Source organism: Acinetobacter sp. SK-43, assembly GCF_015351505.1.
Classification (GTDB): Bacteria; Pseudomonadota; Gammaproteobacteria; order Pseudomonadales; family Moraxellaceae; genus Acinetobacter; species Acinetobacter junii.
Genome location: NZ_JADKPY010000021.1, coordinates 1 through 45,556 on the forward strand (window position 1 = coordinate 1; position 45,556 = coordinate 45,556).

Here is a 45,556-nt window from a genome sequence, read left to right on the forward strand (position 1 = left end):
AGTGAGCATTTGCTCCCTTTAATTATTTTTTAAGCTGCCAATCATAGATATTTTTACGGTAGGCATACCAAATCATCCAGAGTCCAATGATGATCATTGGGAAGCTGAGAATCTGTCCTTTGGTCATCCAGCCGAATAAGATAAAACCTTGGTCTGCATCGGGTTGACGGAAGAATTCCATAAAGAAACGAGCGACTCCATAACCAACCAAGAACAAAGCAGATACTGCCATGCGAGGGCGTGGTTTAGAGCTAAACCACCATAAGACGATAAATAGAATCAGACCTTCACAGATTGCTTGATAGATTTGCGATGGATGACGAACCAAACCTAAAGGGTCAGTTGGGAAAATCATAGCAAATGCATAGTTCGGATCTTGAACTTGGCGACCATAAAGTTCACCACCAATAAAATTCCCAAAACGACCAAACATCAAGCCTGTCGGTACGCATGGAGCGATAAAGTCTAAAGTCTCGAACCAAGTCTTTTGATATTTTTTACACCAAAATAACATGGCAATAATGACACCAAGGAAACCACCATGGAAACTCATACCGCCTGTCCACACTTGGAATAACCAAAGTGGATTTTCCAGAAATTTCCCAAACTCATAAAATAAGACGTAACCGACGCGTCCGCCGAGCACTACACCTAATGCACCGTAGAACACAAGGTCGGAAATCATATCTCCTGTCCAGCCATCACGTTGTTTGGCACGATAGGAGGCGAGTCCCCATGCAAAAAGAAATGCCAATAAATACATAAGTCCATACCAATGTACTTTGACAGGTCCTAAACTCAATGCAACTGGATCTATATTTGGATAGGTCAGCATTGCTGTTCCTCAATTTTGAATTTGAAATTAAGTTTTGAGTAGATTGTAGCGGAATGATCTGAAAAATGTTGTACATTCAATGTGTAAAGATGTGAGAACAAAATAATGTGTATTGTTGCTTTTGCATGGCATGTGCTTGAAGACATGCCACTTTGTTTACTTTCAAATCGAGATGAATTTTACCATCGACCGAGCGCAATGCTGCATTCATGGGAGCAGAGTTCGATCATAGCAGGCAAAGATTTGCAATCGGGTGGATCATGGATGGGGGTCACAGCTTCAGGTCGCTGGGCGATTGTGACTAATTTTCGTAATGGACGAGATCAAAATCATTACGAACCTTCACGTGGCAAACTCATTCAAGATTTTTTAGAAAGTGATTTAGCACCTATACGTTTTGCTCAACAATTGGAAGGCAAACAACAGGATTATGCAGGATTTAACCTGTTTGTCGGCGATAGAGAACAGGCTGTTTACATGAGTAATCGGGGAGAAGCACCACAGGTTTTGGCAAATGGTGTATATGTCGTTTCAAATGGGCTAATGTCAGAGGACTGGGAGAAAACGAAGCATTTGCGTAAGCGGTTTACCCAAGAATTTTTGCCGATGTTACAGCAGACTCATATTCCTCAACATGATCTAAATTATGCTGCATGGGATATTTTGGAAGATGAGCGGAAAATTATTCCAGATCTATTACCCGATACGGGGATTAGTAAAGAAATGGAAGAGTTACTTTCTTCGACTTTTATTCAAAGTCCGATATATGGCACACGATGTTCCAATTTTTTAAGAATGACAACAGACCAGTGGCAATGGATTGAAAAAACACAACAAGGTGAACAGCAAGGAAATTTCATCGAATTAACTATTCCATTAGTAAAATAAAAAAAGAGCCTATCGTTGTAGATAGGCTCTTTTGGGGTGATTTTAGGGTTTAGCCTGCAATCACACCACCATCTTTACGAGTGATCACAACAGTCGCTGAACGTGGACGTGCAGTTTTGTTGCTTGGGTTCGTTTGAGTTGCTGGCCAGTTACTTGAAGGAGATGCATAGTCTGCAGAGTCTTCACCTGGATGCTGAACATTAATAAAGATTGCTTTGTAATCTGGTGTCATTGTTACACCTGTAATTTCACACTCTTTAGGTCCTACAAGGAAGCGACGCAAAGTTTCATCTGTTACTTTCTTACCAACTAAGGTTTCAGTACCATTTGAAGTCGTTGCTTTTGCTCCATCTCCAACTTGACCTGGAAGTGCAGCAAGCATCATACAGTTCGTTACATCAGTATACGCGCCGTCATCTGTTTGAATCCAAAGTACACCACGTGGGTCAAACCACATACCATCAGGGCTTGAAAGATCATTATTATCTGTCAAACCTGAAAGGTTGATGTTTGCAGCTCCGGATGCCTCAGCACCAAATAGATAGATATCCCAGTTGAAGCTTTCAGCAGTTGTTTTATCAGCTGTTTCACGCAAGCGAATAATATGACCGTTTACATTACCTTTATTGGTTTTTGTACCTGCATATTGGTCTTCGTAAAAGCGAGGATTTGCTGCATCTGTTGGATAGTTAGTACCGCGATTTGAGTTATTGGTTAATGTAACGTAAACCTCTCCATTTTCAGGGTTAACCGCACACCACTCAGGGCGATCCATTTTTGTTGCGCCAACTGCATCAGCTGCTAAACGAGCAAAAGTGACAACATCAGCTTGTGAACTAAATGGATAGACTGAATTGCTTTGGTTCAAACCATTCTTACCAAAGGCTAACTCAATCCATTGACCCGTACCGTCATTATTGAATTTGGCAACATAAAGTTTACCTGCATTCATGTATTTATCACCAGCAGCATAGCCACCATTGATATCTTTTGGATCCCATTTTGCATCAGATACAAACTTGTAGATATATTCTCCACGAGAGTCGTCACCCATATAAAAAGCAAGATTTTCTCCTGCAATTACACGGCTAGTACGGCAATCCTCATGAGCAAAACGACCTAAAGACGTACGTTTAACCGGATTTTGACGACCATCAAATGGGTCAATTTCTACCATCCAACCAAATGTATTTGGTGCATTACGGTAATCATTACCCGCTATTTCAGCTTTTACATCTGCATTCCAGCGATCATAAAGATCTTGTGAAAGTACACCAGCTTTTACTGTTTCCCAGCCATAACGAGAGCTTGAACCTGCTTTTAAACCATAGCGTTTAAGCGCAATGATTTCTTCTGGACGACGCAAGGTGTCATCTGTCGCACTACGAGCAAAGTAACCAATAAAGTTTTCTTCAGTCGTCAGGTAAGTTCCCCAAGGTGTATAACCATTACCGCAGTTATTATGTGTACCACGAGTTTGACGAGCTGCTGGAGAGTAGGCAGTAGCTAGAAGGGTTGAACCTGCAGCAGCACCAGCAAAATCCATCACTGTAGAACCTGTAATACGACGGTTAAAAACTGAGTTTTTAACCACTTCTACTTTTTGCGAAGTTTTGTCTTTTTTGATTTCGATTACCGAAACACCGTGAGCATTCACTTCACGAATGACTTCATCTTCAGGTCGACGACCATCAACTTTCGTTGGTCCCTTAGGATGAAGGAAGGTTGGATTGATATATTCATGGTTCATAACTAATAAACCACGTTCAGATACATTTGCATCGTAACGTTGAGTTGAGCTATTTAAACCAAAGAATGTCATACCATCATGGCAATCACCAGAACGATATTCAAAACTTAAACCTGAAGGAATATTGTTATCATCCCACGCACCGTAAGCAGGATTGATTGAATCCCCTAAAGCATAAAGTACAGTTGCTTCATAACCTTCAGGCACTGTTACGATGTCATTTAGATTTTTAGCAACAGGAGAGAAGTTTAATTTTTCTGGTTTTTTATTTGGATCAACAGGTGTTGGCGGTGTTCCACCATTATTGCTCGAGTTATTATCGTCGTCGTTACAGCCAGTTAATGTCGATGCTAAAGTTAATGCAACAGCACCACTCGCAGTTTTAGTGATGAGACTGCGGCGGCTAATGTGCTGTTCTAAAATGTCACGGAAATGAATATTATCCGATGTGTTGTTATCCAACTCTTGATCTTCATGATATGGCGATAGCTCGGTCATGGAATTTTTCCTAAAAAATATAACAGTTGTTCTAAAAGTTTTCCCCCAATAAACTTAATGTTTAAATGTGACGAAGCCTTGACACTTGTGTGACAGCTTTGTGAAAAATCAATTAAAAATTAAAGTAATAAAATTAAAAAACAGGCGAGAAGCCTGTTTGTAGTTATAAGAACTAAGTAATCAAGTTGTTTTTCTTTTTTCGATAATCTTGCCAAAAAATAATCCAATCTCAAACAATAACCACATCGGAACGGCTAACATGATCATAGAAATAGCATCAGGCGGTGTAACAAACATTGCTACGAAAAAACAGCCAACAATGATAAATCTTCGTTTCTCAATCAAACTTTGTGTACTCACGACTCCAATCAGAATCAAAAGCAGTGTAATCACTGGAATTTCGAAGGTTAAACCAAATACAAGAAATAGCTTTAAACAGAACGCTAGATAGCTATTGATATCTGTCATTGGCGCTACAGTTTCAGGTGAAACACTGATGAAAAAATGTAAAATCGAAGGTAATGCAACAAAATATGCAAAGGCAATTCCTGCATAAAATAGAAAAATACTGCTTAGTAATAAAGGAAGAGCAAGTGTCTTTTCGCGTTCATATAATGCAGGTTTAGCAAATGCCCAAATCTGATAAATAATAAAAGGCATTGCTAACATCAGTGCAACAAAAAAGTTCAGCTTAAAGGGCGCCATGAATGTTGCAGTCACATCTGTTGCGATCATTGATGAGCTAACAGGAAGCTGTGCTCGCAAAGGTTCAGAAAGTAACTGATAGGTACGATTTGCAAATGGTAATAAACAAAAGAATAGGAGTAATAAAACTCCAACGATCTTGAATAAATGCTGACGCAAGATCATTAAATGCTTGGTAATCGGCATTTCTTCAAGTTCAATCTTTTGCTTTGATTCGTCAATCGATTGAGCAGGTAACTGAGAATGAGAGGATGTACTCATACGGCCACCTTAAATTCAGGTTGATGATCTGGTGCAGGAAAAATAGTGGTCTGAGCCTTTTGAATATTTTTTTCCACATATACAAATGAAGAATGCTCTTTCACATAGTGATAAGTAGGATAACTAATGTTATCTGTTGTTTGTTCTTGTTTGCTTGGTTGAACAAACATTTCTCGTTTTTGTTGTTCGAGCTCAGACATTTGAGCTTGCATTTTTTGTTCTAGTTCAGCAATACGTTGCATTTCTTGCTGCATCTGCTCGCGTAATTCAGATAGGCGTAATTCACGATCAATATCGTTTTGCACATTACTGACAAGGCGCTTCACTTTGCCATACCATTTCCCGACAAAGCGAGCTGCTTGAGGTAATTTATCTGGTCCAAGCACAAGTAAAGCAATAATGCCGAACACCAAAAGTTCGGACATTCCAACATCTAACATATTGTTGCTCGCTTAACTTTTGATTGAGCTTTCAGTATTTTTTACTTGTGCATCAATCGTACGGGGTTCATTTAGAGATGCTGCCGCTTCGTCATCTTTCATTGATTTTTTGAAATCTTTAACTGCACCACCGACATCTTTACCTAAGTTTTTAAGCTTTGATGTACCGAAAAGTAAAATAACTACGATTGCGAAAATGAGTACGTGCCAAATTGATAAACCAGCCATAATTTTATTCCTATACAAACTTTGTATATATCTCAACAGCTTGGCATGACAAATATGTGACACTTATATTGCAATTTTGCGACAGAGGGATAAATAGCTTTAAATAGTTGAATAGGTAATTTTATTTTTTGGTTTGTAATCAAGGTTTAACACAAGGTTTTTGTTATTCTAAATTCAGCGTATTTGATTTTTATTTTATCTAAAAGTGCTCTAGTTTTTATTAACTAGAGCACGCAGTGCGATTTATATTAAGCTAGCTTTGAAGAGCTGCATCGCTTTGCCACGATGACTGATTTTACTTTTTTCTTCTTTGCTGAGTTCAGCACTTGAACAGTTACGTTCAGCTACCCAAAAGAGGGGATCATAACCAAATCCATTTTCTCCGCGAGCAGTTTCTAAAATTTCACCTTTCCAAATACCTTGAAAGATTTGTGGTAGAGGGTCTTCGGCATGGGTGACCAATGCTAGTACACAAACAAACATGCCTTCAATCACTTCGCCGTCTTTGCGGAAAGGTGCGAGGTCAGCTAAAAGTTTTTGGTTATTGGCAGCATCGTTACCATGTTCGCCAGCATATCGCGCTGAGTAAATACCTGGTGCACCATCTAAGAATGGCACACATAAACCCGAGTCATCTGCAATAGCAGGTTTGCCTGAAAATTTAGATGCATGGCGAGCTTTAATAATTGCATTTTCAACAAAGCTTAAACCATCTTCAATCGCATCTTCGATATTGAGTTTACCTTGAGGAATGATTTCGACGGGTAGATTGAGTTGTTGAAATAGATGATCAAATTCAGCAATTTTACCTTTGTTATTGCTTGCAAGCACAAGGCTGCGTTGATTAAGCCATAATGGAGTAGACATATATATTTTAGATCAGCTCAGATTGAGTGGGATTTTAATATGTTATTTTAAGATAGAATAGAAAATTGTTTAAATAAGATAAATTAGTTCAAGTATTAAGATCGAATAATATTGGTAAGTGGTCACTATATTGAAGCCATTCATCTTTATCAAAAATTTTAAAATGTGAGTTTCTTCCAGAGAATAAACTAGTATGACTAAATAAATAATCGATATGATAATTTTTTTCTTGGTTTCGATTCATAAAAAAAGTTGAATTCTTTTCCTTGCCTTGTTCTTCATTTGTTAGTTCATGGTAAAGACTATGGATATTCATTGTTTTTAGCTGATTGACCACATCACTGTGATTCCACCAACGATCCCATACATCCCATTGAGCGTTGCTATTTAAATCTCCACAAATAATAGTTGCTTTTGTTGCAATAGCTGTATTATGTAATTGTAAATATTTCCATAGTTGTCCGATGTATTGGAATGTTGGAGAGTTAGCATATTTTGTCCAAACAGCTAACAATTGAAAGTCATCATTGATTTTAAGTGGTAAGAATAGTTCTAGGTTTGAATCTTCCCAATATAACTGTTCTAATTTAAATTGCTCTTTAGCAAAAACTCCTAATCCTTTGTTTTTATTATGGCCTTTCCATATTCGATTAGGTAGCCAACTATCATAAGTTCCTTGAGACTTTTCTTCACTTTCACATTCTTGAATTATGTATATGTCTGCATCAATCTCTTTTAATAATTCAATTTTCTTTCTGAAAGCACCATTACAGTTCCAAGTTAAAATTTTCAATTTTATTCCTTTATTAATAAAAAACCGACTCTCAACAGTCGGTTTTTTTAAATAAATCAGGTGATCTAAACTAGTTTACTGCGCTTGAATCCATTTATCAGCACGGTCACGTGCGGTACGGATTTGCTCTTGAGTTAAGTTTGCAGCCAAAGCTGTTTTCTTACCTTCAGAAAGACTAATCACTTTAGTATCGAGCATGCCATCACGTGTTGAAAGCTCATACCACTGATACGCACCTACGTAGTTTTTCTTTTGCTCTTCCATCATGGCTAGATTGAAGCTTGCACGATTGTCGCCGTTACTTGCTGCTTTTTCGAAATATTTGCGAGCCAATACTTCATCTTTCTTTGTGCCAATGCCATCTGCATACATACGACCAACATTCAGTTGAGCCGCAGAGATACCTTGATCGGCAGCAGCCTTAAACAATGCAAAAGCTTGTTTCTCGTCTTTAGCGACATCTTTACCATATTGATAGCGTGTAGCTAGATAAAACTGCGCACCAGCTTGACCAGCTTTTGCAGCGCTTTGTAACTCGCCAATACTCATCACAGAGTATCTAGCTGCTTGTGTTGCTACAGACTGTGGTTGAGCAACATACTCTGCATGCGTTTGAAAGCTGACTATGCCAAATAAAAACGTGCTGATTAATGTCTTTTTCATAGAGCGCTCACTCGATAAATTGCGACTTCACCAAATAGGTTCGGCATATGCTTACTCAGCACACTACCTTGTTGGTCACCATTAACGGCAAGTCGATTAATAATTTTAATTCCGTTTTCTGCACATAAGGCTTCGAAATCACGGAAAGTACATAAATGAATATTTGGGGTGTTATACCACATATAGGGTAAAGCTTCAGAAACAGGCATTTTTCCTTTCAATGCAAGAAAAGAACGAGTCTTCCAATACGCAAAGTTTGGAAAAGTAATAATTGCCTGTTTTCCGACACGCACCATATCACGAAGTAATACATCGGGCGCATCTACAGCTTGCAAAGCTTGTGCCATAACCACAGAGTCAAACGACTGGTCGGCAAAACGGCTTAAACCCAAGTTTAAATCCTGTTGGATAATATTTAACCCTCGACTGATGGCAATTGCAATCTTTTCTTGATCAATTTCTAAGCCATAAGCACGAATATTGTGCTGTTTGCTCATATGAGCCAACAGTTCGCCATCACCACAACCTAAGTCTAGTACGCTAGAATTAGGGCTAATCCATTTTTCGGCGAGTCGTTGATCTATACGCATTAGTGAAGCTCCTGCGGTGTCGATTGCAACTGTTGTTCTCCACCTAAAAATGCTCGAAGTGTTTTGACATAAAGCGGAATTGGGAATAAGAACGAGTCATGCCCTTGTTCAGCATCGATATCTAAATAGCTGACAGGTTTATGATTATCAATCAAAGCATCAACCAATTCTTGTGAGCGACTCGGGCTAAAACGCCAGTCAGTCGTAAATGAAATCACCAAAAATTTACATTTAGGCTTGCTCATTGCTTTAGTCAATGAATGTTCATACTCACGAGATGGATCAAAATAATCCAAGGCTTTGGTCATAATCAAGTAAGTATTTGCATCAAAATTGCGACTAAATTGTTCGCCTTGATAACGTAAATAACTTTCAACTTGGAATTCGACATCAAAGCCGTACATAAATTTGCCTGATTTGAGATCACGACCAAATTTCTGTTTCATCGCTTCTTCAGACAAATAAGTAATATGACCAACCATACGAGCCAAAATCAAACCGCGTTTTGGATAACTGTCATGTTCAAGATAACGACCGTGATGGAAGTCAGGGTCGGATAGAATTGATTGGCGAGCAACTTCATTAAAGGCAATATTTTGTGCAGAAAGTTTAGGTGCACTGGCAATAATTGCACACTTTTGTAAGCGGTCAGGATAATCCAATGACCATTGTAATGCTTGCATTCCGCCTAAGGAGCCACCAATCACCGCATACCAAATATCAATACCAAGACGATCAGATAGCATGGCTTGAGTTTTTACCCAGTCACGAACTGTAACTAGTGGGAAATCAGGACCATAAGGACGGTTTTCATTTTCTGGATTTGGTGAAGTTGGTCCTGTAGAACCATTACAGCCACCGATATTATTTAAAGAAACGACAAAAAAATGATTTGTATCAATCGCTTTTCCAGGTCCAATACAACTGTCCCACCAGCCAGCCTTTTTATCATCCTCATGATGATAGCCTGCGGCATGATGATGACCTGACAATGCATGACAAATTAAAATGGCATTCGATTTATCTGCATTGAGTGTTCCATAGGTTTCAACCATTAAATCAAAACGGGGCAGAATACGCCCGCATTCAAGTTCAAGAGGTTGTTCGAACTGAAACTTTTGTGGTGTGACTAAACCCACTGAATCCGATGGAAAAGACACTGGAATAATTCGCCTGTATAAATCTTTTATCAATAATGAAAAGGATACCAATTCAGGTATCCTTTCAAAAGCCATTTTTTCTGTTATTACAACATAAGCTTAGACTGCGGCAGCAACCACTTGATCAGTTGTTAATACACCTTGTTCGATCAAACGGTTTGTACATGCAATAATCGCATCGATTGAAGAGGTTACGATGTTGTCGTGTACACCTGCACCAAATGCACTCTTACCTGTACCTTTGACTTGAAGTTCAATCAATGCAAGGGCTTTGGCATTTGCACCTGAACTAATACTACGTTCTTCATAGTTCACAACGTCAATCGGCAACTGTAAAGCATTTAACATTGCTGAGATTGGGCCGTTACCTTCACCACGTAGGCGTTGAATTTCACCTTCAATTTCAATATCTAATTCAATGATTTGTGTGCCATTGATGTCTGATAATTGATAATGTTTAGTTTGGTAGTGATGGTTTTTGATATCGACATAAGTTTTCTCAAACAATGTCCAGATCTCGTGTGCACTGATTTCAGTACCATTCTCATCAGTATGTTGTTGAACAATTTGACTAAATTCAATCTGAACACGACGTGGCAATGCAACGTTATAGTTTGATTCTAATAAATATGCGATACCACCTTTACCTGATTGACTATTTACACGAATAACAGCGTCATAGTCACGACCTAAATCTTTAGGATCGATTGGTAAATAAGGCATATCCCAAATTTCTTCGTTTTTCTGGAACTCAAAGCCTTTTTTGATCGCATCTTGGTGAGAACCAGAGAAAGCTGTGAAGACTAAATCACCTGCATATGGATGACGAGGGTGAACAGGTAAGCCCGTGCATTCTTCAACAGTTGCAATGATTTCGTTGATGTTCGAGAAATCTAAATTTGGTGCAACACCTTGGGTATACATGTTCAAGGCAATTGCTGCAACATCGACATTACCCGTACGTTCGCCATTTCCAAACACACAACCCTCAACACGGTCAGCACCTGCCATAATGGCTAATTCAGATGCAGCAATACCACAACCACGGTCATTGTGACAGTGAACTGAGATAATTACGCCATCACGACGTTGCAAGTTACGGTGCATCCACTCAATTTGATCTGCATAAACATTTGGTGTTGAAACTTCAACTGTTGCAGGTAAGTTCAAAATCACTTTATTGGTTGGAGATGCTTCCCAAATTTCAGTAACCGCATCACAAACATCCTTGGCAACTTCTAATTCTGTTGCTGAGAAACATTCAGGGCTATATTGGAAAATCCATTCTGTTTCAGGATATTGTGCTGCATATTCTTTCACTTTATTCGCAGCATTAATCGCAAGTTGTTTAGCACCATTTACGTCTACATTCAAAACTTTTTGACGGAAAGTCGGAGAGTTCGAGTTATAGATATGCACAATTGCACGTTTAGCACCAATTAATGACTCGAAAGTACGCTCAATCAAATGATCACGAGCTTGAACCAAGACTTCGATATAAACATCATCAGGAATCAAATTTTCTTCGATTAACATACGGGTAAAATCGAAATCAATTTGAGACGCAGATGGGAAACCAATTTCAATATGTTTAAAGCCGATTTTGACTAACATATGGAACATTTTTAATTTTTGATCCATATTCATTGGTTCAAAAATCGCTTGGTTACCATCACGAAGGTCGGTACTCATCCAAATCGGTGCTTGGTTGATTTCGTTATTCGGCCATTGACGATCTGGTAAATCCACTCGTTGATACATACGGCGGTATTTTTTGCTTGGGTCAGCCAACATCATGAGGTAACTCCTTGTCATAGCAGGGGTCGCGAATTTTTATAAATGCAACATACTATAAATATATATGGTGTCTATACGAATAAATTAAAAGAGAATATTTGGATCGAATGCCTTCAAACTTAGGCAATAAAATTTATACGCGCGCGAGGCGCAGCATCAGGAGAGCAGCAAGATGGTTTATATTCGACGGATGGGTAAAGCCGTAATTTGTTTTCATCATCAACCATTCAAAATTATGATTCGGTTTTGCAGCTATATTAATCATCTAATAAAAATCAGTCTAGGTGAAAATAAGCTGGCTGCAAAGGTCTATAACAGCATTCTAGCTCTTAATTGTGGAAAATGTTTTCCTGTTTTTTGCAAGAATTGATAGTTGAGTGGGATATTTTTTCTAAATCAGTCTATTTTTTAATAAAAATTATAGAATTTATTCAGCATGACGAAAAATGAAGTGGTCAGAGTTCTGACCACATACGAATGAGATTGTGATAAATATTGGTGAGTTTCATTACTTCTGGGTATGCATCACCATGATCTATGCGAAGTTGACGAATACTTTCATCCAAATTAAAGAGCATATGACGCTTTTGATCATCTCTAATCAAACTCTGTACCCAAAAAAATGAAGCAAATCGGGTACCACGCGTAATACTACTGACTTCATGCAAGCTTGTTGAAGGGTAGAGTACGACATCACCTGCTGGTAATTTCACTTCATGGTAGCCATAAGTATCTTCAATAACGAGATCACCACCATCATATTCTTCAGGTTCACTCAAAAATAAAGTACACGATAAATCTGTACGAAGTTGTTGATGAGTCCCTCTCACTAAACGAATTGAATTATCGACATGAAAACCAAAACTTTCGTGTTCATCGTAGCGATTAAACAAAGGTGGAATCATTTGCTTGGGGAGTGCAGCTGCTTGGAAAGTTGGATTTTTCCAAATTGCATCCATCACAAGTGCACTAAGTTGGTGGGTTAAAGGGTCACTCTCTGAAAGTTGTTGATTACGTTTTACGGATGCTGAGAGTGTGCCAGCTGTAATTTTTCCACCGACCCAATCTGCTGCTTCCATTAATTTACGGAATTCGGCGACTTGTTCTTTTGTCAAAACATTCGGAATGTGATGGATCACTGAGCATATCCCTTTCAATTGATTATTATAAAAAATAGCCTCATAGTGAGGCTATTTTAGATGAGTTTAAGTAAATACCCTAGTTTTTTAAGGGATTTAGTACTTAAAGTTGATCGCAAGAACTGCGTTGCGGCCATCACCTTCATTTGCATAGTGAGAGGTATAAGCACTTGTAAAGTAACGCTTATCAGAAATGTTGTTAACATTTAGCTGAAGATCGACATTTTCATCAACTTCGTACTGAAGCATTGCATTATAGATAGTGAATGTTGGCAAGATTTTCGGTGATGTTGTGTCAGAGAAAACTTTATCACGATATTGAACACCGGCGCCTAAGGTTAGTTTTGGTAAAACTTGGTAGGTTGTCCACAAGCTAGCGCTGTTTTTTGCAACAAATGGTAGTGGTTTGCCTTCTTGAGCAACCTTGTTGTACGCAGCTTTCTCTACTTTACTGTCAAGGTAGCTATAACCTAAAGCCATTTCCCATTTGTCAGTAATATGACCAGTTAAGCCCAGTTCAAAACCATCAACTTTGCTTTCACCAGCATTTGCTGATGTTTCGGCATCAATTGCGATACGTGTATTTTGTTTTTCTGTTCGGAAAAGTGCAGCATTAATGTTTGCACGGTTTTCCCAGAGACTCCATTTTGTACCTACTTCATATGTACGAGCTTTTTCTGGATCAAGCGTCTGATTTGCCGCATCCATATCTACATCGACATCAATACCTACAGGGTTTGCAGAAGTCGCAAAGCTTGCATAGATGCTACCGTGTTCAGTAGGACGGAATACTACACCAGCTTGATATGAGAAGAAATCCGTATCATTGCTATATACTGTTCCTGCAGGAGTTGTGGTTGAACCTCTTACGAAATCTTTCTTAAAGTCCAATTCAGAGTCAAATTGATCCCAACGTACACCTAGATTTAGTAACCAGTATTTATTGAATTCAATACTGTCTAAAGCATAGACTGATACCGTTTCATTGGTTGTGATTCTTTGTTTTAGGTTTGCTGTGGTTGTACCTAACCAAGGTGCATTGCCAGATGGATTACTTAAGCTTGTGCACCAACCATCATTATTTTGACAGGTATTATTGAAACCTGTAGTTGAAACAGCAATATTACCATTCTTATCTAGGTAGCCGGGGTATGTCATGTTGTAAGTACCACGTTCGGTCTCTTCATGACTATATTCAGCACCCACATTAAAACTATGTGTCAATAAACCTGTTTTGAGCTTGCCAGTTAAAGACAGTTGATCTGTGAAGGCTTGTGTTTCTCGAATCGATTGGGTTGCACGACGCCAAACTTTATCGCTATAGATATTGCCTTTAGAATCGTCTGGGTTTGTATTGATATAGTCTGCTTTGGATAAACTATAAGATGCAGTATTACTCAGTGTTAAATCATCATTAAAATCATGTTCAAGTTTCAATGAGCCGATGTGATTTTCACGTTTATCAAAGTCACGTGCTTTCCAGCCGTAATATGCACCCTGTTTTACATCAACAGGTTTCCCATCGCCTTTTACAGAGCCGGTTGGTGCTGATGCTGGAACGTTAGAGTTGTTAAATGGAACACCTGAATCAGGTTCATCGTTGCTTTTTAAGAAATAATAACTCAATGTTGCACGGTTTGGAGAACCTAAGCCCAATACAAGACTAGGTGCGATACCAACGCGTGAGTATTCTGCACCATTACTTTGTCCTGGCTTTTCATTTTCATGACCCATAACGACAACACGACCGGCAACACCATTACCAAAGTCTTTGTTGGCATCAAGCTGAATGTGTTTGTAGTTGTCAGTACCACCCGCAACAGTACCTTGATATTGGGTACCCTCATGAGCAATTTTAGGAATTAGGTTGATGCTACCACCGACTCCGTTGCCACCTGTTAAAGCAGAACTTGAACCCTTGGTAACTTCAACTTGCTCAATTGCAAACATATCACGAGATTGGGCGCTTGAGTTTCTCACACCATCTACGTAAATTGCAGATTGACTGTTGTAACCACGAATATATGGAATATCTGTATAAGGGGCACCACCTTCACCAGCTCCAAGTGTTATGCCAGGTTCATTGCGGAGAGCCTCAAGTAGGGTATTTGAGTTAGTTTCTTGAAGTAATTTTTGAGAAAGAATTGAAACTGATTTTGGTGTGTCTTTGAGTGGGGCGACATATTTATTGTTTGCAGATACATCAACTTTTAATTGTTCAGCAGTTGCTTCTGCATGAATCGTTGGAAGTTGAACCACATTTTCTTTATCTTGCGCGATTGCTGCAGTTGCAATCATAGAAAGAGATGATGCAATCGCAGATGAAACAAACTTCTTACGTGTTCTGATAAAAGAAGACATATCGTATCCATGTAAACCTTAAAATTCATGCAAATAATAATTATTCTTATTCTTATATGCAATTTTTCTCGATTGGATTTAACGATGCTTAGATCATGTAAATTTGGAAAAAGAAATAGAATAGTGTAGCGAAATGTAAGATTGTGTTGTAATTGATTGGGTGAAAATTAAGCATATTGATCTAATAGAATTCTTCACGAAATTACCCAAGAACAACCGAGTTTATTCATAAACTATGAAAAATAATAAATCGTGGGTGACTTGCTGATATGTTCAGATCAACTTTTACTGCTAGAATGCTTGTCGAATTTTGTATATCAGCAAAGTTGTCATATAATGTGGCACTTTAAAAATTGTTACTACTAACTATATATCGAGGAAGCCATGCAAGTAACGACTGAAGCGGTTTCGGGCGTTGCCCGTCGTTTAAATGTTTCTGTACCGACGAGCCGTGTTAACGAGCAATTTGAAGCTCGCTTAAAACGCACTGCCAAAACTGTGAAGATCAACGGCTTCCGTCCAGGTAAAGTGCCTTTAAATGTTGTTCGCCGTGAATATGGTGCGAGCATCTATCAAGAAGTTGTGAATGACCTTATTCGTGATACAGTATTCGAAGCAATTCAACAAGAAAAAATCAATGCTGTAGGCATGCCGAACATTGAAAAAGTTGAAAACAAAGATGACGCTTTAGTTTATGAAGCGACTGTAGAAGTGTATCCAGAAGTAGAAGTTAAATCTTTTGCTGACTTAGAGATTGATCGTAAATCATCTGAAATCAACGATGCAGACGTTGATGTAATGATTGAAAACTTACAAAAGCAACGTGCTTCTTGGACTGAAACCAAAGGCATGGCGAAAAAAGATATGCAAGTGACTTTCGATTTTGAAGGTACTGTTGATGGTGAGAAGTTTGAAGGCGGTGCAGCTGAAGACTTTAAACTTGTTCTTGGTTCAGGTCGTATGATTCCTGGCTTTGAAGACGGTATCGTTGGCATGAAGAAAGGCGAAGAGAAAGTTATTGATGTAACTTTCCCTGAAGACTATCAAGCTGAAAACTTAGCAGGTAAAGCAGCTCAGTTTAAAATTACTGTGAAACTTGTTGAAAAACAAAAGCTTCCAGAGATTGATGCTGAATTCTTAAAAATCTTTGGTTTAACTGAAGAAGAAGGCTTAGACAAGTTAAAAGCTGACGTTCGTAAAAACATGGAACGTGAAGTTCGTAACGGTCTTCGCAACCAAGTTAAACAAGCTGCGTTTGATGCGCTTGTAGCTGCGAACGAAATCGAAGTTCCAGCATCAATGGTTGCTCAAGAAATTGATCGTCAACGTCAACAAATGATCCAACAATTCACTCAACAGTTTGGTGCTCAAGGTGCAGGCGCATTTGACAGCAGCATGCTTCCAGATGAATTGTTCAAAGAACAAGCTGAAAAATCAGTGAAGCTTGGTGTATTGGTAAGCAAAGTATTAGCTGATGCTAAACTTGAAGTTGACCAAGCACGCGTTGATGCTTATATCAATGACATGGCTTCTTCTTATGAAGATCCAACAGAAGTTGTTGAATACTTCAAAAATGACAAACAACAACGTGCTCAAATCGAAGCAGTTGTGTTAGAAGACCAAGTTGTTGATCACATCTTGGCTGCTGCTAAAGTAAATGATGTGGCTGTAAGCTACGAAGACTTATTAAAAGAACAACAAGCTCGCCGTGGCTAATCTTTTAAAAGTTGAAAAGAAAGGCGCGTAATGCGCCTTTTTTTATATGTGTTATGAATGTGTTAATTTGTCTAAAAAATGCCAGATTTTAGTCTAAATATTCGAATATTTCAGATTGAACCTTTTGCAATTTCAGCGATTATCCCTCATATTGTTGGCATAGATCGAGTCACAATAATTTAGGAATAAGTAAACATATGTATGTTCCAACAATTGAAAATGCTTTAGTTCCTGTTGTCGTTGAACAATCATCTCGTGGTGAGCGTTCTTTTGATATTTACTCACGTTTGTTACGTGAGCGTGTTATTTTCTTGACAGGTGAAGTTGAAGATAACATGGCGAATTTAATCGTCGCGCAGATGTTATTTTTAGAAGCAGAAAACCCAGAAAAAGATATTCACCTTTATATTAACTCTCCAGGTGGTTCGGTAACGGCAGGTATGGCAATTTACGATACCATGCAGTTTATTAAGCCTGATGTTGTGACATACTGTATGGGGCAAGCTGCCTCTATGGGTGCATTCCTTTTGAATGCTGGTGCAAAAGGTAAACGTTATTGCTTGGAAAATGCACGTGTGATGATCCATCAACCATTAGGTGGTTTCCGTGGACAAGCATCTGATATTGAAATCCATGCACGTGAGATTTTGTTTATTAAAGAGCGTTTAAATCGTTTAATGGCGCAACATAGCGGGCAGGATTACGAGACAGTTGCTCGTGATACTGATCGTGATAATTTCATGACGGCTGAAGCTGCAAAACAGTATGGTTTGGTTGATCAAGTCCTTAGTAAGCGTCCGTAATTTTTAAGATTCAAGATGGGAGTAAATATGTCCGAACATCCTCAAGGACAAAAACATTGTTCATTTTGCGGTAAAACGCAGTCTGAAGTCGGGAAACTGATTGCAGGTGAGGACGCATATATTTGTAATGAATGTGTAGATGTGTGCTTAGACTTAGTTCAAACAAGTCAACAGGTTGAAGCGGGTGATTGGGCAACCAAACCATTGCCAAAGCCACATGAAATACGTGCAGCACTTGATCAATATGTTATTGGGCAAGATCTTGCGAAGAAAACGTTATCTGTTGCGGTGTATAACCACTATAAGCGTTTGAAAGTTGGGCAAACACATCATGCACATCAAGACATCGAAATTGCTAAGAGTAATATTTTATTAATTGGACCAACAGGTTCTGGTAAGACTTTACTTGCTCAAACACTTGCACGTTTACTTGATGTCCCTTTTGCTATGGCGGATGCGACAACACTTACCGAAGCGGGTTACGTGGGTGAAGATGTTGAAAATATCGTGCAAAAATTGCTGCAAAAGGCAGATTATGATGTAGAGAAAGCTCAAAAAGGCATTATCTATATTGATGAAATCGACAAGATCACGCGTAAGTCTGAGAATCCATCGATTACTCGCGATGTTTCGGGTGAGGGTGTACAACAAGCATTATTAAAAATGATTGAAGGTACAGTGGCTTCGATTCCTCCACAAGGAGGGCGTAAGCATCCTCAACAAGAATTTATCCAAATCGATACTTCAAATATATTATTTATTTGCGGTGGCGCATTCTCAGGTTTGGAAAAAATTGTACAGCAACGTCAGGAAAAAGGCGGTATCGGTTTCACAGCTGATGTGAAAAATAAAGATGACAGTAAAAAAGTCTCTGAATTATTCCGTCAAGTTGAAGCAACAGATTTGGTGAAATTTGGTTTAATTCCTGAATTTATCGGTCGTTTGCCAGTGATTGCAACGCTTGATGAGTTGGATGAAGAAGCATTGATGCAGATTTTGACTGAACCAAAAAATGCATTAACTCGGCAATATCAGTATTTATTCACGATGGAAGATGTTGACCTCGTATTTGATGAGTCTGCATTACGAGCAGTAGCGAAGAAAGCTCTTGAGCGCAATACTGGCGCACGTGGTCTACGTTCTATCTTGGAAAATGTACTACTTGAAACAATGTATGATTTACCAAGTCGCAAAGATGTAGGCACGGTTATTGTTGATGAGGCTGTGATTAATGGAACAGCTAAACCGACATATAAGCCAGAGCGTTTACCACAAACGACGACAGCTGAATTGATTGAGAAGAAAGATTTGAAAGTTGTAGATTCAAAATCTGCTTAATTCACATTCATCTAAAAAAGCATGAAAGGCTTAGCTTTTCATGCTTTTTTTATTTGCAATTGAACGGTGAGGTGTTAATCTTAAAAATTGAATAATCCGCATAGTTTTGCGCTGTTAAAAATAAATCCAAGAAAACGCCTTGAGGGATGTCATGCGTTATTTAATATTGTCATTATGTTGTGTAGGGATTTTGGCGGGCTGTCAAAGTCATAAAGCAGTTGAAGAAAATCCAGTCGTCTTAACAGCAACTTTACCTCCTGTCGATACAGATAAGAAACCAGGTTTATTTGATCAATATCATGTGGGTGGTTTTACTGTTGGTGGATGGGTAAACCAAAAATTAGGTCAATATTACGCTCCTATCAAGCCACAAAATGAGCAAGCCGCGGTAGTCTATTTATATCGCCCAGACACTCGCTGGAATCGCCAAGAAATTGCTGCTGCTAATCTATTTATCAATGGTCATCGCATTCCAAGTCTATTACATAATCATTATTATTGGTTGGAATTACCAGCTGGAACTTATCGCTTAAGTGTAAGTCGTCCTCTAGCAGGCCTACATTTTCAAAAACCGAAATATTTAGATTTTACAGTTGATGCAGCCCAAACTTATTTCATTAAATATGACGAAGAGAATAAGTTACCAAGAAGTGAACCAACAGGTCCATTTATGTCAATGCCAGAGAAAGTGGCACGTCAAGAAATTGCATTTACTCGATTAAAATCATCTAGTTATAATTTTGTTGCGCAAGATGCCTCAGGTAAAGTTCGTTCTAAGCCTCAGGAGTTAAAACCTGCTAAATATGATCAAAAGTCAGAGGTTCACTTGGTTAAACCATTTAAACTTTGGAATCCTTTAACTTGGTAATTGATTGTATTAATGAGCAATTTCTATTCCTGTTGAATTAGTGGTTGAATGATAGATAGAAATTGCTCTTTCAATTGAATGCTTTGTTCGGGATCGCTTAGCGTTTTTTGACTTAGGGTATTCATATATTGAAATACATTTGTACTAATCTGTAAGTTTTTCTGATTGATTGACTTACCTTCAGGGGTTTTTAAAAACTTTAAATAAGCCTGAATTTCTTCTTCACTGAGTGTGTCTTTATAAATTTTTTCAATCGCTTGAATTGTTTCAGGTCGAGCAAATAATTTTGAACTGGTCTCTTTTAATAATTGGCTGAGTTCTAATACTGCTAAGAGTTCTTGATTGGTTGTTAATTTTTCTTTATTTAAAATACCTAAAATAATCCTTTCAGCTTCTAAGTCTAAAGCAGGTTGCATTTCTTCAAAGGAGTTGTTCAGTACTTTTTCTAAGTCACTGGCTTTAATTAATTCTTGAACAGATTTAGTTTGCGCAGGAGTAGCTGATACATCCTGTGAAGTACAAATAGCAAGGCATAGCAATAGATAATGGAATGGATTTATGTTCATATTTGCCTCGTTATTGTTATTCATTTTTATAATTTAACAGAAGCTTTAAATAAAAAAATAGCCGAATGCAGTGATTCGGCTATTTTTTTGATGAGCGGATTATTGTGCCGCAGCATCTACAACTGGAATTTTACCAATTTTTGCTTGCCAGATTTTTGGAGCAGTTGCGTGGATAGACGTACCATTCACATCAACGGCAACAGAAACAGGCATATCTTCAACCACAAATTTGTAGATTGCTTCCATACCTAGGTCAGCAAATGCAACAACTTCAGCTTCACGTACAGCTTTAGAAACGAGGTAAGCAGCGCCACCCACAGCCATTAAGTAAGTTGCTTTATTGTCTTTGATTGCTTCAACAGCCGCTGGACCACGATCCGCTTTACCGATCATGCCGAACAAGCCAGTTGCTTCTAAGACTTGACGTGTAAATTTATCCATACGCGTTGCAGTTGTAGGACCAGCAGGACCAACGACTTCATCACGAACAGGATCAACAGGACCAACGTAGTAAATGAATTTACCTTTTAAGTCGACTGGAAGTTCTTCACCATTATTTAACATGTCGACCATGCGCTTATGTGCAGCATCACGACCTGTATAAATTGTACCGTTAAGAAGTAATGTATCACCTGGTTTCCAAGAATTCATTTCTTCTTGTGTAATGGTATCAAGATTCACACGTTTTGATTGAGATGAATCCCAAGTTACAGCAGGGTAGTCTTCAAGTTTAGGTGCTTGGATGTGTGCTACACCTGTACCATCTAACTGGAAGTGTGCGTGGCGTGTGGCAGCACAGTTCGGAATCATACCCACTGGTTTACCCGCAGCGTGACATGGGTAATCCTTGATTTTAATATCAAGAACAGTTGTCAAACCACCAAGACCTTGAGCACCAATGCCCAGTGCATTTACTTTTTCGAAGATCTCGATACGGAGTTCTTCCATCTTGCTTTGTGGACCACGACGAAGTAATTCGTCCATGTTGATTTCTTCCATAAGTGCTTCTTTTGCAAGCATCATGGCTTTTTCAGCAGTACCACCGATACCAATACCGAGCATACCTGGTGGGCACCAGCCTGCACCCATCGTTGGTACAGTTTTAAGTACCCAATCTACGATTGAATCAGATGGGTTTAGCATCGCAAGTTTAGATTTATTTTCTGAACCGCCACCTTTAGCCGCAACGGTAATATCAACTTTATTACCAGGTACGAGTTTGTAGTGGATGACAGCAGGTGTATTGTCTTTGGTGTTTTTACGACCAAAAGCTGGATCAGCAAGCACTGAAGCACGAAGTACGTTTGAGTTTTCTAAGTAACCTTGGCGTACACCTTCGTTCACTGCATCGTCTAAGCTCATGGTTAAATCAAATTTAACATCTAAGCCGACTTCAAGGAAAACGTTGACGATCCCTGTATCTTGACAGATTGGTCGATGACCTTCAGCACACATACGTGAGTTGATGAGGATTTGAGCAATTGCATCTTTTGCAGCTTTGTTTTCTTCACGATCATAAGCACGGCTCATCGCTTGGATGAAGTCTTGAGGGTGATAGTAAGAAATAAACTGGAGGGCATCCTTGATTGATGTAATCAAGTCATCTTGTTTGATGATCGTTGTCATATCAAAATTCTCTTGAGCGGGCGATAAGCTGGCGGGCTAAATTATATGACAAAAAGCTTGGATTGTGGGAGTTTTAAACGACTTTTGGCTAAAGGTCTATATGCAAAAGTAGATTTTTAAATATGTGAAACTTCAAAGATTAGCTTAGGTTTTTTCGCAGCAGTGAAGGTGCGTATCCAAAATGTTTTTTAAAACGATGGCTAAAATGGCTGCTCGAGCTAAAGCCATATCGCATTGAAATTTCAGTTAAATTTAATTTGGTTGCGTGTAGAGCTTGATGGGCTAACTCAAGTCGACGTTGCATGACGTATTGGTGTGGTGGCATTTTCATAGATTGTTTGAACATATGCGCAAAATGATATTCACTTAATTGCGCTTGTTCGGCTAAATCCGTGAGCGTCAAACTTAAATGCAAATGTTGATCAATCCATTGCAAAACTTGTTTGAGCACATATGGTGAAAGCCCACCTTTTACGACAGGTGCTTGCCAGTGTGCATGACTATAATTCTTGATGAGATGATTAAGCAATAGCGTAGTTGCTGTACTCATCTGTAAATGATTTTCGCGGTTTTCCCATTCAGCATTGAGTAAAAAATGCCGATAGATCATTGAGATTTGGGGATCGGCGACGAAGATTTGTGGATTTAAAATAATTTGGCTAGGTTCTTTATCCCAAACTTGTTCTGCTACACGTTTTAGATGTTGTTCTGTGTAGTAAAGATGAACAAAAGTTAGTGGATCACGCAAGTCCCAGGTCGACTCATAATCTTGGGGCATGAGGCACATACGGTCAGGCCCACCGCCATTGTGCCAACCTTGAGGTGTCTTTTGATAACTCTGATAACCACCATGAATATACATACTTAAAGTATGATGATTGCTACAGACATTGACGCGATCTTGATTATTTTCCCACATGGCCAATTGCATACCTGAACCCAATTCAACTGAGTCAAGCAATTGAGCTTTATGTTGCTGTAATTGATCTAGAATCTGATATTTCATCTTCTATACAAAGTGTTAAGTATGATTGTATTAAGTGTAGGACGTTCAGCCTTAGTTGTCATCTGAATATAACGAACATTAAAAAACGCAAGCTAATGACAATCATCACAAGAAAATGAAAGAAAAGAAATGCTGCAAAGATGCAAACTTTACAGTGTGGTATTAAGTTTGGTTAAAAAGCTATGAATGCATTGTTATATGCTTTGGTTGTGGTGATCTGGGGGACGACATGGATCGCAATTACACTGCAACAGCAAAGTGAAATATCGACCACAGTTGCGGTGTTTTGGCGATTTTTTATTTCAGCAATTGTCTTGTTCGCTTTTATTGTGATGAGTCGCAAGTTGCAAAAACTGGCAACTCAAGATCATTTATTTTGCATGTTGCAGGCATGCTGTATTTTTGGATTTAACTTTGTCTGTTTCTATTATGCAGTGCAATACATTAGTAGTGGCTTAGAAGCAGTGATCTTTTCGATGGCTGTGATTTTCAACACGATCAATACCAAACTATTTTTTGCTCAGCACATATCGTCCCGTTTTTATCCTGCTGCATTATTTGGTCTGTTTGGGATCATCGCTTTGTTTTGGCACGATGTCATGGGTACAACCTTGAATAGCAATATGTTGATGGGTATTGGATTGTGTATTTTAGGAACTTATGGTTTTTCTCTGGGCAATATGATTAGTACGCGCCATCAAAAACATGGATTGGATATTTTTACGACTAATGCCTATGCAATGTTGTATGGTTCTTTGCTAATGGCTTTAATTTCATGGTTTAAGCATGACAACTTTTTTCCGAGCATGTCAGGGAGTTCGGTTAGCGCATTACTCTATTTAGCGATTTTTGGTTCAGTGATTGGCTTTACGGCTTACTTTTATTTGGTTGGTCGAATTGGAGCGGGGAAAGCTGCATATAGCACCTTGTTATTTCCTTTGGTGGCGTTGGTTATATCGACTATATGGGAAGGTTATCATTGGCAAATGCATGCGGTGATTGGTGTGATTCTCATTTTATGTGGTAATGCAATTTTTTTTATCAAACTGCCACGATTCAGAGCAATTAAAACTTCATAACCAAGAATATAAAAAAGCCATCAACTTTGATCAAGTGATGGCTTTTTCCTTATTGCAAAGAGATCAGACTAGTCTTGTTGCTTTGCCTGAATCGCAGTCAATGCAATGGTAAACACAATATCATCCACCAAAGCGCCACGAGACAAATCATTTACGGGCTTGTTTAAGCCTTGTAGCATCGGGCCGACACTTACAACATTGGCAGCACGTTGCACCGCTTTGTAGGTGGTATTACCTGTATTGAGGTCAGGGAAGATAAATACGTTGGCGCGACCAGCTACTTGCGAGTCTGGTGCTTTTTGGCGACCGACACTTTCAACGGACGCTGCATCGTATTGTAAAGGACCATCAATCAATAAATCAGGGCGGCGCTGTTTTGCAATTTTAGTCGCTTCTGCAACTTTTTCCACATCCGCACCAGTCCCCGAAGTTCCTGTTGAATAACTGATCATTGCAATACGAGGATCGAGACCAAAAGCTTTTGCAGAATCAGCCGATTGAATCGCAATCTCTGCAAGCTGTTCAGCATTTGGATCAGGATTAATTGCACAGTCACCGTATACATAGACTTCATCAGGCAATAGCATGAAAAAGATTGATGAAACCAGTGAGTAATTTGGTGCAGTTTTTATTAATTGAAATGCTGGACGTACAGTATTGGCCGTTGTATGAATGGCACCTGAAACTAAACCATCAACCTGATCAAGTGCTAGCATCATCGTACCGAGAACCACAGTGTCTTGCAGTTGAGCTTTAGCTTGTAGTGCATCAAGCTTACCTTTACGCAATTCAACCATCGGTTCAATATATTGGTCACGAATGCTGTCAGGGTCAATAATTTCTAAATCACTTGGTAGTTGAATGCCACGTGCTTTTGCAACCTCAGCAACTGATTCTGGTTTTGCAAGCAAAATACAGTGCGCGATTCCGCGAGATTGACAAATTGCAGCAGCTTGAACAGTACGTGGTTCATCACCTTCAGGTAGAACGATACGCTTCTTGGCTGCAATCGATTTTTGTACCAACTCATAGCGGAAAGCAGAAGGGGATAATCGTGGATGTAGATTATTCTGAGTGTGTTGATCAAGCCAGTTATTATCAATATGACTAGAAACAAAGCGAGTTACTTGTTCAGCACGCTCAGTATCATCGACTGGGATTTCATTACCAAAATGGTGCAAGCGCTGAGCAGTTTCTAGCGTGTCTAGAGGTGTATGTAAAATAGGTAAGCCTTGTTTTATGGCACCTTGGCAGAACTCTAGAACATTATTCGCTGGGGCCGATTGTTCTGTTAAAACTAATCCAGCTAAAGGAATCCCGTTGCTAGTTGCGACACTGGCTGCAAGTAAAGTATCAGTTCGCTGTGCTGCACTGATGATCAGCTCACCAGCAACGAATTTTTGCAATTCGGCTTCGATATCTGAAGCAATCAGGCTAGTATGGAGAATTCGACGTTGCTTCGCTTCGCCCTCATGTAACCAAGTCCCATCAACCACCGATGCAATGTCTAAACTGCGTGGAACACTCAGAATGTTGCTAAAAGGGACTAAACCAATAATCGGTAAGTCATCTGTGCCCATAAAACGATTATAACGTTGCAGTTCTTTTGAGAATTCTGCAATTTTTTCATCTAAACGTAAGCTTGGGTCGAGTGTAACAGGAATCTCAGCCGTGCCTTCCGGAAGTCCTTTGGTGCGCATAAAGAGCACACCTGTAGTACGTGCTGATGCAGCACCACCAAATTGACGTAGATGTGCATCAACTTTTTCAGCTGTTTTGCGTGGGTCTGCAAGATCAGCTGTACTGACTAATACGACTTGTGCATCTAGCGCTTGTGCAAGTGCGGCATTGATTTCACTAGCAAAATGATCCTGACCATTTGGAACAAGTCCTTCAACAATAATGACATCATGATTTGCAGCGATTTGACGATGTAAGGCAACTGCTTCTTCGAGTAATTCGTCAGTTTCACCTAAAGCAATCAGTTGAGTTAACTTTTCATAAATAATCGGTTCAACTGACTTATGTTGAAAAAGGTGACTATACAGCGTAGTAGTACGGTCAATGGTGGTATCTGCAATTTGTGAAAAAGGTTTTAGAAACCCTGCGTTAATCCCTTTGCAATCCAATGCGTAAATCATACCTAAGCATGCAGATGTTAAACCAACACCTTCACCTGTAGGGATCAATAAAATTGTATTCATAATGACCTTAATTTTTGTCTAACTGTTTGTGGTTTAAGCAGTCTGTTCAATGACTTGACGCGTTTCTTTGGCAATACGCCCTTCTTCATCGGTTGGAACAACCCAAATTTGAGGACCTGTTCCAGCATCAATTCGTCCTTCAGTACCACGTGCTAGGGCATTGTTGTTATCTTGACTAAACTGTAAGCCGAAGTGTGGTAAATATCCCAACGTTTTTTCACGTACGTAAGCTGAGTTTTCACCGATCCCACCCGTAAATACTAAACCATCTAAACGTGGTAGACCGCAACTTAAAGCTGACAGAGATTTTGCTAAGCGATAACAGAACACTTCGATTGCTAAAGTCGCACCTTCATGACCATTTTCAGAAGCTTCCACAAGGGTACGCATATCATTGGATAAGCCTGATAAACCAAGTAAACCACTTTCTTTGTTTAGCATGGTGTCGATCTTTTGAATATCCCACCCTAAGTTACTAGCTAAAAATAAATGTAAGCTTGGATCAACATCACCACTACGTGTACCCATAACTACACCTTCTAAAGGTGTCATACCCATAGAGGTGTCAAGGCTTTGACCATTCCAAACTGCACAAGTAGAACTGCCATTGCCTAGGTGAGCGCTGAGCCAGCCGCCTTGATTTTTGGCACCTGCAAGTTCGCTGGCACGTTCAGTGACATAGGCATGGCTAGTTCCATGGAAGCCATAACGACGTACTTGATGTTCAGTATATAAATTTTGTGGCAATGCATAACGATATGCACGTTCAGGCATCGTTTGGTGGAATGCAGTATCGAAAACAGCAACTTGCGGTAATTCTGGGAATAAGCGCATGGTTGCTTCGATTCCTATCAAATGCGCAGGATTGTGTAGAGGTGCAAGTGGTGTGGCAGCTTCAATACGCTTCACGATTTCAGGTGTTAAAAGTTCGGCTTTCGTTAGATTTCCACCATGAACCACACGATGTCCAATTGCTTGAGGATTATAATTTGCTAAACGAGCTAACAAAGTTTCCAACGCTTTGGCATGGTCTGCATGTGGAATTGATAATTCAAGCGGTTCTCCACCGACCGTTACCCCCTTAATACGCGCATCAGCAGAGCCTAAGTTTTCTGCCAAGCCATAAATACGATCTTCACGACGTTCTGAAACAAGCGCATATTTGATCGACGATGAACCACAGTTAATTACAAGTACAGATTTAGCCACGTTTGAACACCTAACTGATTTTAAATTTTATGACGAACACTTTGATCTTGCTGCAACGCATGGGGCAGTGGAATCAAGCGCAATGTTTTAACATGGGTTGTAACTTAGGCGAAGATAGACTTTAGCCTATACAACTGATTTATAATTGAATCTGATCAGTATAGTCTGTAAATTAAAATGTTCTTTTAATTGATTTGTTTGTTTTAAGCGTATCTTTTGTATAAAAACACGATAAAGATCAAAATGATGCTTTATCGTGTTTGATCGATCTATTCTAGGATTATCTTATTGGCGAATTTGACCATCACCAAATACAATCCATTTTTGTGACGTTAAGCCTTCTAAGCCAACTGGACCACGTGCATGAATTTTATCGGTTGAAATACCAATTTCGGCACCGAGGCCATACTCAAAACCATCCGCAAAACGAGTCGAAGCATTAATCATGACTGAGCTTGAGTCTACTCGTGCAAGGAACTCACGCGCTAAACTGAAATTTTCAGTGATGATGGCATCTGTATGATGTGAACCATACTTATTAATGTGATCAATCGCCTCATCCATGCCACTAACAACTTTAATCGCTAAGATTGGCCCCAAGTATTCTGTGTACCAGTCTTCTTCAGTCGCCGTTTTTACTGAATCGCCAAGAATACGTTGAGTTTCACGGCAACCGCGTAGTTCAACTTGTTTTTCTGCGTAGAGTTCAGCAATACTAGGCAAGAACTCTTCTGCGATCACTTCATCGACTAAAAGTGTTTCCATCGCATTACACACACCATAACGATGTGTTTTGGCATTTAATGCAATTGGTAATGCTTTTTGTAAATCCGCTTGAGCTTCAACAAATACATGGCAATTGCCATCTAAGTGCTTAATCACAGGAATGCGAGCTTCATTGCTAATTCGTTCGATGAGGCTTTTACCACCACGTGGCACAATCACATCAACAAACTCAGTCATTGTGATCAAATGACCAACTGCAGCACGATCAGAAGTTTCAATAACTTGAACTGCATGTTCAGGTAACCCTGAAACCTGTAAACCATGTTGAATTGCTGTTGCAATCGCTTTATTGGATTCAAGTGCTTCAGAACCGCCACGTAAAATAATGGCATTTCCTGATTTTAAAGCTAATGATGCTGCTTCAAGTGTTACGTTTGGACGTGATTCATAAATCATTCCAATTACACCGAGCGGTACACGCATTTTTCCGAGTTGAATCCCTGAGGGGCGATAAGCAAGATCTGTGATTTCACCAATAGGATCGACCAAAGCAATGACATCTTTTAATCCTTGTAACATCCCTTTAAAGCGAGCAGGGGTTAATTCCAAGCGATCTAAAAGCGCATTATCTAATTGGCGTTGGCGCCCATTTTCCATATCAATTTGATTGGCTGCTAAAATTTGCGCTTGGTTATTTTCCAAAGCCGTGTAAATAGCAGACAGTGCATGATTTTTCAAATGAGTGGATGCACTAGTTAAAACTCGAGAGGCACCACGTGCCTGAGTACCAACCTGTTGCATATAGTTTTCAATAGAATCTTGCATAGCATTTTAACGATTGCATGTATTTATAATGATAGTAACAGTCAAATGAAGAACAATGAATAGCCTGAACTCATAATTCAAGAAATTATAAATTGTTAATTAGCGCAATTTTTCTTATAAAAATGAGATGCACGTGTTAAATATAAACCTTAGGTAAAATATTTTGCAAAAGATTATTGCTTTAAACAGGACGAGTGGTGAAGGAAATGATTGCGTATAAAACGTGCATTTGTATAGAATGAAAAATGTAGAGGATAAATGTAATACAAATTTTATAAATTTGTTAATTTGCAAGTAGAAATCGCCAAAAATGAGACTCTTGCAGCAGAAAAATAAACAAGGATGGAGGAAGGATATGAATTCCATTATCCAAATGGACTCGGATTTAAATCATACCTATACAGGTTTTGGTTTTTTCGACATTTACAATAAAAACAGTTTTAAACAACCAGCGCGTACAACATGGATAGATGGTTGGAAAATTGAATATATGGCAATTGCAGATCCTAAAACGATCAACAATACGCCAATTGTAATTGTCGGGGGCGCATTTCAAAACTTTAACTCTTATAAGTATTGTGTTGAGCAACTCTTTGAGAGTGGGCCTGTTATTTTAATCGACTTACCGTCAATGGGTGCAAATCAGCAGATTCGCAATGTTGATACAGGTGAGTCCGCTGGAATTTTAGAATTACCAGATTTGTCTAAGATGCTCGGTCAATGGCTTGATATCGTCGGAATTGAGAAAGTTTCCGTGATGGGAATGTCATTGGGTTCGGTTGTCGCATCATCATTTGCCTATCAACGACCAGAATTGGTTGACCGTATGGTATTGATGGGTGTGATGCAAAAGACCCGTAAAAGCTGGCGTATGCTACTTGAGGAATCACTTCACCTCATGCGAGAAGATCGCATGGAGGAGTTTGGTCAAGCAGTGATTTTGTATCTTGTAAATCATGCCAAGCTTGATAAAACGCGGATGTCTCCGACAGCTAAGCGCTTGTTCTTTAGACAGATGGCAGATTTTACCGCGACAGAGCGTGAGCGTTATGAAATCAACTGCAATCGTTTGTTGCGTTTAAGTGATGTACCTGTACCTCAGTGTATAACTTTGGTAGCTGCAGGACAGTACGATAGCTTTACTTTGCCTCACGAAAATGCTGATTTTGCGCTTCAGTGCGAGAACATGGAATTTGCTTTAATTGCGAATGCCGATCACGTACCTCAATTGCAGCGTCGCAAAGAAACCATGAATTTGTTTACGTCTTTTTTAAAGGGTGAATCCATCGACAATCTTGATGGAATTATCACCATGACACGTGATCAAATGAAAAAAATTGAACGTCGTGGTGAAGAGCGTATTCCTGTACTCAATCCTCATTCTAAATTATCACATCGCCATGATGTGACAGAAGCGCCAGTAGAAATTGTTGATATTACTTTCTTTGGTGTTTACTTAAAGTTGGAACAACTTGAGCAGTTAGAGTTTGTGAAGCAACATCCACGTGATCTTGCATTGCATTTATCTGATGAAGAGGGCGACTTTAAAATCGAATGCTTAATCTTTGATGCAACTGAGCAGGGATTACGTATTTTATTTAAACATGGTAATTTTGAAGTTTCAGATCGTTTGCTTCGATTTATTGAACGTCAGAAACAAGCTTAATTATTGTGAAAAAACAAGTGGTCTATATGACCACTTTTTTATTTTAAGAATTTGATGCTTTAATCATCCATACAAGATCACCTAAATGTTGTTCTGAGTTTTCTAACGTCACATTTTCAAAAAATTGTTTAGGCTGTTGCACGATAACTTGATGAAAACCTGCTTCGTGGAAAAAATGTTCAACTTCTTTTGGTGTTTTGAAATGAAAGCTAAAAGCGCTTCTCGATATCCATTTCAGTAATCTGCTGCTATTCCAAATAATTGTAGCCAGTTTATTTTGAGTGGGTTCGGGATAAAGATCAGTGAGATAATGTAATTGTTTAAAATCACGACCATAATTGGCAATAGCTTGAATGAGTTGTTGTAGTAATGGTTTTTCAAAATAGTTGATTAAACCTTCACTGATCACAACCAAGGGGCGATGAGGATCAAAAACGGTAAATGCAGAAGCAAAGGCTTCGGTAAATAAATCAACAGAAAGTACATCATCAGCGTCGGTTTCAATTTGTTGTAGTGCCGCTTGTTTGGTGGCTGCCATATCAGGCAAATCTAATTCACGATAACAAATACTTGGGTGGTGCTGTCTAAACCACCATCCACGTGGTGATAATCCACAGGCAATTTCAAGCACCTGAAGGTCTGGATACTTTTGAATAAGATCTTCTAAATGCTGATCAAGCATCGTATGGCGTTGTTTCAACGTTGTGCGCATACTGCCACCAACATATTTCTCAGCCCAGCTTTCGATTGGATGTACAAGCGCAGCCAGCGTTCTTCCTTTCGCCGTAGCAAAGACAGGATGAGAAATCCCCATTTGATACCAAATGTATCCCGTATAGTGCGCAGTAAATGATATGTGGCGATGTTTTGAAAGTTGTTGTGTCATCTGTCCTAGACTCAATTCTTAATTTTATTCTATTTCCATGCACAACCTATTTGCGCGAGGATGTTGACCCATTCAATCCTGAACAGGTCAATCAGATGATGAGTTAAATCATCTTTTATTTATCGCAAGTTAAAACGAATTCTTAAACTCTTCAATGACTTTTCTGACGTTGTTCCAATTTTCATCTAACACTAGTGTAGTACCCACTTCGATATTTGGAATTTTACCGCGCATACGTTCTAAACGTTGTTGATTTGGTAAAGCCAATGTTCTAATACCATCTAAAGCGATACATGCAGCTGCACGGTCATTACACACCAAACCCATGTCACAACCTGCATTTAATGCTGCTTGAATACGCGCATCTGCACCACCTGCAACACATGCGGCTTGCATGCTTAAGTCATCAGAGAATAGTACACCATCAAATTTTAGTTCTTGGCGTAAAATCTGTTGTAACCAAAATGGAGAAAAGCCTGCTGGATTTGGATCAACTTGATCATAAATCACATGTGCAGGCATAAGAGCATCTAATTGAGGCATAAGCTGAATAAAGCTTTGCATATCTTTGTCATAAATTTCTTGATATGAGCGACTATCAATTGCAGCTGCAACATGCGAATCGGCTTTGACTGAGCCGTGACCAGGGAAGTGTTTGCCTGTAGTTGCCATGCCTGCTTTTTTCATACCACGCATAAAGGCAGCTGCAAGAGGTACGATATCTTGCATATTTTTAGCAAAACCACGATCACCAATCACATCACTAATGTCATTTAGATCCAGTACAGGTGCGAAACTGAAGTCAATACCTACAGCCAGTACTTCAGTTGCCATCAACCAACCACATTGCTCAGCCAAAGTAACGGCTTGTTCTGGCTGGTCTGAGTAACGCTCTCCAAGTCTTCCCATTGCAGGAAGTAGGGTGAAACCTTGTCTTAAACGTTGAACACGTCCACCTTCTTGATCTACAGCAATCAAAATGTCAGGGCGAACTTGTCGCATATGATCGGTTAAAGCACGTACTTGTTGAGGTGATTCAATATTTCGAGCAAATAAAATCATTCCACCGACTTGCGGTGCTTGTAATAGTTCAATATCTTCTTGTGTAAGTTCTGTGCCAGCAATATCTAGCATCAATGCGCCGATCATATAGATTCCGTTTGAATTTTGATGTAAAAAACGATAGATAAATTGTGCAATGATTTGCTACATTTTGTCAGTACAGAATATGATAAAACTACATGATATTGATGATAAATACTTGTTGGTCATTTATTTAACACAGCCGATAAGTAGACACATTGGTTAAAAACGAATGAAATATGTTCATCTCGATTCGATCAGCGTGTAATAATTGCCATATCCAAGGAAGTACCAAAATTTTATGAAACTTCAAATGATAGCGTGTGCAGTTGCAATAGCGACTGGTGGATTATTTTTCTCTCATACTGTAAATGAGGCATTTGCAGCGACAGAGTCGCCAGTCGTTTCGACGGTAATTAAACCTTCACAAGAACAAGCATTGGTCGCACGCCAGTTAGCAACACTCGTTGATCGCCAACATTATTTAAATATGCGTTTAGATGCGGCAACATCTAATCGTATTTTGGATATGTATTTGGATAGTTTAGATCCAGATCATTCTTTATTTTTAAGCAGTGAAGTTGAAGACTATAAAAATAAATATGGCTCAAGTTTTGGTAGCGCTTTAAAAGCTGGGAACTTGACTGGACCATATGCCATTCATGCTCAATATCGTGAACGTTTAAAGCAGTTTTATAAGTACATGTTGGCAGAGTTGAAGAAGCCACAAAACTTAAATCAAAAAGATGTTTATCTTGAGATTGATCGTGAAAAAGCGCCCTATTTCAAAACATCAGCAGAGCAACAAAATCATTGGCAGAAAATGCTAGTTTCACAGTTGATCAATTTGACGATCAGCAAAGAAGAAGAGCAAGCGAAGCAAAAGGCATTAAAGGCAAATCCTTCTCTTGCCAATGGTCAAGATTTGACGGGTCCAGAAGACCTCACGCCAGTTCAAACGCTCACTAAGCGTTATACACGTCAGTTAGAAAGAATAGGTCGTATAAAAAGTGATGATGTTTTAGATAAAACTCTAAATGCAATGTTGGCGACCTATGATCCACATAGTAATTACTATCCACCAATTGATGCAATGGAGTTGAATCGTCAGACAACTTTGCAGTTGGAAGGTATTGGTGTATCAATTCGTCCTGAACGTGGCAATGAAGATTACACCAAAATTGAAACCATCGTAGAAGGTGGACCAGCAAGTAAATCTGGTCAAGTCAAATCAGGCGATCGTATTATTGGCGTAGCCCAAGATGGCGAAAAAATGGTTGATGTTATTGGTTGGCCGAGTTCAGAAATTGTTGGTCTGATTCGTGGTAAACGTGGAACAAAAGTCGTTGTGCGCTTACTTGGTCCTGGCGCATCCATGAGTCAGGCTCGTAACGTTACTTTAGTGCGTGATGTCATCCAAGAAGAAGATGCAGGTGTTCGTTCACGTACCGTTGAAATCAATCGAGATGGCAAAAAGCATGTCTTTGGTGTCATAGAAATTCCATCATTCTATTTTGATTATCGTTCACGTCGAGCGGGTGCTGAATATCGCTCTGTGTCTGAAGATACTGCAAAAGCATTTGAATCATTAAAAGCACAAAAAGTGGAAGGTGTGTTGGTCGATCTGCGTAATGATCCAGGTGGTTCTTTAGAAGAAGTTGCTCGTATGCTTGGACAAGTGATTAAATCTGGACCTGTGGTACAAATCAGAGATGGCAACGGTAATGTGAATGTCTTTGAAGATACCGATGGGGGTGAGCAAATTTATGCAGGGCCTATGGCCGTTCTTGTTAACTTAGCATCTGCATCTGCAAGTGAAATTTACTCTGCAGCGATCCAAGATTATGAGCGCGGTATCATTATTGGTAGTACTACCACAGGTAAAGGTACAGCCCAAGTTCAACTAGATTCTTTGGCACATGGTCAGGCGACCTTAACACAGCGTAAGTTTTATCGCGTTACAGGTGGAAGTACTCAAAATAAAGGCGTGATTCCTGATATTAAATTGGTCGATATTTATAACGATGAATTTGGTGAGCGTAAAGCTAAGAATGCCTTGAAATGGGATACCATTCCTACTGCGCCATTTAAACGTGAAGGTTCAGTCCAGCCGTATACAGTGAAGTTAACTCAGTTATCTCAGCAACGTGTAGCACTTGATCCGCAGTTTAAATATTTGCAGGCTCGAACTGCAATAAACCAAAAAAATGCCGACCAAAAACGTGTGGTGTTGGATATAGATCAGCGCCGTGCTGAACTCATCGACTTAGAAAAACAAACCTTAGCAGTGGAAAACCAACGCCGTGCAGCAACGGGTCAAGTACCGTATGCCAATTGGGAGAGTTTTCAAGCCTCGATTGATGCCTTGATTGAATCTCGTGCCAAAATGAAAGCGCATTTGCGCCCGGCTTTGCCTGAAGAGGAAACTTTCATTACTGAAGCGGCCAATGTACTGCTGGATTATGCCAAATTACAAGCGCGTTAATTTACGCAGCGAGTAGGCAATAAAAAACCTGTCCGTGTGAACTGCACCCCGAAAGTTGGGCACTTCTAGTCTAATTTAAAGGGTGCTTTTTTATGTTGAAGGTTGGTGACAATGCTTAAAGCTAAAATGGTTTATTTGTGTGTGGTGTAGGGCATTTTCTAAGTATTCAAGATGGACTAAAGGTTAAAAATGACATAAAAAAGCTTCTTCGATTTTTATTCAGCGAAGAAGCTTTTTATTATACAAACAAGCACAAGGGCTGCGTGCTATTTATTCACGAATCCAAACTTGATTGCGCCCTAAAGCAGATACACCAACATAACCGCGTAAAGTTAAGCGTTTACCATTCGAGCTGAGTTTGGCTTTCATACTGTACACTTTGCCAGTGTTTGGGTCGAGAATACGACCACCAGTATAATTGTTGCCTGAACTATGTTTTAAACCAGTGAGTACATCTAAACCGAGAATTGGTTTGTTGGTATAGGGAGCTGGGCAGTCTACACAGATTTCCTTTGGCGTATAGCCAACACGTGGGGTGATTTTGATAACTTTTCCGACATAGTTGCCATTCGCATCTTTGCGAATTTCCACTTGACCCTTAGGTGCTCCAGTTTTGTCATCAATGGTTTGCCAAAGACCGGTAATATCTTCGGCAAAAGCAAAACTTGTCATGGCAGATAACAATAATGCACTAATCAGTTGTTTGTTCATTATTAACACCCTTAATAAGATCCATTTAACGCTTGAATCTGATTATGTAGTACAAACAGCAACCAGTTCAACAATATTTTATCTGATTGTTGTAAATTTCATGTTAAATGTAGGATAAATGTAGTAGGTCACATCGCATGAAACATCGTATTTACTGTCATTGCAAAGGCGGCGTAACGAAAAAAGCGTCTTCGTTTGTTACAACGAAGACGCTTTGCAATTGGTTTATCTGTTTGAGCTAGTGTTAGACTATTTGCTTTCACGCAGCCAAATTTGGGTTCGCCCTAAAACCGATACCCCGACATAGCCGCGTAAAGTTAAGCGGTTACCATTTGAGCTGAGTTTGGCTTTCATGCTGTACACTCTGCCAGTGTTTGGGTCGAGAATACGACCACCAGTATAATTGTTGCCTGAACTATGTTTTAAACCAGTGAGTACATCTAAACCGAGAATTGGTTTGTTGGTATAGGGAGCTGGGCAGTCTACACAAGTTGTCTTTGGTGTATAGCCTGCGCGTGGGGTAATTTTGACAATTTTCCCGACATAGTTGCCATTCGCCTCTTTACGAATCTCAACTTGACCCTTCGGTGCACCCGTCTTGTCATCAATCGTTTGCCAAAGACCAGTAATATCTTCGGCAAAAGCAAAACTTGTCATGGCAGATAACAATAATGCACTCATTAATTTTTTGCTCATCATTTATATCCTCATTAATATCCATTTAATGTTTCAATCTCATTATGTAGTAAAAATAACAACTAGTTCAATATTATTTTATCGTACTGTTGTAGATTTCATGCTAAATGTAGGATAAATGTAGGCAGCCAAATCGCTGTAAATACACCGTTTACAGCCATACCAAAAGCAGCATAGCGTCCAGTGACAGGACCACGTTGCCAAGCTTGTGCTGTACCAATCGCATGTGCAGCTAAACCTAAAGCCAAACCTGATGCACGCTCATCATGAATATGCTTCAGAATCCATGGAGAAAATGCAGCACCAATCACGCCAGATAAAATTACAATCAAGGTCACCATCATTAAAGGAGCATGCAGTAAGGTTGCAATATTTAATGCGATAGGCGTGGTGACTGCACGAGTTGCAAAAGCCAAGATTGTCGGTTCAGACATATGCAAAAGATATGCAAGTCCCATTGGTAAAGCGACCGCACTGATACTGGCAAAACATAAAATACCGAGCATAGACTTGAGGGGTAAATCGTCATAGCGCATAGCAGCCAATGGAATTGCTAATGCAACGGTGACATAACCTAGTAAATGATTAAAAACATCATTTACACTTTTCATGTATTGCTCGTAGGGGATTCCTAAGACAGCCAGAAAACCAATCACGATAAACATCGCAAAGACAATCGGTGGAATTTGTGGCATACGTTTATTCAGTGGTTTAGCGATCAGATAGCTAACTAACGTGATTATAAAGCCATAAATAATCATGAACATATTTAGAGACTCCTATAACCAGCGTTTTGCCATTTTTGCGTAAATCCACAATGGCAATAAAGTACTGAGAGTTAATACAAACAAAAACATTGGAATTTCTTTGCCCAAATGTACCAACATAATTAATGAACCAGCACAAATGGGAAGAAAGGCGAAAGCACTCTCTTTCATAATTTTGTTATTGGTATCAATGAGACGATTCGAGATTTTTCTGAAACGTCTCCATATTAATAATGTGACCAATAAACCTATAAGACCTACTAAATTACCTAATTCAGGATGGTGAAAGACTTTGGTAATTGCAACAGCACCTTCACGAAACACAATAATTAACAGGATCGTGCAAAACCAAGCTGTCCAATCTATATCTTTCATTTCTCTTAAACTCGTATCTATATTCTCAAGGTCGCTGTTAATGCGATATTGTGGTGTCATTTAGCTCGAACTCTTCCAATGGTCGTTGGAAAAGAGTCGCTTTTTGTCCCAGAATTTCATCGAATGGCAAATGAGCTTGTTTAATCAGCTGCTCAAGTTTATTAGGTGCCATACACACGGTTAATTGTAAATTACCTTGTTCATCATAATGTTCAGATTGAATAACATTTAGCGTGTATAGCTGAGTGCGTAGTTTTCCGTAGGCAGGTTTAAGAACTAAATCGAAGTGTTGTAACTGTCTCATAAGGCATTGTTGAACAGCTTGACTCAATAATTCAAGTCCCTGTCCTGAATGAGCTGAGACATAAACTCGATCTGGAACATCGGGGGCTTTGTAGATGATTTTTGCTGCATCACCACTGAGATCAATTTTATTATAGACATGCAAAATAGGGGCATCTGCTCCGATTTCTTTTAACACGCTTTCAACGGCTTCAATTTGTTCATCCATATTAGGGCTACTGCTATCAATAACATGTAATAGCAATGTTGCTTCTAAAGTTTCTTCTAAGGTTGCTTTGAAAGATTCAACTAAGTCGTGTTGAAGATTGCGGACAAAACCAACTGTATCAGCTAAAACAACGGTACCGATACCATCCCATTCCAAACGTCTTAAAGTTGGGTCTAAGGTTGCAAATAATTGATCTGCTGCATAGACATCACTTTTTGCCAAGATGTTAAATAAAGTCGATTTTCCAGCATTGGTATAACCGACTAAAGAGATGGTCGGTATCGCCGCTTTCTGACGTGCCGCACGACCTTGTAATCGAGTCTGTTGAACTTTAACTAACTTGTCTTTGAGTTGAGTTATTCGAACACGAATCAGACGACGATCTGTTTCTAATTGTGATTCACCTGGACCTCGAAGACCAATACCACCTTTTTGTTGTTCTAAATTTCCAGTGAAACCGCGAATCAAGCGAGTGGATAAGTGTTTGAGTTGTGCAAGTTCAACTTGAAGTTTACCTTCATGTGTACGGGCACGTAAGGCGAAAATATCTAAAATAAGTCCAGTGCGATCAATTACACGACATTTCAGGATGCGTTCCAAATTCCGTTCTTGAGCAGGAGAGAGTGAATGGTCAAAAATGACTAACTCAGCTTCTAATTCTTGTACCAACTCAGCAATTTCATCTACCTTACCGGAACCAATAAAGAATTTAGGATCTGGTTTATTTCTTTGCACAGAAATATGTTCAAGAATTTCTGCGCCTGCGGATTGTGCGAGCAATTGGAACTCTTCAGCATCAAGGTCATCGAGCATTTGAACAGAGATACTAACTAAAACTGCTCGCTCACCACTTTGTCGCTGTGTAATATTTTCCACGCTGTATCTTATCCTAGGCATTGAACTCCTATTCTAGAATAAACTTCAACGAAAGGGCAAAAAGTTAGACTGTTTATATGAGATTACGACGTAATAGCTCAATAAAACCAATCAGGGTGCCCATATATAGAATTGACCAACCTAGAAACATTTTAAGAGCGTATCCATAAGAAATTTTAACGTCTTCGTGGTGAGTGCTCATTTCGGGAGTCATAATCTTACCTCTTGATCAGTTATTTCGATTTACTTATGATAATCAATCTGTTTATTCATTTAAAATTGAAAAAAATTATCTCCACGTTCGCTTTTTGTCATCAATGAAACTTTTATCCAAAGATATTTGCGTGATATAACAAGTTAATAACATGCAGACTTGCATACGGTTTTAGTGATTTATGACTCAAGAAACATCAGCAGTTACTGGTACACCTTTAAATTTGTTATCAAAATTTAGTTTATACAGTAGAAAATTGGCTTCGGGCTTAGAAACGATTGGTGAAGGTTTTTATCTCATTTATCGTCACGGCTTATATAAAGATCCTAATAACCCTGTTAACACACGTTATGTACAGTATTTTTGTCGACGTTTATGCGAGGTTTTCAATATTGAGGTACAAGTTCATGGAACTATTCCTCGTGAGCCAGCGCTTTGGGTGAGCAATCATATCTCATGGTTAGATGTAGCGGTGCTTGGTTCAGGTGCTCGCATTTTCTTTTTGGCAAAAGCTGAAGTTGAGAAATGGCCAATTTTAGGCAATCTTGCAAAGGGCGGTGGAACACTTTTTATTAAACGTGGTTCAGGTGATTCTCTCCGAATTAAAGAACAGATCACTGAGTTTTTGAAAAAAGATATTCCTGTTCTTTTTTTCCCAGAAGCGACCACGACAGATGGTCGTAAAGTCAAAAAAGTTCATGGTCGATTATTAGGGGCAGCGATTGAAGCTCAGCGTCCTGTGCAGATTTGCGTGATTTGCTATGTCAACCAACAAGGTGAATTGGACATGATCGCACCTTTTATTGGTGAAATGTCTTTTGCAGAGCATGTACAAAGAGTTTTGGAAATGCCTCAAGTCACGGCTCACTTACTAACTTTACCTGCAATTCCTGTAACTGGACATACAGTCGATACACTGACCAAAGAAGTTGATCAAAAGATGAGAGAGGGACTTGCTGAGTTACATCGTAAGGTATTAAAAGTGATGCCTGACAGCGATGTTACATAAAGCCTTCTATAGGTAGCCATGACAGGAATTTTACACCAGCTTTTTGCCACCATTTCATTCGAGGCTCCTTGGTGTGATTAATCATGCCTTCATTGGTTTGACGTTGCCAATTAATGTTTTTGTTGGCATCTAACACTAATTTATATGCATATTTGCTTAAGTTTTGATCCATCGTATTATGAACAGCTTGGGCTAGAGGTGGGCTATTTAATAAAACCCCGATTTCTGTATTGAGATAAGCTGAGCGTGGATCGAAGTTAAAGGAGCCAATAAATACCTGTTTTTCATCTAAAGCCATCAGTTTGGCATGTAAACTTGAACGGCTTAAACCTTTCATATTGACCTTGGCTTTTTTTGCCAAATCATCGGTATGCTTATCCAAATCTTCTTTGTCTAAAGCTGGCACAAATTCATAAAGTTGAACGCCGTCTTCAAGCAATCTCTGACGATACTTACCATAAAAAGCGTGTACTACAGCGACATCATTGGCTTTAAAAGAGTTCGTTAGAACTCTAACCTTGACACCACTTTGCGCTAAGTCGCCTAATGTCTTCGCACCCTTTTTTTCTGGAACGAAATAAGCAGAGATCAAGTCGATATTTTTTTCAGGTTTTTCTAGGTGATTGATCAGCTGAAAGTTTAAATGCTCATGCTTTTTTGCTTTTGATTTCACTTTGTCAGGAGAGTCTTTTACTACTTCAGCTTTAACCCAGTCTAATGCAATCTCGCGATTCATTAGTGACTTGATCGCGGTGGATTCGCTGGTTAAATCAAGATAATTCTGCACTGTTGATTTTTTATAGTGATCATCTAATTGTTGTTTTAAACTTTCGTAGCTCAAGCGATGTGATTTGGGATTGACGATTTCTCTAACATCATAAGCATATTCATGATTCCAGTAATCATCAAAAGATTGGGAAATATCATTGACTGCCGTACCGAAAAGCATGACATCAACATCAGAGAACTGATAACTATCACTAACATTGTAGTACTGATTTGTCATATTTCGACCACCGATCAGGGCAACTTGATGGTCTGTAATAAAGCTCTTATTGTGCATCCGACGGTTAATGCGTTTTAAGTCAAAAATCATATCTAAAGCACGATATTTGCGAAAACGATATGGATTAAATAATTTAATTTGAATATTAGGGTGCTGTGCTAAGGCGAGGAAAATCCCTTCAGTTTGTTTGGCATTATTATCATCAATCAATAAGCGTACTTTGACGCCGCGATCCGCTGCTCGAATCAGTGCATGTAAGGCGAGTGCACCGACTTTGTCATTATCCCAAATATAATATTGAAGATCTAAAGTTTTTTCAGCTTTATCAATTAAACTTAGACGAGCCGCCAATGCTTCTAAAGGTTCAAAAAGAACATGATACCCAGTCAAATTTGGGTTTTGTTGCTGTAAAGGCTCGATGATTTGAGCTAAAGTGGTTTCTGAAGTGTCAATAGGTTCTACGGCAACTGAAGCTGTAGGCAAGGTTTTATGTTCAGGTAAGGTACTACAGCCACTAACGCCGATCGCAATACTGCAATAAATCGCAAGCATAGTTTTATTGTAAGTAGTTGTACTTATATGTGTATGCTGACTATTTATCTGAGAAAATTGCGTCATAATTATTACTGATTAAATGTTGTGCTTGAGTATAGCATTTCATCAAAAAAGATAAATATAAGCATGCTGTCCTTAGGTGAGGTTGATGAAGTCTGTAATGTATAGTTCAGATACAGTTATTTTTATTTTCTATGCTATTTTTGCACTTCTAGCACTTTGGGGATTAATTCAAGCTTGGATTCATCAATCTCGGACTGAAACTATACATCCTTTTAAAGCGTTTATTCATTTATTAGCGTTTTATTTATCCTATTTGTTAATTCCACTATGGTTTTTTAGCTTATATACAGGTTGGTCTGACTATTATAGTCTGCACCAAAGTACTTTCGTATTTTTATTGAGTAGTTTGTTAATTTACGCTCGATTTATTGAACCTCATATTGTTCAAGTGAAGCATCATCAATATCGTTTACATCCAGACCGAGAGTTTACTAGACCAATAAAATTGGCAGTGGTTGCAGACATGCATGTTGGATTATTTTCAGGACATGAACGCCAATTAAAAACCATTGTCAAAAAACTCAATCAACAACAACCAGACCTTGTTGTCGTTGCTGGTGATTGGACTTATGAGCCTGAAAATAGATTGGTTCAAGAGTTAGCAATTTTGCGTGAAATCCATGCGCCAGTTTATTCAGTACCTGGTAATCATGATGAGCAATATCCTGGGCCACCGATTCAAGCGTTGTTGAAACAAGCATTAGAACACAATGATGTTATAGATATAGAGGGGAAGATTGTTGAGTTTGACGAGTTTCGATTGATTGGTGTTGGAGATCTCTGGGCTGGTAAAGCGAACATGCGATACATGCCTGAATTACCACAGGATAAACCATGGCTAATACTGTCTCATAACCCTGATACCGTGGATATGGTTCCAGAATTGCCTACACGACCTTTGATGGTTTCTGGTCATACTCATGGTGGGCAAATTGAGTTGCCGTGGATTACTAATTATATTATGAAGCGAGTCTCGATTTTAGGGCATAAAAAGGGATTCTATACCCATGAACATGCTGATGTATTTGTGACCGTTGGTACAGGTATGGTTGGTGTACCATTTCGATTCCGAGTTCCACCGACAATAGATATCATTGAGCTAAAATAAAAAAGCCAACATTACAGTTGGCTTTTCTCAGTAATTTTTAATTTAAGGATAATAATAATCGCTACACGACGATTACTAGCTCGATTTTCATCTGATGTGTTAGGTACGAAAGGTTGATTTGAACCACGACCAATCACATTTAAATTTGTTTGCTTAAAGCCTTCGTTCAAGAAAATTCCTGCAACACTTTGAGCTCACTCTTCAGAAAGCTTCTGATTGTATTCAGGGTTTCCAATATCATCTGTATGACCCACGATTTTCAGTTTTTGTAGATCATACTTGTTAAGTTGTTTGGCCAAGCGAACAATTTCTTTGCTATTCTCAGGTTTAATATCTGATTTATTAAAATCAAAAAGTAATCGTTCAGGTAATCCTAAGCTCCAGCCTTCTTCTGTCAGCACAAAGCCTTCTTTTTTTAACATTTTGACCTGACGATACTTCAATGGACCAAAACTCAAGCAGCCAGCGAATGTTAGGCAGAGTAACGTTAATGGTTTGAGCGCGCATAACATGTCCTAAATTTCTGGTTTATATAAAAACCAATGAGGGATTAAATTTTTAGCTTTATACATCGCTTGATCTGCTTGCATTACCAAATCTTCTGGATTTTCTGCATACTGGGAGAAAGCGATACCTAAGCTAAAACCAAAGTGAATAATTTCACCGTTAAAATCTAAAGGCTCCTTACAACTCGCGAGTAAACCTTCAGCAATCGCTTCGAGATGATCAGCGTGATGAATTGAATGCAAAATAATTGCAAACTCATCACCACCTAAGCGAGCAATAAAATCTTCTTGCCTGACAGATTGTTTTAAACGTAGAGCCATTTCTCTTAAAACGGCATCACCTGCTAAGTGCCCATAACGATCATTGATCACTTTAAACTTATTGTTATCAATAAAAATTAAAGCAGAATTTTCTCTATAACTTGGATTTTCAAAGATATTCAATAATTCTTCATAGAAAAAATGACGATTAGGCAGTGTCGTAAGTTGATCATGATGAGCTTTGAAGGACAACTGCCTGTTTTCTTTTTGTAGGTTCGTATTCCAAATTTGAATTTCCTCTAATAGCTCATTAAATACATTATTCAAATTTTGGAATTCTTTAATGTGATTACTAGGAAATCTTAAGTTATAAGCTTTTTGATCACTGACTAGCTGAGCAATATGAGTAAGTGGTTTAATTGCTTGCATAATTTGACGATAAGTTAAATTAACTGACCAAAGTAATGCAATCACGATAAAAAACATTGAAATGGCTAAACCAATAATAATCGTCTTTAAAAAGTGAACAATATTTTCTGAGCTACCATAAAGAACCAATTCTCCGACCTTCTTTTGGTGGTGGAAAATCATCAGTTTAATTGGATCATGCAGGAACCATTCATCCAACATTTTTTGTAAAAAAGACGTACTGGCTATTTTTTTTGTACTTTCTGCTAACAATTGTTGTTGTGGATCATAAACATGAATACTACGTATGGCGTGTTCGGTTGTGTAATCCTTTAAAATTTGATCCATTGCCCCTTTATCCTTAAACACGACTGCTGGTTGAATCCGTTCAATAACAGTTTGGCTTAACAACTGCAGATTTTGTTTGGCGTAGGTTTCCATTGTAAACATAGAAATCGTAGCGAAAGTACATGAGCAAATCACAAAAGTAATAGCAAAAATAGTAAATTGAGATTTACGGAATAATGCATGTAATGAAGTAGATTGATATAAATTTGAAATCACTTTAACTACTCCGTGTTCTTCGCCAAGATTAAGACTCGAGGGTCGATGTGAACCTTGGAATAACTTAATGCATCCAAATTAACTTTAAACGTAGGAAATGATTTTCTATTGTAAAGACAAAAAATACTGCCTATTTCACATGCAGGATTATTGGTACTAAGTGAAAGTAGATAGCGAGATGGATAAGACTGAATTAATGATTGTTGTTGTTGAGGTGAGGTATTTGAAAAATACGCCACATGACATTCTGTTCCAGGAAATTCTTTTGTATTAACAGATTGAACCTGATAGTCGTAAGTGAGCAGCTTAAAACTTGTTTGAAATTGATTGGCTGCTTCTGGATTATCTAAAACACAAATCACGGGTTTAGATGTGTTCGGCCATTTAGTATAACTTAATATAGTTAACGTCAGTTCATAGAAGGTATGATTTGAAAGGGCGTAACTGAACTGACCTATAGTTATTGAAACTATAAGCAATATAAATTGAGCTGTTGCATGTAAAAACCATATTTTCAATCAAAAAAAAACCAAAAATGTGAACCAAGAGGCACATTCTACTGGAGTTAATTGTTTAAAAAAAGTTCTTAATATCAAATCTAAATGATAAAAAATTACTATTCAGTCTAAAAAGTGTTCTGTTGAATAAGTTTTTTTTGGAAAGGTATTGCAACCCTCCTGAAATGCTGTAGAATGCACATCCATCGGCGGTGATGCGGATAAAAACTTGTTGAGAAACAAGGATTTGGCTAAAGTGGTTAGATTCTTGGGTTGTTTGATAAGTTTTAAAAATATCTAAATTACATGTTGACTTTAAAGAAATTTAGAGTAATATAGCCGACCTAGCTTGATGATGACGAATCATC

At 38.8% G+C, this 45,556-nt stretch carries 40 protein-coding genes and 1 pseudogene; 10 read left to right on the top strand and 31 right to left on the bottom strand.

Going from position 1 to position 45,556, the window contains the following annotated elements; genetic code table 11:
• Window positions 1-22: 22 nt before the first annotated feature.
• The gene (gene lgt / locus IRT38_RS05365; RefSeq protein ID WP_194597133.1) at window positions 23-835 is read right to left on the bottom strand and encodes a prolipoprotein diacylglyceryl transferase; all 813 of its coding nucleotides are present in this window, start codon (window positions 833-835) and stop codon (window positions 23-25) included.
• Between the two features lie 105 nt (window positions 836-940).
• On the opposite strand from lgt, the gene IRT38_RS05370 reads away from it, so the two are divergent.
• Window positions 941-1,723, top strand: a complete 783-nt coding sequence (locus tag IRT38_RS05370) for an NRDE family protein (protein WP_004951887.1) — start codon at window positions 941-943, stop codon at window positions 1,721-1,723.
• Between the two features lie 49 nt (window positions 1,724-1,772).
• Here the strand turns inward: IRT38_RS05370 and IRT38_RS05375 are convergent, their stop codons facing one another.
• From IRT38_RS05375 to IRT38_RS05430, 12 genes are all read right to left on the bottom strand, one after another.
• Window positions 1,773-3,971, bottom strand: coding sequence for a PhoX family protein (locus IRT38_RS05375; protein WP_194597134.1), 2,199 nt, complete (start codon window positions 3,969-3,971; stop codon window positions 1,773-1,775).
• Window positions 3,972-4,151: 180 nt separating this feature from the next.
• Window positions 4,152-4,862, bottom strand: coding sequence for a twin-arginine translocase subunit TatC (tatC, locus tag IRT38_RS05380; RefSeq protein WP_373866019.1), 711 nt, complete (start codon window positions 4,860-4,862; stop codon window positions 4,152-4,154).
• A 71-nt stretch (window positions 4,863-4,933) separates the two neighbouring features.
• Window positions 4,934-5,377 carry a Sec-independent protein translocase protein TatB gene (tatB, locus tag IRT38_RS05385; protein ID WP_004760685.1) on the bottom strand — a complete coding sequence of 148 codons (444 nt, stop codon included), beginning with the start codon at window positions 5,375-5,377 and terminating at the stop codon, window positions 4,934-4,936.
• A gap of 12 nt (window positions 5,378-5,389) precedes the next feature.
• The gene (gene tatA / locus IRT38_RS05390; RefSeq protein ID WP_004760687.1) at window positions 5,390-5,605 is read right to left on the bottom strand and encodes a Sec-independent protein translocase subunit TatA; all 216 of its coding nucleotides are present in this window, start codon (window positions 5,603-5,605) and stop codon (window positions 5,390-5,392) included.
• Between the two features lie 243 nt (window positions 5,606-5,848).
• The gene (gene rdgB, locus IRT38_RS05395; RefSeq protein WP_194597135.1) at window positions 5,849-6,472 is read right to left on the bottom strand and encodes an RdgB/HAM1 family non-canonical purine NTP pyrophosphatase; all 624 of its coding nucleotides are present in this window, start codon (window positions 6,470-6,472) and stop codon (window positions 5,849-5,851) included.
• An 88-nt stretch (window positions 6,473-6,560) separates the two neighbouring features.
• Window positions 6,561-7,265, bottom strand: a complete 705-nt coding sequence (locus IRT38_RS05400; RefSeq protein WP_039908540.1) for an endonuclease/exonuclease/phosphatase family protein — start codon at window positions 7,263-7,265, stop codon at window positions 6,561-6,563.
• A 75-nt stretch (window positions 7,266-7,340) separates the two neighbouring features.
• Window positions 7,341-7,928, bottom strand: coding sequence for a tetratricopeptide repeat protein (locus IRT38_RS05405; RefSeq protein WP_194597136.1), 588 nt, complete (start codon window positions 7,926-7,928; stop codon window positions 7,341-7,343).
• Window positions 7,925-8,518, bottom strand: a complete 594-nt coding sequence (metW, locus tag IRT38_RS05410; protein ID WP_004909236.1) for a methionine biosynthesis protein MetW — start codon at window positions 8,516-8,518, stop codon at window positions 7,925-7,927. Before metW ends, IRT38_RS05405 begins: the two co-directional genes overlap by 4 nt.
• Window positions 8,518-9,678 (bottom strand): homoserine O-acetyltransferase, encoded by a 1,161-nt coding sequence (locus tag IRT38_RS05415; RefSeq protein WP_004951903.1) that lies wholly within the window; start codon window positions 9,676-9,678, stop codon window positions 8,518-8,520. The genes metW and IRT38_RS05415 overlap by 1 nt, the downstream gene beginning before the upstream one ends.
• Before the next feature lie 99 nt (window positions 9,679-9,777).
• Window positions 9,778-11,475 carry a 2-isopropylmalate synthase gene (gene leuA / locus IRT38_RS05420; RefSeq protein ID WP_194597137.1) on the bottom strand — a complete coding sequence of 566 codons (1,698 nt, stop codon included), beginning with the start codon at window positions 11,473-11,475 and terminating at the stop codon, window positions 9,778-9,780.
• A 455-nt stretch (window positions 11,476-11,930) separates the two neighbouring features.
• Window positions 11,931-12,614 carry a Fe2+-dependent dioxygenase gene (locus IRT38_RS05425; protein ID WP_004678505.1) on the bottom strand — a complete coding sequence of 228 codons (684 nt, stop codon included), beginning with the start codon at window positions 12,612-12,614 and terminating at the stop codon, window positions 11,931-11,933.
• Between the two features lie 96 nt (window positions 12,615-12,710).
• Complete coding sequence (locus IRT38_RS05430) at window positions 12,711-14,975, bottom strand: TonB-dependent receptor (protein WP_194597138.1); 2,265 nt, start codon at window positions 14,973-14,975, stop codon at window positions 12,711-12,713.
• 384 nt (window positions 14,976-15,359) lie between these two features.
• Here IRT38_RS05430 and tig point away from each other — a divergent pair, with 384 nt between their 5' ends.
• The 4 genes from tig (at window position 15,360) to IRT38_RS05450 (ending at window position 19,700) form a co-directional block, all read left to right on the top strand.
• Window positions 15,360-16,691 carry a trigger factor gene (tig, locus tag IRT38_RS05435; protein ID WP_004909227.1) on the top strand — a complete coding sequence of 444 codons (1,332 nt, stop codon included), beginning with the start codon at window positions 15,360-15,362 and terminating at the stop codon, window positions 16,689-16,691.
• 197 nt (window positions 16,692-16,888) lie between these two features.
• A complete protein-coding gene (gene clpP, locus IRT38_RS05440) occupies window positions 16,889-17,494 on the top strand; it encodes an ATP-dependent Clp endopeptidase proteolytic subunit ClpP (RefSeq protein WP_004909225.1) in 606 nt (201 codons plus the stop codon).
• Window positions 17,495-17,521: 27 nt separating this feature from the next.
• A complete protein-coding gene (gene clpX / locus IRT38_RS05445; RefSeq protein WP_112987309.1) occupies window positions 17,522-18,832 on the top strand; it encodes an ATP-dependent Clp protease ATP-binding subunit ClpX in 1,311 nt (436 codons plus the stop codon).
• A gap of 151 nt (window positions 18,833-18,983) precedes the next feature.
• The gene (locus IRT38_RS05450; RefSeq protein ID WP_005403224.1) at window positions 18,984-19,700 is read left to right on the top strand and encodes a DUF2846 domain-containing protein; all 717 of its coding nucleotides are present in this window, start codon (window positions 18,984-18,986) and stop codon (window positions 19,698-19,700) included.
• Window positions 19,701-19,723: 23 nt separating this feature from the next.
• Here IRT38_RS05450 and IRT38_RS05455 read toward each other — a convergent pair whose 3' ends face one another.
• From IRT38_RS05455 to IRT38_RS05465, 3 genes are all read right to left on the bottom strand, one after another.
• Window positions 19,724-20,266 carry a DUF2059 domain-containing protein gene (locus IRT38_RS05455; protein ID WP_039908525.1) on the bottom strand — a complete coding sequence of 181 codons (543 nt, stop codon included), beginning with the start codon at window positions 20,264-20,266 and terminating at the stop codon, window positions 19,724-19,726.
• A 99-nt stretch (window positions 20,267-20,365) separates the two neighbouring features.
• Complete coding sequence (locus IRT38_RS05460; protein ID WP_004909213.1) at window positions 20,366-21,892, bottom strand: fumarate hydratase; 1,527 nt, start codon at window positions 21,890-21,892, stop codon at window positions 20,366-20,368.
• A 139-nt stretch (window positions 21,893-22,031) separates the two neighbouring features.
• Entirely contained in the window at window positions 22,032-22,898 is an 867-nt protein-coding gene (locus tag IRT38_RS05465; RefSeq protein ID WP_194597139.1) for a helix-turn-helix transcriptional regulator, read from the bottom strand.
• A gap of 182 nt (window positions 22,899-23,080) precedes the next feature.
• Here IRT38_RS05465 and IRT38_RS05470 point away from each other — a divergent pair, with 182 nt between their 5' ends.
• Window positions 23,081-23,977, top strand: coding sequence for a DMT family transporter (locus IRT38_RS05470; RefSeq protein ID WP_194597140.1), 897 nt, complete (start codon window positions 23,081-23,083; stop codon window positions 23,975-23,977).
• 68 nt (window positions 23,978-24,045) lie between these two features.
• Here the strand turns inward: IRT38_RS05470 and pta are convergent, their stop codons facing one another.
• The 3 genes from pta to IRT38_RS05485 all read right to left on the bottom strand — a co-directional run bounded on the left by pta (window position 24,046) and on the right by IRT38_RS05485 (window position 28,941).
• Entirely contained in the window at window positions 24,046-26,181 is a 2,136-nt protein-coding gene (pta, locus tag IRT38_RS05475; RefSeq protein ID WP_004909207.1) for a phosphate acetyltransferase, read from the bottom strand.
• 33 nt (window positions 26,182-26,214) lie between these two features.
• Complete coding sequence (locus tag IRT38_RS05480; RefSeq protein WP_004964219.1) at window positions 26,215-27,390, bottom strand: acetate/propionate family kinase; 1,176 nt, start codon at window positions 27,388-27,390, stop codon at window positions 26,215-26,217.
• Between the two features lie 285 nt (window positions 27,391-27,675).
• Entirely contained in the window at window positions 27,676-28,941 is a 1,266-nt protein-coding gene (locus IRT38_RS05485) for a glutamate-5-semialdehyde dehydrogenase (RefSeq protein WP_194597141.1), read from the bottom strand.
• 355 nt (window positions 28,942-29,296) lie between these two features.
• Between IRT38_RS05485 and IRT38_RS05490 the strand changes: the two genes are divergently transcribed.
• Entirely contained in the window at window positions 29,297-30,607 is a 1,311-nt protein-coding gene (locus IRT38_RS05490; RefSeq protein WP_194597142.1) for an alpha/beta fold hydrolase, read from the top strand.
• A gap of 43 nt (window positions 30,608-30,650) precedes the next feature.
• On the opposite strand, the gene IRT38_RS05495 is transcribed toward IRT38_RS05490, so the two are convergent.
• Window positions 30,651-31,493 carry a class I SAM-dependent methyltransferase gene (locus IRT38_RS05495; protein WP_194597143.1) on the bottom strand — a complete coding sequence of 281 codons (843 nt, stop codon included), beginning with the start codon at window positions 31,491-31,493 and terminating at the stop codon, window positions 30,651-30,653.
• A 129-nt stretch (window positions 31,494-31,622) separates the two neighbouring features.
• Entirely contained in the window at window positions 31,623-32,642 is a 1,020-nt protein-coding gene (gene nagZ / locus IRT38_RS05500; protein ID WP_194597144.1) for a beta-N-acetylhexosaminidase, read from the bottom strand.
• Between the two features lie 235 nt (window positions 32,643-32,877).
• On the opposite strand from nagZ, the gene IRT38_RS05505 reads away from it, so the two are divergent.
• Window positions 32,878-35,061 (top strand): carboxy terminal-processing peptidase, encoded by a 2,184-nt coding sequence (locus IRT38_RS05505; protein WP_194597145.1) that lies wholly within the window; start codon window positions 32,878-32,880, stop codon window positions 35,059-35,061.
• A gap of 270 nt (window positions 35,062-35,331) precedes the next feature.
• Here IRT38_RS05505 and IRT38_RS05510 read toward each other — a convergent pair whose 3' ends face one another.
• The 6 genes from IRT38_RS05510 to IRT38_RS05535 all read right to left on the bottom strand — a co-directional run bounded on the left by IRT38_RS05510 (window position 35,332) and on the right by IRT38_RS05535 (window position 39,211).
• Window positions 35,332-35,772, bottom strand: a complete 441-nt coding sequence (locus IRT38_RS05510; RefSeq protein WP_194597146.1) for a DUF2147 domain-containing protein — start codon at window positions 35,770-35,772, stop codon at window positions 35,332-35,334.
• Between the two features lie 249 nt (window positions 35,773-36,021).
• On the bottom strand, window positions 36,022-36,471 hold the full coding sequence (locus tag IRT38_RS05515) for a DUF2147 domain-containing protein (protein ID WP_194597147.1): 450 nt from the start codon (window positions 36,469-36,471) through the stop codon (window positions 36,022-36,024).
• Window positions 36,472-36,566: 95 nt separating this feature from the next.
• Window positions 36,567-37,235, bottom strand: coding sequence for an LrgB family protein (locus IRT38_RS05520; RefSeq protein WP_194597148.1), 669 nt, complete (start codon window positions 37,233-37,235; stop codon window positions 36,567-36,569).
• A gap of 12 nt (window positions 37,236-37,247) precedes the next feature.
• Window positions 37,248-37,610, bottom strand: a complete 363-nt coding sequence (locus IRT38_RS05525) for a hypothetical protein (RefSeq protein ID WP_005403212.1) — start codon at window positions 37,608-37,610, stop codon at window positions 37,248-37,250.
• 37 nt (window positions 37,611-37,647) lie between these two features.
• Window positions 37,648-38,997: a ribosome rescue GTPase HflX gene (hflX, locus tag IRT38_RS05530; protein WP_194597149.1), complete on the bottom strand. Its 1,350-nt coding sequence runs from the start codon at window positions 38,995-38,997 to the stop codon at window positions 37,648-37,650.
• A 73-nt stretch (window positions 38,998-39,070) separates the two neighbouring features.
• The gene (locus IRT38_RS05535; RefSeq protein WP_004909183.1) at window positions 39,071-39,211 is read right to left on the bottom strand and encodes a hypothetical protein; all 141 of its coding nucleotides are present in this window, start codon (window positions 39,209-39,211) and stop codon (window positions 39,071-39,073) included.
• 181 nt (window positions 39,212-39,392) lie between these two features.
• On the opposite strand from IRT38_RS05535, the gene IRT38_RS05540 reads away from it, so the two are divergent.
• Entirely contained in the window at window positions 39,393-40,220 is an 828-nt protein-coding gene (locus IRT38_RS05540) for a lysophospholipid acyltransferase family protein (RefSeq protein ID WP_039048166.1), read from the top strand.
• On the opposite strand, the gene IRT38_RS05545 is transcribed toward IRT38_RS05540, so the two are convergent.
• Entirely contained in the window at window positions 40,213-41,778 is a 1,566-nt protein-coding gene (locus tag IRT38_RS05545; RefSeq protein WP_227592141.1) for a phospholipase D family protein, read from the bottom strand. The genes IRT38_RS05540 and IRT38_RS05545 overlap by 8 nt on opposite strands.
• A gap of 163 nt (window positions 41,779-41,941) precedes the next feature.
• Between IRT38_RS05545 and IRT38_RS05550 the strand changes: the two genes are divergently transcribed.
• Window positions 41,942-42,952 (top strand): metallophosphoesterase, encoded by a 1,011-nt coding sequence (locus tag IRT38_RS05550; protein WP_136700417.1) that lies wholly within the window; start codon window positions 41,942-41,944, stop codon window positions 42,950-42,952.
• An 11-nt stretch (window positions 42,953-42,963) separates the two neighbouring features.
• Here the strand turns inward: IRT38_RS05550 and IRT38_RS05555 are convergent.
• The 3 genes and pseudogenes from IRT38_RS05555 to IRT38_RS05565 form a co-directional block, all read right to left on the bottom strand.
• Window positions 42,964-43,464 (bottom strand): annotated as a pseudogene (locus tag IRT38_RS05555) (OmpA family protein).
• A 3-nt stretch (window positions 43,465-43,467) separates the two neighbouring features.
• Window positions 43,468-44,691: a diguanylate cyclase domain-containing protein gene (locus IRT38_RS05560; RefSeq protein WP_194597151.1), complete on the bottom strand. Its 1,224-nt coding sequence runs from the start codon at window positions 44,689-44,691 to the stop codon at window positions 43,468-43,470.
• A gap of 5 nt (window positions 44,692-44,696) precedes the next feature.
• The gene (locus tag IRT38_RS05565; protein WP_409514088.1) at window positions 44,697-45,209 is read right to left on the bottom strand and encodes a YfiR family protein; all 513 of its coding nucleotides are present in this window, start codon (window positions 45,207-45,209) and stop codon (window positions 44,697-44,699) included.
• Window positions 45,210-45,556 lie beyond the last annotated feature (347 nt).

Bases quoted from the DNA above. Each gene is read 5' to 3' on its own strand.
- lgt (WP_194597133.1), bottom strand. From the start codon at position 835: ATGCTGACCTATCCAAATATAGATCCAGTTGCATTGAGTTTAGGACCT.
- IRT38_RS05370 (WP_004951887.1), top strand. From the start codon at position 941: ATGTGTATTGTTGCTTTTGCATGGCATGTGCTTGAAGACATGCCACTT.
- IRT38_RS05375 (WP_194597134.1), bottom strand. From the start codon at position 3,971: ATGACCGAGCTATCGCCATATCATGAAGATCAAGAGTTGGATAACAAC.
- tatC (WP_373866019.1), bottom strand. From the start codon at position 4,862: ATGCCGATTACCAAGCATTTAATGATCTTGCGTCAGCATTTATTCAAG.
- tatB (WP_004760685.1), bottom strand. From the start codon at position 5,377: ATGTTAGATGTTGGAATGTCCGAACTTTTGGTGTTCGGCATTATTGCT.
- tatA (WP_004760687.1), bottom strand. From the start codon at position 5,605: ATGGCTGGTTTATCAATTTGGCACGTACTCATTTTCGCAATCGTAGTT.
- rdgB (WP_194597135.1), bottom strand. From the start codon at position 6,472: ATGTCTACTCCATTATGGCTTAATCAACGCAGCCTTGTGCTTGCAAGC.
- IRT38_RS05405 (WP_194597136.1), bottom strand. From the start codon at position 7,928: ATGAAAAAGACATTAATCAGCACGTTTTTATTTGGCATAGTCAGCTTT.
- metW (WP_004909236.1), bottom strand. From the start codon at position 8,518: ATGCGTATAGATCAACGACTCGCCGAAAAATGGATTAGCCCTAATTCT.
- leuA (WP_194597137.1), bottom strand. From the start codon at position 11,475: ATGATGTTGGCTGACCCAAGCAAAAAATACCGCCGTATGTATCAACGA.
- IRT38_RS05430 (WP_194597138.1), bottom strand. From the start codon at position 14,975: ATGTCTTCTTTTATCAGAACACGTAAGAAGTTTGTTTCATCTGCGATT.
- tig (WP_004909227.1), top strand. From the start codon at position 15,360: ATGCAAGTAACGACTGAAGCGGTTTCGGGCGTTGCCCGTCGTTTAAAT.
- clpP (WP_004909225.1), top strand. From the start codon at position 16,889: ATGTATGTTCCAACAATTGAAAATGCTTTAGTTCCTGTTGTCGTTGAA.
- clpX (WP_112987309.1), top strand. From the start codon at position 17,522: ATGTCCGAACATCCTCAAGGACAAAAACATTGTTCATTTTGCGGTAAA.
- IRT38_RS05450 (WP_005403224.1), top strand. From the start codon at position 18,984: ATGCGTTATTTAATATTGTCATTATGTTGTGTAGGGATTTTGGCGGGC.
- IRT38_RS05455 (WP_039908525.1), bottom strand. From the start codon at position 20,266: ATGAACATAAATCCATTCCATTATCTATTGCTATGCCTTGCTATTTGT.
- IRT38_RS05460 (WP_004909213.1), bottom strand. From the start codon at position 21,892: ATGACAACGATCATCAAACAAGATGACTTGATTACATCAATCAAGGAT.
- IRT38_RS05465 (WP_194597139.1), bottom strand. From the start codon at position 22,898: ATGAAATATCAGATTCTAGATCAATTACAGCAACATAAAGCTCAATTG.
- IRT38_RS05470 (WP_194597140.1), top strand. From the start codon at position 23,081: ATGAATGCATTGTTATATGCTTTGGTTGTGGTGATCTGGGGGACGACA.
- pta (WP_004909207.1), bottom strand. From the start codon at position 26,181: ATGAATACAATTTTATTGATCCCTACAGGTGAAGGTGTTGGTTTAACA.
- IRT38_RS05485 (WP_194597141.1), bottom strand. From the start codon at position 28,941: ATGCAAGATTCTATTGAAAACTATATGCAACAGGTTGGTACTCAGGCA.
- IRT38_RS05490 (WP_194597142.1), top strand. From the start codon at position 29,297: ATGAATTCCATTATCCAAATGGACTCGGATTTAAATCATACCTATACA.
- IRT38_RS05495 (WP_194597143.1), bottom strand. From the start codon at position 31,493: ATGACACAACAACTTTCAAAACATCGCCACATATCATTTACTGCGCAC.
- nagZ (WP_194597144.1), bottom strand. From the start codon at position 32,642: ATGATCGGCGCATTGATGCTAGATATTGCTGGCACAGAACTTACACAA.
- IRT38_RS05505 (WP_194597145.1), top strand. From the start codon at position 32,878: ATGAAACTTCAAATGATAGCGTGTGCAGTTGCAATAGCGACTGGTGGA.
- IRT38_RS05510 (WP_194597146.1), bottom strand. From the start codon at position 35,772: ATGAACAAACAACTGATTAGTGCATTATTGTTATCTGCCATGACAAGT.
- IRT38_RS05515 (WP_194597147.1), bottom strand. From the start codon at position 36,471: ATGATGAGCAAAAAATTAATGAGTGCATTATTGTTATCTGCCATGACA.
- IRT38_RS05520 (WP_194597148.1), bottom strand. From the start codon at position 37,235: ATGTTCATGATTATTTATGGCTTTATAATCACGTTAGTTAGCTATCTG.
- IRT38_RS05525 (WP_005403212.1), bottom strand. From the start codon at position 37,610: ATGAAAGATATAGATTGGACAGCTTGGTTTTGCACGATCCTGTTAATT.
- IRT38_RS05535 (WP_004909183.1), bottom strand. From the start codon at position 39,211: ATGACTCCCGAAATGAGCACTCACCACGAAGACGTTAAAATTTCTTAT.
- IRT38_RS05540 (WP_039048166.1), top strand. From the start codon at position 39,393: ATGACTCAAGAAACATCAGCAGTTACTGGTACACCTTTAAATTTGTTA.
- IRT38_RS05545 (WP_227592141.1), bottom strand. From the start codon at position 41,778: ATGCTTGCGATTTATTGCAGTATTGCGATCGGCGTTAGTGGCTGTAGT.
- IRT38_RS05550 (WP_136700417.1), top strand. From the start codon at position 41,942: ATGTATAGTTCAGATACAGTTATTTTTATTTTCTATGCTATTTTTGCA.